The organism is Dysgonomonas sp. Marseille-P4361 (assembly GCF_900343125.1).
Classification (GTDB): domain Bacteria; phylum Bacteroidota; class Bacteroidia; order Bacteroidales; family Dysgonomonadaceae; genus Dysgonomonas.
In genome coordinates, this window is the sequence record NZ_OPYL01000004.1 from 288,358 (window position 1) to 346,028 (window position 57,671).

The window sequence follows — 57,671 nt, forward strand, 5'->3', positions numbered from 1 at the left end:
GCATATGATTTTTATGCTTTGGAAAATGCCTGGAAACAAGCTGGGAGCGGAATTGTGGGTACACTGCCGGAAGAAATGGATGAAGAAGATTTCTTGTATCTGTTGAAAGATACTTTTAATCTTAAAATGATACAACATTCAACTGTCAGAGGTGCAATAATTCGAGATGTGGCTATATGTAGCGGAAGCGGAGCCTTTCTCATTCCTAAAGCAATATCTTACGGAGCAGATGTTTTTGTTACAGGAGAGGCGAAGTATAATGATTATTACGATGTGGAGGATAAGTTATTGCTCGCAGTTGTAGGGCATTATGAATCTGAAATTTTCACAAAAAATATATTCTTTGATATTATTTCAGAAAAATATCCTAACTTTGCGGTATATATGTCAGGATTTGACGTAAATCCTGTAAACTATTTGTAATCAGGTAGTGATCTACTCCTACCCATTACAAAAGATGTAGTAAGAAGATATTTTACATATCGGATTACTGCATTTTTTTATATGAATTATTAAAAACAATATAAATATTGATTCTTATGGCAAGAAAACAACAAGAAGAAAAAGAAGTTGCAGTAGAAGATAAATTACGTACGCTTTATCATTTGCAACAAAAGCTATCTGAAATAGATGAGATCAAAACTCTCCGTGGCGAACTACCTTTAGAAGTAGCAGACTTAGAAGATGAAATTATTGGTCTTGATACTCGTATAAAAAAGTACGAAGCTGAACTGAAAGAAACTGAAGTCGCTATTTCCAATCAAAAACAAAAAGCAAAAGATAGTGCTCTTAAGATAGAAAAATACAAAGAGCAACTTGATAATGTAAGAAATAACCGTGAATTCGACCACTTAAGTAAAGAAATTGAATTTGAAACTTTAGAGATCGAATTATCCGAGAAAAAAGTTAAAGAGTTTACAATAGAGTCAAAAGCTCTAGCTGAAGAAATTCAGAAAAGTAAGGCTTTTATTGGAGAGCGAAAAGAAGATCTAGCTCAAAAGAAAGAAGAGCTGGACAGCATTGTTTCTGAAACTAAGCAGCAAGAAGAACAACTTCGTGAAGAAGTGAAGACTATTGAAGCAGACGTTGAACCTCGTTTATTAACCGCTTTCAAACGTATTCGTAAAAGTGCGCGCAATGGATTGGCTGTTGTAATGATTGAGCGCGGTGCTTGTGGAGGTTGCTTTAATAAAATACCACCGCAAAAACAAATGGATATTAAGATCGGTAAAAAAATTATTGTTTGCGAATATTGTGGACGTGTAATGATCGATCCAGAACTGGTAGGAGCCGAATAATTCGACAGAAAATATTTCTAAATAATAGTAATCAGAGAGATACTTTAATGGTATTTCTCTGATTATTTTTTTGCTTTATCCGCCCCATATCGTTAACTATTTGATTATCCAAAAGTTGATAGTAAAAATCAAAATGGAAAACTTTTTTACATTTCAAAAAACACAAACACCTAGAGATCAGCAATCTAATTTTCAAAATGGAAAACTTTTTATTTTGTTAATAAATATTTGTTGTAAAATTTGGCGCATTGTATCATATTCCGTAACATTGCAAAAGAGAACCAAAATACACTCTTTACTGTTGTAAAGTATCAAAAAATAATATTAATAAATGGCACAAAAAGTATACACTTTTGATGAGGCATTTAATGCCGCATTAGAGTACTTCAACGGAGATGAGCTGGCTGCGAAAGTGTGGGTAAATAAGTACGCACTTAAAGATGCTATGGGGAATATATACGAACATTCTCCCGAAGACATGCACTGGCGTTTAGCAAATGAGATTGGGCGTATAGAAGCCAAGTATAAAAATGGATTGACGAGCAAGGAACTTTATGACCTGTTCGATCATTTCAAATATATTGTACCACAAGGCAGCCCGATGACAGGTATAGGAAATAATTTTCAAATAGCCTCTCTATCAAACTGTTTTGTAATAGGTCTTGATGGACCTTCTGACTCCTATGGGGCAATTATTCGTGTTGACGAAGAGCAGGTTCAATTAATGAAGCGCCGTGGAGGTGTTGGACATGACTTGTCTCATATTCGTCCAAAAGGATCACCTGTTAAGAACTCAGCATTGACCTCTACAGGATTAGTACCTTTTATGGAACGTTACTCTGATTCTACTCGCGAAGTAGCTCAGGATGGCCGTCGTGGAGCCTTAATGCTGAGTGTATCAATCAAGCATCCGGATTCTGAATCGTTTATCGATGCAAAAATGGAAGAAGGGAAAGTAACAGGGGCAAACGTATCTGTTAGAATAGATGATGCTTTTATGGAAGCTGTGGTAAACGAAACTCAATATACACAACAATATCCTATAGACTCAAAGAAACCTACAACAGTAAAAGACATTAATGCGGGTGAGCTTTGGGAAAAAATTGTTCACAATGCATGGCGTTCTGCTGAACCGGGAGTGCTATTCTGGGATACTATTATCAGAGAGTCTGTGCCTGACTGTTATGCTGATCTTGGGTTCAAAACAATATCTACTAACCCTTGTGGCGAAATACCATTGTGCCCTTATGATAGTTGCCGTCTGTTAGCTATTAATTTATACTCTTATGTAGTTAATCCATTCAAAGAAGATGCTTATTTTGATTTTGAGTTATTCAAAAAACATGTAGCATTGGCTCAACGCATTATGGATGACATTATTGATCTTGAAACAGAAAAGATTGATAAGATACTAGAAAAGATCAACGCTGACCCGGAAACAGAAGAAGTAAAATGGCCGGAAAGACATCTTTGGGAAAAAATCCGCACAAAAACACTTCAAGGTCGTCGTACAGGTGTAGGCATCACAGCCGAAGGTGATATGATTGCAGCTATGGGACTCCGTTATGGCTCTGAAGATGCAACAGCATTTGCAGAAGAAGTTCACCGTACACTAGCTTTAGCAGCGTATCGCTCGTCGGTAGAATTAGCAAAAGAGCGTGGTGCTTTTGAAATATTTGACATAAATAGAGAAAAAAATAATCCATTTATCAACCGTTTAGCGAAAGAAGATCCTGAGTTATATAAAGAGATGGAAAAATACGGTCGTCGTAATATCGCATGCTTAACAGTTGCCCCTACTGGAACTACTAGCTTGATGACACAGTCTACATCGGGTATTGAACCAGTGTTCTTGCCTGTTTACAAACGTCGCCGTAAGGTAAATCCTAACGACAAGGAAGTACGTGTAGACTTTATTGACGAGAACGGTGATTCATGGGAGGAATATGTTGTGTTCCATCATAAGTTTGTCACTTGGATGGAAAGTAAAGGTTATCCGACAGCAAAAAAATATACAAACGAAGAAATCGATGCATTAGTAGCAGAGTCTCCGTATTATAAAGCCACATCTAACGATGTTGACTGGATGGAGAAAGTAAGAATGCAAGGGCGTATCCAAAAGTGGGTTGACCACTCTATCAGCGTGACAATTAACCTTCCATCTGATGCTTCTGAAGACTTAGTAAACAAGCTTTACGTAGAAGCATGGAAGAGCGGATGTAAGGGCTGTACTGTATATCGCGATGGTTCGCGTGCAGGTGTGCTTATTGCCAACGATGACAAGAAGAAAGATGAAGACTGTGGCGAATGCTACGAACGTCCTGAGATCTTATTAGAACGTCCTCGCGAACTAGATGCTGATGTTATCAAATTCCAGAATAATAAAGAAAAATGGATCGCTTTCATTGGTCTGCACAATGGTCGTCCGTACGAAATATTTACGGGTTTGGCCGATGATGAAGAAGGATTGATGCTTCCGAAGAATACAAATCACGGAAAGATCATCAAAACCCTGAACGATGAAGGTCAACGTTCATATGACTTCCAATTCAAAAATAAGAGAGGCTACAAAACAACAATTGAAGGTCTGAATGGCAAATTCGACCCAGAGTTCTGGAACTATGCTAAACTTATATCCGGAGTGTTGCGCTATGGTATGCCTATCGATCAGGTTGTAAAACTAGTTCAAGGCTTAGAATTGAATAGTGAAACAATCAATACTTGGAAGAACGGGGTAGAAAGGGCCTTGAAGAAATATCTTCCATCTGACACAGAGGCTAAAGGTCAAAAATGTCCGGTTTGTAATTTAGAAACATTAGTTTACCAAGAAGGATGTATGAAATGTACAAACTGCGGCGCATCAAAATGCGGGTAATCCAAAGAGAACTAGACCTAAATAAGCTCTATAGTATATAAAACAAAATATATTATTTATTGAACAGTAGTAAGATTAATCTTGCTACTGTTTATTTTTTATAAATTATGATTTCCACATCATATTGAAGGAAGATCTTTTTAGAAGCACCCATATAACAAGACCAATACAGTCTTTTGGGTTGTAAAATCCGAAAGGAACTTTGACGTGGATATAAAGGAGTAAATCCTTTATATTCAACTACAACAGACAAGAGTATAAATACTGATTAGTGTTTGCCACTAACAGACAAAAAAAACATCCCTTTATTCCTCGATATCGAAGATTAAGAGACAGTCTGATAAAATCGTGACCTTTTCTGCTTATAATTTAAACTTTACCACAATACACAACCGATCTCAATTTATTATAAATCATAAATATAGACATCTATATCATTTTTTAACAGTGTATTCTTTATTATAGGTTCTATTTTCTCCCATTTACCTCCAGCTAAACCACAACCAATACGAGGCATATGAACACTAGCTTCTACCTTTGTAGCTTCTTCGGCTAGTTTCTCTAAGCAACTTTCTACAGCTTCGTAACGAATAGGAACTCCTGCACTTCGTCCAACCTTAATACCTCTTTGTGCAATCATATTAGCCACATATATGTGTCTCTCGACAAGAACTAATTGCACCTCACCTAACCTAAAGTCATTTTCAACTCTGTCTACATACCATTCTCTATAAGCTTTTTCAGGTTCTTTCCATCGTTTTGATATAGCAAGTACAAAACCTTTCCCCCACCCTCCAATATCGTTACAAATATGAGCTATGATTTTATTACCCAATACTTGAGGTGCTGTAGCATCTCCTTTTAGATATATTATTTCTTTCATCTGATATTCAACACATTTCTAATATATCAATAAGAATTTATTATTTCATCCTTTGTTTTATCTAGATGATAATTTTTCTATAATAACATTTGCCGCTCGATCAGAAGCTCCGGAATCACCCAATATATCAATAATACGGTCATATTCTGAAAGCATATTATTCTTATACTCCTCATCATATAGAAGCTTATTTACTTCTTCTTTTATATTTTCTACAGAAAAGAATTTAGCAAACAACTCCTGTACAACCGTTTTGTCTGCAATAAGGTTTACTAAAGAAATATATTTGGTATGTAGAATATTCTTAAAAGCCCAATAAACTATCCTCGGTATTGGCGTTTTGTAACAAACTACCTGAGGAATACAGAACAAGGCTGTTTCCAATGTTGCCGTTCCAGATGTTACTAAAGCTGCATCAGCATATTTAAGGAGACGATAAGTCTGCCCAAAAACAATTTTACAGTTACTATCTCCCATGTATTTTTGATAATACTCTAGCTCTAATGCCGGAGCACCAGCTACAATCGGTTGATAGTCGGGAAAATCTTTTACTACATCTAACATCGCAGGAAGATTATCTTTTATTTCCTGCCGACGGCTACCTGCCAACAATGCTATAATGGGTTTATTTTCCAACTCATTATCATTTACAAAAGTCTCTTTTGTATCTTCTTTATGTTGTTCTTCAAAGTTAGCAACAGCATCAACTACGGGGTTACCCACATAGTCAATCTTATAATTATGTTTTTTGTAAAAATCAACCTCGAATGGTAAGATTGATAGCATTACATCTACATACTTCTTGAAAGATTTCACTCTATATTCTTTCCACGCCCACACTTTTGGTGAAATATAATAATAGACCGGAATATCAGTATGCGTTTTGATATATTTTGCGACCTTCAGATTGAATCCAGGATAATCGATAAGTATAAGAACATCAGGTTGAAATTTAATGATTTCTTCCTGACACATTTTCATATTGCGAAGAATTGTTTTCAGGTTCAACAATACAGGAATAAATCCCATAAAGGCCATTTCTCTATAATGTTTTACCAATCTCCCCCCTTGTGCCTGCATTAAATCTCCCCCCAAGAAGCAAAATTCTGCATATGCATCTTGTTTTTTCAATGCAGCCATCAGATTCGATCCATGCAAATCACCTGAGGCTTCTCCTGCAACTAGAAAATATTTCATATTTATTTATTTTAAATTTTCCCAGCTTTTCATTTTATTGATATGATCATAGTTTGTCATATCTATTTTCACTGGTACTACCGACACATACCCTTGCGACAAAGCCCATTCATCTGTAGCTTCATCAAAGGGTTCATCGTTATGAAAACGTCCTGTCAACCAAAATACTTGCTTATTTACACCATCTTTCGAAGGCATAAACTCTTCCACCCATTGTCCTGAAGTTTGTCTACAAATTTTGATTCCTTTTAAATCGTCACCTTTAGGAATATTTACGTTCAGACATGTACCTATAGGAAGTCCCTCTTGCAAAACCTGTTCTGTTATTAATCTGGTATATTCCTGAGAGTATGTAAAATCAGCTTGGGCACTATGATCTAACAAAGAAAACCCTATCGACGGTATTTTAAAAATTGCTCCTTCTAGAGCTGCTCCCATAGTCCCTGAATAAATTACCGCTACTGCCGCATTAGAACCATGGTTTATTCCGGAAATAACAATATCAGGTTTCCGGCTGGCAAGTTGGCTTATACCTAGCTTTACACAATCTACCGGAGTACCTGTACAGCTATATATTTTTAGATCAGTTTCTTCTTTTTCTAAATGTATACGCAAGGGTTGTAGTGCTGATATCGCACTTGACATACCGGATCTGGGTCCATCTGGTGCTACTACTAGAACTTCACCTAAACCTTTTACACTGTTTATTAATACATTTATCCCTTTAGCTCTGTAACCATCATCATTGGTTATCAAAATAAGAGGTCTTTTATTATCCATTTATCACTTTTTTATTTAGACGAAGACAAAGATACTCGAAATATTCATTATTTCTTCACCATTCTATATTCCTCTTAATAGATACATTTCATATATTTTTGTAACTTTGAGACATTAAACTCTTAAATAATCTCACAAATCATGAAAAGAATCTATTTGAGCATTTTGCTCATTTTTATTTCTGTATCTGTTATCTATGCCCAACAGCAATACAGAACTCCTGTAAAACCAACTAAAAACCTTATAGTAATGATTCCTGATGGGACGTCTATAGGTGTTGTTTCTGCCGCCCGATGGTATCAGATATACAACAAATTAGGCACAAATCTAGCTATAGATCCATATCTATGCGGAACTGTTAAAACATTCTCGTCAAATGCACCTATTGGTGATTCGGCTCCAACCACATCTGCTTACATGACCGGAATGCCTCAGCAAACAGGGAATGTCTCTATCTATCCGGTAGCTGATCCGGAAAAAGATTTAGTTTATGTAGATCCAGCAATGGCTTATCAACCTTTAGCTACTATACTAGAGGCAGCCAGATATCAACAGAATAAAGCTACAGGATTGGTTGTCACATGCGAATTTCCTCATGCGACGCCTGCAGACTGTTCGGCTCACTATCACCAAAGAGGTAAATATGAATACATTGCTTCACAAATGGCATATCAGAATCTTGATGTAATGTTCGGAGGAGGAAATTCCATTTTAACAGATGATATAAAACAACATTTCAAAAATACGAATACTGTTTTAATGCAGAATGATATTCATGCATTCAGAGACTTTAATGGAAAAGAAAAAGTATGGGCTTTATTCCAAGATAGAGAGCTTCCTTACGATCTTGACAGAGATCCAGAAACGATTCCTTCTATCGCCGAAATGACTCAGAAGGCAATAGATAGACTTTCTCAAAATGAAAATGGCTTCTTCTTAATGGTGGAGGGAAGTAAGGTGGACTGGTCGGCTCATGGCAATGATGCTGTAGGTTGTATCACCGAATATCTAGCTTTTGACAAAGCAGTTGCCGCTGCTATAGAGTTTGCTAAAAAAGATGGGGAAACGACAGTTGTTGTTTTACCTGACCACGGCAACAGCGGCTTTACTATCGGACGCAGAGATTTACCTAGTTATGATAAAGCTTCTTTAGAAATGCTTTTCAAGAATGTATCTCAATACAAGAAAACGGGAGAAGGATTGGAGAGAATTTTATTAAAATCTAAACCTGAAGACTTCAAACGCATTTTTAAAGAATATACAAACATTGATATCTCTGAAGAAGAAATGGAACTGCTTCTCAGCTCAAAGAACTACAAAGAGGCTGACTATATGAAAAAGAGTAACAGTGTAAATATGGGATCAAGCATAGTAAAGATTATGAATGCTCATACTTATTTCGGATTTACCACTGGAGGTCATACCGGAGAAGAAGTATTCCTTGCAGCTTACCATCCGGAAGGTACTCTTCCAATAGGAATGAACACAAATATGGATATAAACAAATATCTATTTGATGCTCTTGGTCTGAAAACATCTTTGAGTGATATGACTAAAGAAATATTTGCTAAACACAATGAAGTATTTGACGGATTAGAATACAGTATTGAGAAAGGAAAAGATTTCCCTGTACTCAAAGTAAAGAAAGGCAAAAACACTTTAACTGTACCGGCTTTCAAATCAGTCGCTTACCTAAATGGCAAGGAAGTTAGCTTAGGCTCAGTAACTGTATACATTGATAAGAATGACACATTCTATATTCCTCAGAAATTAGCGAAGATGTTATAATCTTCATTACCTAGATAAGAAAAGCCTGCATGATTTATGCAGGCTTTTTTATTACAATTTTCTTTTACTCTTCGTCTTCTACAAAGAACCAGCGAGTACTATTTTTATCCCGAGCAACAGCTTGTCCAGGTTGCATATCCGGTAATTTCCGAAGCGAAGGTTCTAGTTCTAAAATCTCTTCAACTGAAACAACATAGGGCTCTTCGTCTTCCGATACCTCATCATCCCCAAACACTTGCCAGTCTCCATCTTCATCATATAGCACAAAGGTGGCAGGCGAACCATTTACCAAAACATAACTGGTTGTCAGCACCGATTTATATTTATTTTCTTCTTTTAATTTCATTCGTTATATTATTATTTCTAGACTTCAATAATATCACAAATATAAAATAATAAATCCGGATAAAAGTTTATCCGGATTTATTTATATACTTTTAGAAACCTCAGAGTTAATCATTATATGTAGGCAAAGACGAATACTCTCTTGCATATCTCATCATTTGCTCTGCATAACCTTCGGTATAAGTAATAACAACATCCGCTATTTCACCTCTATCATTTAAGACAGTTCCCATTACCGGATTCACAAAACCTTTATATGGTTTCATATTTAATCCTTTGTAACGTTCTAGCACCTCTGCATGCAATTTAGGATCAACTTTAACAGCATAATCTTCTACAATCTTTTTAGCTGCAGCAAAATCCCCCTCCGATTTTATGCGTTGAATTTCGGACAATAACTGACCAAATAGATCACGTAATTTCGTATAATCATTGATAACGACAAATGTTTTACCATCTCTCTCCTTCAACTCTACAACTTTCTCTGCCTGACCTTTTTCGAACACCCATTTTGCTATCAATTGACGATTGCGCATATGTGATTCTTCTACTTCTTTACCCGGTTCTATCCTTACCAGTTGAGTCATCAGACCGTTCATCATAAATCGATAGTATTCTGCTTTATAAGCTTCTGCATCAGGAATAATTCCTAGTTCTAGCAGTTTGGAATCTGCTATAAAATATAGTCCGAACAAATCGGCACGTGTTTCCTCTATAGTAGAACTATGTTCTCCTAAAGCATTCGGATCAACTCCCGGTAACAATTTACCGGAACCATGCCCTAAACACTCGTGTAAGTCGGTATGCAATACATCTGTTATGAATCCATATTTCTTGATAGAACTGATTTCCACATCAGACCAGATAAACTCATCATTAAAACCTGTATGAGCTCCTGCTGCATCATATGCCTCCATTATATTTTCTATCGTTACCGATTTAGAACCATGATCTCGACGAATCCAATCTGCATTAGGTAAGTTTATTCCTATCGGAGTAGCCGGATAACAGTCTCCTCCTAATTGAGCTACTGTTATTACTTTAGCCGAAACACCCTTCACCTCTTCTTTTCTAAATTTCTTATCTATTGGCGAACGATCTTCGAACCATTGTGCATTATTGCTAATAATTTCGGCACGCTTGGTAGCTTCCTCATTTTTGAAGTTAACGACAGACTCCCAGCTTGCTTTTATCCCTAGAGGGTCTCCATACACTTCTGTAAAACCATTTACAAAATCTACTTGAGAACCTAAATCTGTAACCCAAGCGACTGCATAAGCATCAAATTCTTTTAGATCGCCCGACTTATAATATGAAACAAGCTTAGTTATTACATCTCTTTGTTTGTCATTCTCTGCAACTTTTTCTGCTTTTTCGAGCCATGACACCACTCTTTCTATTGCAGGAGAATACAACCCTCCTACTTTCCAAACCTTTTCTACTAACTTCCCGTTCTCTTTTACCAATCGGCTATTAAGTCCATAGGATATTGGAGTAAGATCTGTTGTGTCTTTCATTGCATTGTAAAAATCGACAACATCTTTCTGAGTGACTCCTTCTCCATAATAATTATTGGCTGATGCTACAATCAGGTCTTGACCTGACTGAGTTATCTTTTTTGCCATTACAGCCGGATCAAACATTACCGGAGTAATCATTGTTATGAATTCATCTACAGTCTGACCTTCCTTTACTGGTACAAGCTCGACTGGTAATGCTTTTACTTGATCGACAAAAAACTGCTGAGAAAATTGAGGAAGAAATTTATCTTGACTATAATGGTGATGTATTCCACTCGAAAACCATACACGTTTCAAATACACTTCAAAAGCCTTATAGTCTTCCGTGTTTTTATCTCCTTTATAATTTGTATATATAGCCTCTAGTGTACGACGAATAGCCAGATTGTATTTATTGTTCTGATCAAATAAGATATCTCGTCCTTCTAGTGCTGCCATCGAAAGATAATACACTAATTCTTTTTGTTGTAAAGACAAGTTCTTAAACCCTGGTACATAGTAGCGTAATATCTGAAGATCGGCAAATTCATCAACTTCATACTTAAAGTCGGTCGGAGCCATGTCAGCTATATTTTTACCTGATGCTCCTTTCTGCCCTCCAGTACATCCTGCAAAAAACATAGATATTCCGGTCATAGCAATTAATACTGTTTTTTTCATTTGTTCTTATTTATTGATATTTTTTACAAAGATACAAAACCTATTTGCTATAAATAATAAAATTACTTTATGTTTAAGTAATGTTATCAACGGGACAAATAATTTTATTTCGTCATAAAAGAATAAAACCATTTACCTTTTGAAAAAGATAAATGGTTTTAATATCATTCTATTTTAAGTGAAAATTTTATCCTCTAAGCACAAGTAAAGGCGTATCGGAATGAAAAAGCATCTTTCGCGAAATGCTAGGACTAAACATACGGGCAAATATATTTCGCTTACTTGTTGTCAATGCCAAGATTTCTATTCCAGCATCTTTGATGTATTCATCCAGACTCTTCAACATATCGTTCGTATCGATTAGCTCATAATCGATATTCAAATGCGGATATTGGTTAGAGAAGTAAGTCTTAATACCAGCTAGTTTGATTTCATCCCATCTATCACTTTTCTTTACCGAAATATGAGTTAATGATATTTTAATATCCTTATAAGGCTCCAACAACTTTATCATTACATCAAAAGAGATTAGATCTCGTTGACTAAAGTTTGTAAGGAAAGCAATATGTTTTACAGCCTTCAAGTCTCTAAATGGAGTATTCTCCGGAATTGCAATAAGAGGTACATGAGTCATCTCTATCACTTCAGCCGTTACACTACCAATAAGGTCTGCATCTTTCTGATCCTTTCCTCTTGTACCCATTACAATCAAAGCCGGCTTGTATTCTTTTGTAAAAGTTACAATCTCTTCCTCAGGAAGTCCTTCTTTCAACACATATGAATAATTTACAGGAGGGAATTCTCCTGCTGATACTTTTTCATCAATTATATTGCATAACTTTTGAATATTCTCTCTTACTTTCTCTATTATATTTTGGAATTCTTTTTCTTCTTTTCCCTGATAGGCAAAAGCCTCAGCCATTGGCAAAGCTGTTGGGTAATATGGATTGAAATAAACGTGCAATATCTTTACTTTTGCATTCAGGTCTCTTGCCTGATTAAATGCAAACTGACATGCCGTTAAGGAATATTCTGAGAAATCGACAGGGACAAGAATACGTTTTCGCCCATCATCGGTTCTGTAAGTTTCTTCTTCGTCGTAACTAAATAAATGCCTATTTTCTACAACACTCAATGCTTTAGGAAGATCTGATTCTTTGATACGTATACGAACACCCGCTGAAACCGGATTATTCAAGTCAACATCATTAATATGAACCTCTATATTTTCTCCCTCTAAAACAGACTTCAGTATCTGAGCCTTTTCATTCGTATGAATGGCAAGTGTCACTAATTTATCTTCCATAGCTCTATTATTAATTGTGATTTTCTTATTATTCTAAAAAGAGATGAACACTTGTGGCATCCATCTCTCTATTAAACGTTTTCAGACCTCCTTCGGTTCAAGCATCTCCATAGCCATATCTAAAATTGTGGTATCATCCAACGAGACATAACCACCATCAGGGCCCGGTTCTATATGCACTCCACAGCTTTGCCCTTTTTCATAACTATAACCACCAAAATAGTTCCAAACTGTTTCAATTGGCACCTGCAATTTTTCTGCTATTAGGCGAACGCTTCCATCAGGTAAACTGTCTTTAATCCTACGAAGTTCCGAGAATGTGATAACTTTAGTCATATGCTATTAGTTTTAAATGGTACTTAGATTAGCAAACTGTTCTAAAGTTATAAAAATCTTTTCTTAAAAACAATGTTTTTTAGGAAGGAATATCAAAGAATGCACTATAGATAGCTATACCCAGTATTGTTAAATAAATAACGATCATTAATGCCTTAGCCCTATCTACTCCGAACACAGGGACTTTCAATTCATCTTTAGGAACTTTTAAGATTAGGCGACGCGAGGTTAAATATATATAATAGACTAACACTCCTGACAGGGTTCCCCAAATCGCACCTCCTACTACATCTGAAATAAAGTGTACACCCAGATATATGCGAGAATAAGCTGTTATAGTAGCCCAAAGAATCATGGTCCATGTAAAATACTTATACCGGAACAATAATGAGGCAAAAGCTACAACACCAAAACCATTTGCAGCATGATTTGAGATAAATCCATAGCGTCCTCCTCTACGACCATTTACAATCTGAACCAGATCCTGGAAATCAGGATGGTGAGTTGGTCTGAGCCGTTCAAAAAAAGGTTTAATTACTTGAGCTGAGAAAAAGTCGCAAAGCATACCTACTAATACTGCACATAAAAGGACCAGCAATGCCTCCCGCCATTTTATTTTATAAGTATAGATTATAAGACCTGCTATTGCTAAGGGTAACCAGACCAACTTACCACTATACAATGACATAAATGTGTCCCAATAAGCTGTATGATGGTCATTCAACCAAAGAAAAAGATCCCTTTCGTATGGCAGGATCTTTTCAACAAGGCTAGTTTGCATGCGTTTTTCCTATTTTTTCTTTATATAACCTCGATCTTGTCTCGCTGTATCCAACCGACACTACCGTTGTCTATTTCGATTTCGAGCCAATTTCGATCTTCTTTTGTTATGTATACTTTCGTCCCGGCATGTAGAATAAACAACTCTTTGCTGTTGATATCAGGAGAACCCATTATAGAAGCCGAACCTGTCATGATTATTGCAGTATCGCGATATTCAATCTTTTTCTTCTGCCTAAATGCGAAAATATTGGCAAATATAACGATAACAACCGATACTATTCCTACATAGAAAGCTATTTTCTTAAGAAGAATAGAACGACTGAAAAAGAAAGCAGATAAGCAGGCTATCAATACGAGGAATAATGAAATACCGACTACAGCCCATGCATTCGAACTCATTATGTTTTGTACACTATTAAACCAGATAGTCAGGAAGAATTTATCTGCAACCAGAATTTTATCCTCTATTTTAGTCTTTAGATACTCTATATTATGACGTGTATCTCTATCACCGGGATTGAGCAACAATGCTTTTTCGTAGTTCAGACGAGCCTCGGCCAAATCATTCACTCTAAAATAGGCATTCCCCAGATTATAATACAATTCGGGAGATTCTACTCCTTCAGCCAATTTTACTTTTTTTTCTGCTTCAAGTATTTCTATTGCTTTTCTGAAATTCCCATCATTGTAAGCTGCTATAGCATCTGCATTAACAGACTTTTTACTGTCTGCAGTAGAGGTATTATCTGTTATCGCAATAGAGTCTTGCTGTAAAACAGGAATTGAATCCTGTGCTACACTATATTGAAATATTGTGAATATAAATAGGCAAGATAATAATAGTCGTTTCATCGTACCTTGTTCTTTTTACTTGTTAATTATTTTGATTGTACTTTCCATTTTACCAATGGCATCTACCGTATCGCTATATAACTTATCCATATCTCCTGATGCTGATGGTGCATATCGAGCAAATTCACCAGTATCAAGAATATTCATAAACTGACCTATCAGTTCTTCACCTACTCCATATTTGGTAAGTTCGGCCTCTATATTCTCCCTATTCAGATTTGCCACAGGTATTGTTAGTTTATCGCTCAGGTATCCCCATATTGCGCGTAGCATTTCTTCATAGAAGCCATCTCGATTTTGAGTTTGCAAATATTTCTTAGCCAGTTTAAGACGCTTAGTAGCAACCTTATTAGCTTTCTTCGTTCTCATCAACGCAATATCTGCATTTGCCTTGATCTGCTTACGATAGATGATACTGAATACGATCAACAGCAATAAAGGTATAATATACCACAACCAGTATGTTAATGCTCCGAAAGTGAAGCTTTGGAGATTCTTATATGTAAAATCGTCAGTCTTCAGATAACGAATATCCTGTTCAGCTTCTATCTCTCGTTGGTTTGCATAACTTGTAGAGACATTCTTACCGGCATTAGGGTCTTTATCCACCTCTAATGTATATTCAGGAGAAGATACTGTCTTATAAGAATTCGATCTTGTGTCAAAGTAAGAAAACTCTATAGGAGGAATAGTATATTCTCCCGGATAACGAGGAATAAACATATATTCTATTGTCTTCTTTCCCGACAACCCATTCTCTGTAATCGAAAAATCATTGTTTACCTGAGGATCGTATGTTTCAAAATCTTTAGGGAACTTGATTTCCGGATTTTTGATCAGTTTCATATTTCCTGCTCCGGCAATCTCAAGTTTAATAGTTACAGCATCATTTGCCTGTACTTTATTTGCCGATATAGAAGGTGTAAAGGTAAAGCTACCGACTCCCCCCGAAAAGCTTGATGGCTTCCCTTCAACTGGCAATGGTGTGACATCTATTGTTGCAGGAGTTGTCCGCAGCACTTTTTTTGCTTCTGTCATCACCTCGCGTGTACCAAAGAAATCACGTACTTTACGCCCCGTACTTACCTCGAAGACGATTTCCATTGTACCCGAAGGGATTGTCATCTTACCTGCCCGTTGAGGGAAGAGCAAGGTTTTTTTCACGTCAATATAGTAATAATTACGACCTTTGTAATGTTCCATATTCCATTGACGGTTAGGTGACATCTCAAAATCCTCTATCATAAAACCCTCAAACTCAGGGAATTGAATCTTACCTACCTCCCTGATATTCAACACTGTATAAAACCTAAAAGTAACAACAGCAACTTCTTGCTCTTTTACTTTCGTCTTTGAGAAGATTGCCCGTATGAATGCATCATCATCGCTTACCTTGCCTGCAGTAGACGTTGTAGATGTCGACTGTGGTTGTTGACCAGGTTGTTGACTCTGAGCATTCTTGTCAGGAGGTAAAACTTTTATTTGAGCTGTATTCGATTTATAGTTTTTCCCATCAATTCTAACTGTTGCAGCCGGCAGTGTAAATGTTCCTTCCTCTTTTGCTATTAGAACCCATGTAAAAGTAACATTGCTTTCCGATACAGTTTTACCATTTACGGTAGAAGAACTATACATTTGAGAAACAGATGGTCCAAAAAGCTCATCAAATCCGGGAATATCAGCCGGAATTGTAGGTGTTTCAATCTTTCCGTCTCCACCTTTCAAAATATATTGTACCTGAATCTGAGCCCCTTTCACTGTTGAGTTAGGAGCTTTGATGACAAATGTTACATCACTTGCCAAAAGACGAGATACACTAATGAGTAATAATATTAATAAAAACCAATACTTCTTCATTACCCTTTATTAATTCTATTTTGTTTCGTTATTTATAATTTTCTTGCGGCTACAAATTTAACAACTTTGTTTGTATTCACATATAGCTATTAAATTGCTTTATATTCAAAAACATTAATATTGACAGCATCTACTTTCAATTCTTTTACTGTCCTTATTGTCTCTTCATATATATCTCCCCAAATATCCCGTATCTTTTTACCCGTAGGTGTAAGATATTCTACCGATACTGTACCTTCAGGGATTACAAACGCTCCCTCCTTTTTAGGTTGAAGAATTAAGACACGCACATCTACAACTTTATAGATACGCCCTTTGATCTCTTCTTCCTCGAAATGCTGGCGACGAGGCGTTATGTTGTCATAATAGAAATCCCTAACCGGAGGAAATTCTGAGTTTCGTATACGATCAATGTCTCTTGTTGTATAGAGTCTGTAGGTTAGCGTCAAGGTATCGGAAGGCAAAACTACAGATTTGGATACTATTGTTTTTATAAAAGCATCTATATCTTCGGTCATTACTTCAACCGATCGTACTTCTATCTTATGATTTTCCGACTTGTATTTCTTACCTCCTATTTTGATCTCAACCTTAGGAATTGTATATTTCCCCGCTTTTTCGGCCTCCAGATAATACGTGGACGAAGAGCGATAGACTGTTTCTCGTTTTCCTTTATTGAAGGTAGTTGCTGCAGAATTAGAAACAGAAGGACCATAAAGGATCTTAAACCCTTCTATATTCTTTAAAATAACAGGTTCCTCAACTGCTGTGTCGCTCTCGATTATATAATCTACTCGAAACTGCTCCCCTGTCATAACCGACTCGGGTGCTTTTATCGAAATCTTCACACTCTGAGCCAGAGTTACAGACATAATAGGGAATAGCAACATGAACAACACGAATATTCGTTGCCTGCCAAAACTATTACCTCTATAGATCATACTCTACCAGTCTTTATTTTGTTTACGATTTTGCTCGTTCTTTTGTTTACGTTCTTTAGCCTGTGCTTGTCTTACACGTTCCTGTGTTTCCTTTTCATCTTGCTCTAAAGCCTGCAAAATTTGCTGTATATTATCTTGCGACATCTGATTTTGTTGATCTTGCTGATTTTGCTTAGGATCTTGTTTTGGATCCTGCTTAGGGTCTTGTTTCGGATCTTGCTTTTGATCTTGTTGCTGATCTTTCTTTTGATCTTGTTTCTGGTCTTGATCCTGATCCTGCTTCTTATCTTCCTGATCTTTTATCATTTTTTGCACTACTGCAAGATTATAACGCGTATCCTCATCTGTTGGATTAAATCTTAACGCATTTTTATATGCTTCCATCGATAATTTAAGATTATCTTCCTGCTTTGCTTGTGTTCCTTCCTGACCTTGTTGCATCATTTGGGCATTGGATGCTTTTTCATTTGCTTTTTTCTTCAAGAAGGTGTTTCCCATATTGCTCCAAGCGGAACTAATCTTAACCGGATCTTCACTTTCCAATTTCAGATAATGTTGGTATTCCGCCAAAGCCTCATCCCATTTTTGTTGTTTATAGTATGTGTTAGCTAAGTTAAAAGCTGCTTCTTTCGAATTTGCATTTCCTTCTTTTGCATTACTATATTCCGATTCGGCTGTAGCAAATAACTGTTCGTTGTAAGCCTTATTTCCCTTACGAATAGCTTTACGCACCTCTTTTTGAGCTGAAAGACTAACCGCTACAAATGCAAATAATATGATAAATATTGTTTTCTTCATTTCTTTAAAACACATTATTTAAACAGTCTGATATTTCTGAATATTCTATTCTTCTTTTCGAATATACAGATTTCCAAGAAAAGCAAGATGAACATAATCCAAGCAAATATCTGGAATTTCTCATCATAGTCGGAGTAGGCAACTCCTTCTATTTCTTTCTTTTCCAATTTTTCTAATTCTGCTTGTAAGCTTTTCAATGCACTATTTGAATTGTCGGCATGCGCATACAAACCTTGTCCGGCTTTTGCTATCTGACGACACATTTCTTCGTTCAATTTAGATACTACAGGTTGTCCTTGCGTATCTCGTTTCACCTGATTAGAACCCGGAACCAATGGTATAACCGTTCCTTCGGCTGTACCTACACCAACAACATTAACGTGTACTCCTTGTTCGGCAGCGCGCATGGCTGCTTGCTCGGCATCACCTTCGTGGCTTTCACCATCTGTAATCAATACAATGGCCTTATCTATCTCCGAATCGTTAGAAAAACAAGTCATACTGATATCGATAGCACTACCTATGGCTGTACCTTGTACCGGAACCAAATCCGGATTGATTGTTTCCAAGAATAATTTTGCAGACTGATTGTCCGGAGTCAATGGTAACTGGATATAAGCTTCACCTGCAAAGACAACGATAGCAACTTTATCATCCCTGCGTTCGTCGATGATACGTGTCAACATCTGTTTTGCTTTGGTTAAGCGGCTTGGTCTTATATCTTCTGCCAGCATCGAGTTGGATACGTCGATAGCAATAACTAATTCAATTCCTTTTTTATCTAATTTTTCTAGTTTTGTTCCGAATTGAGGACGAGCCAACACAATTATACCAAAACCTATAGCAACCAATACGATCCAAAATTTCAAATACGTTCTTTTCAGAGAAAGTTCAGGCATCATTTTCTTCACTAAGGCCAATGTTCCTAATTTCTCTACACTTTTCCGTTTTCTTATATTCAAAAAGATAAAGCCTATTATGAAAACAGGTATGGCAAAGAATAAATATAAATATTCAGGATTTGCAAATTTAAATACACTCATAATTCAAACTTCTCTTTTATAGTTACGGAATATTTCTCAACCATGTGCGACGTAAAATCAACTCAAAACCAACAAGAGCCAAAGCTAATAAAGCAAAAGGCATGTAGAGTTCCTTACGTCTTGTTACAGTATTCACACTAATGTGAGATTTTTCCATTTGGTCAATCTCATCATAAATCTCCATCAAGCTGGTATTATCCGTTGCACGGAAATAGGTTCCTTGCGTAATAGAAGCTATTTCGGTCAATGTTCGTTCGTCAAACTCTCCTGATACAGTCACCGACTGCATACCGTAAGGAGTCATGATACTGGCTGTTGAATTACCTCTCGACCCCACCCCTATCGTATATACGCGAATGTTGTACGAGGCTGCCAACTCTGCTGCCGTAAGAGGTGCGATCTGTCCCGAATTGTTAGATCCATCGGTAAGCAGAATCACAACTCGTGATTTAGATTTACTGTCTTTCAATCTGTTCACTGCATTTGCCAGACCTAAACCAATGGCTGTACCATCTTCTATCAGTCCGAATTTCACTTCATTCAGTAGATTTAACAGAATACGATGGTCTGTAGTTAACGGACATTGCGTAAAACTTTCGCTTCCGAAGATCACCAAACCAATTCTATCATTCGGTCTGTCATTGATAAATTCAGCAGCCACCTTCTTTGATGCTTCAAGGCGGGTAGGTGAAAAGTCTTGTGCCAACATTGTACTGGATACGTCAAGAGCCATCACAATATCGATCCCTTCCGAGTTTGAAGTATCTGATGTATTCACACTCTGAGGACGAGCCAAAACGATGATTAATAAAGCTAAAGCAATTATCCTCAACGCAAAGGGCAGGTGACGCATGTAAACCCTGATGGATGAAGGAGCTTTTTCGAATGCAAAGCTCGAAGACATTTTAAACGTAGCCTGCATTTTTCTCAATTTATATATATACCACCCTATAAGCGGTATTAATAAAAGGAGAAGGAATAAATAGGCAGGATTAGCGTATACTATTTCCATTGTTTATATATCTTTTAGCTTTGTTGTTGATTACTATCAGAGGTTTTCACCTCTTGATTATTTTCTTTTACCTCACTGCTTATTGTAGACACTCCTTCTTTTTGTTCTTCTAACGAAAGACGTTCTTCTTTCTTCGTCTGATTTACAAACAAGTAAGCATTCACTAAACTCAAGTCATTCTCGTCAGCAAATGGTGTATATTTTGCAAACTTCACCAAATCGGCAAGCTTTAGAATCTGTGCCAGCCCATCGGTAGCCGATCTTGTATCTGTAGCCAGATGCACTGCTGCTATAATGTCTTCCGACACCATTTCCGGTGCATCTATATTGAAACGATGATCGATATAATCTCGAAGAATATCTGTCAGCTCGGTATAATATTCTTTCTCCATCCCTTTCTGCCATAGCTTAGAGGCTTTTAACTTATCAAGTTCTTTGAGAGCTACCACATGTGGAGGAAGCACTACCTTAGGAGTAAAGAAATAACCTTTCTTCTTTTTCCTCAGGAAGAAATAAACAGCCAAACCTATCAAAGCAAGCAGAAGTATTATCAGCAAAGAAATATAGATAAGTTCCATATAATCTTGCCAAACGAATTCCGGCTTCTGAATGGGTTTTATATCTGAAATTCCTAATTTTTGGAAATCAATCGAGTCTGTCTCGTTATTTTTCAGTTTTTCCAGATATGCCAACGTTGTATCTGACAATTGAGGAGAAGATACTTTCAGACCAAAGTCATTTGTCTTAAGGGTATCTTGATCAACGACAACCATCATATGAGGAATGTGATACAATGTAGAGTCGAATGATGTGACCACATATTGCTGATGAATAGTCATCACCTCAGTCATCACCGTATCGGGAGGCAGCATATGTAATACTTCTATACCGGTAATCAGTGTATCAGCATAGATGGGAAACATTATATTCCGTCCTTTGGGAGAAATGACTTCTATATCAATAATTGCTTGCTCTCCTATCAGTATATCGGAGGGTTGTATTGTAGCCCTTACTGTTGGTCTCTGCGCAAAAAGCGAAAGACTCAAAAAACAGAGTAGACCAAGCAATAGTATGTTTTTTATTTTCAACATATTGTTTCAGTTAACAGTTATCAGTCAACGTTTTATTTCTATCTTCGGCTTCGAAATTTACCTCTAGCCTATTCTTCTTTTTATTTAATACTTCTCTTCTTGAATAATGCCATCAAGGCTTTTACATAATCTTCATCTGTTCGCACCGATACACTATCAACCTTACTTCGATTGAAAGTTCGTTGCATACGATCTTGTTGATCTTGCCACCAATCCTTGTAGCTCTCGCGAAGCCTGCGTGAAGAAGTATCGATCCAACGCTCTGCTCCGGTTTCAGCATCAAGCACCTTCATCAACCCTACACTTGGTAGTTGAGTCTCCAAATTATCATAAACCTGCAATGCTACAATATCGTGCTTACGATTGGCTATCGTCAGTGCATTGTAGTAATCGGAAATATCGATAAAGTCAGATATCATAAACGTAGTACAACGCTTCTTTATAACATTGGTGAGATATTTCAAAGCCATGCCGACATCTGTCTTAGGGCTTTCGGGTTCGAAGTTGATCAGTTCTCGAATGATGTAAAGAATATGTTTTTTCCCTTTTTTGGGCGGAATAAATTTTTCTATTTTATCTGAAAAGAAAATTACTCCGATTTTGTCGTTGTTATGTATCGCCGAGAATGCCAAGGTAGCAGCCATTTCTGTTACGACATCACGTTTCATCGAATTGCGCGTACCAAAATCCTGACTGGCCGATACATCGACAAGAAGCATAACTGTCAGCTCTCGCTCTTCTTCAAACACTTTGATAAAAGGCTTATTGTAGCGAGCGGTCACATTCCAATCAATGTCACGAATATCATCTCCATACTGATACTCTCGCACTTCGGAAAAAGCCATTCCCCGCCCCTTAAAGGCAGAATGATACTGCCCAGCAAAGATATTTGCCGAGAGACCACGAGTCTTTATCTCAATCTGACGTACTTTTTTTAATAATTCGCTTGTTTCCATAATTTTACAGCTGTTAGCCATTAGCAGTCAGCTAATAGCCTGTTTGATCGTTAATAGAAAAAGCCAAGAGCCCCAAGCTATTGGCTAAAGGCTATTATTTATGGAACTTCTATTTTGTTAAGTATTTCGCTGATAATTTCGTCAGAAGTTGTATTGTTTGCTTCTGCCTCATACGTTAAGCCAATACGGTGACGTAACACGTCGTGGCATACAGCACGGATATCTTCAGGGATAACATAGCCTCTACGCTTGATAAATGCATAAGCACGCGCAGCTAAAGCCAAACTTATAGAAGCACGAGGTGATGCCCCGAAACCGATCATTCCTTTCAGTGAATTCAATCCGTTCTCTTCAGGGAAACGAGTTGCAAAAACAATATCAACGATATATTTCTCTATTTTCTCATCCAGATAAACTTCCTTCACTACATTGCGAGCTCCAATTATCTCATCCGCTTTCATCACTGGAGTCAGATCACCATAGTTTCCATTCAGGTTATTTCTTAAGATCAACTTTTCCTCTTCTTTCTTAGGATAGTTGATTACCACTTTCAGCATAAAACGGTCAACTTGTGCTTCAGGAAGCGGGTAAGTTCCTTCTTGCTCAATCGGGTTTTGAGTAGCCATTACCAAAAAAGGCGAAGGCAACTTGTAAGTTTGTTCTCCGATTGTAACCTGACGTTCTTGCATCGCCTCCAGTAAAGCACTTTGTACTTTTGCCGGAGCACGGTTAATCTCATCTGCTAACACGAAGTTCGAAAAAACAGGACCATGCTTAACGAAGAATTCCTCTGTCTTTTGACTATAAATCATGGTACCAATAACGTCGGCAGGCAATAAGTCAGGAGTAAACTGGATACGGCTATATTTAGCATCAATAAGTAAAGCCAACGACTTAATAGCCAGTGTTTTTGCAAGTCCAGGAACCCCTTCAAGAAGAATATGTCCGTCAGCCAGCAAACTTATCAACAATGATTCGACAAGGTGTTTCTGTCCTACAATCACTTGATCCATACCCATTGTGAGCGCCTCAACAAAAGAGCTTTTGCTCTGTATTTTCTCGGTCAGTTCTCGAATATCAACTTGAGCCATATTTATTTTATTAAGTATTTATATTTTTATTGTTTCTTTTTCAAGGTTTAGTAAGCAGCACAAAAATAGAAATGTTAAATATGAAAAGCGATTATTCAGAGTTAAAAAAAATTAAGGATAAATGCGCTTTACACCGACTTAAATGAATAATACATAAAAGAATGAAATCAAAACCTAAATTTCAATTTCATATCTTAGAACTCATTCAGAAGTATAAGTCCTGAATGAGTTTATATTTCGGATCTATCTCTGTACTTATTTCAAATAAGACTCTGTCAGTTTCACCCAAAAAGCTGCTCCTACAGGTATTATTTCATCATTAAAATCATAAGCCGGATTATGAGGAGGTGCTATTCCGGGTTCATCCCCTCCTCCTATCATAAAATAACAGCCATTAGGATTTGCTTCGAGCATAAAAGCAAAATCTTCACTTCCCATAGTTCCTTCTTGCAAAGTATGGACTTTATCTTCACCAAACATTTCTACCGCTAGACTTCGAGCATATACCGTAGCTTCTTTTCCATTTATCAATACCGGGCTGGCATTTACATGCTCAACATTTACACTGGCATTGAAGCTTTTGGCTTGCATTTCTGCTATTTCCCGGATTCTTTGCAAGACTAACTCTCTCGTCTGATTATCCATGCAGCGAACAGTTAGCTTCATTAACGCCCGTTCGTTTATGATATTGGGGGCATCTCCAGCTTTAATAGACCCTATTGTTATTACAGCAGGTCTGAGCGGAGACACATTGCGAGAAACGATTGACTGCAATGCTGTAGCAATATAACAAGCTACAAGAGTTGCATCAATTCCCATTTCGGGCATAGCTCCATGCGCACCTTTCCCAACAACTTCGATATGAATTGTATCAGAAGAAGCCATCATTTCACCTTCTTTAAAAATAAAATGTCCGGTTTTAAAACCTGGCATATTATGCAAAGCAAAAATGGCATCACAAGGAAACTTCGCAAACAGTCCATCGTCGAGCATCACTCGCCCGCCATACAACAATTCCTCTGCGGGTTGAAAAATCAGGTGCAGTGTTCCATCGAAAGCTTTTGTTTCGGATAGATATTTTGCTGCGCATAGCAATGTAGCCGTATGCCCATCATGTCCGCAACCATGAAATCTATTTGCCGTTTTGCTACACCATGCTTTCCCCGACTTCTCTTCCATTGGCAAGGCATCCATATCAGCACGTATTCCCAATACTTTGCTACCATCCCCACTTTTAAGGGTTGCCACAATACCAGTCTTTGCCAATCCCTTGTAAACATCATACCCCCACTTCTTAAGAAGCTTTGCAACCAATTGACTTGTCTTAACTTCCTCAAATCCAACTTCGGGATTTTCATGCAACTGATGTCTTAATTCTACGAAATAGTTGACATCCTTTTTTATTTCTTCAAGTAGTTTATCCATATTTTTTTCTTTACAATTTACGAAAGAGATAGAGAATCTATCTTATTTTTTAACAATAATTATACGATATTAAAACAGAAAAGATTCATTCTTTCTTATATAGTTAGAACAATCTAACTAGTTTTATTTTCAATGAGTAATATCTCCGTAAAAAATATGAGTACCTTTGCCCCATATTTATAGATACATATAAGAACTTACAAATGGACACATTAAAAAAGGCATTATCGTCAGCTAAGAAATATATTTTCATCATCCTTACATTCATTTTCTTTTATGTCGCCTTATTTTTCAAGGACGCAAATCTACTCTCAGTATTTGTCCTTTTGAATGTTCTTTCTGTTTTTCTGATATTAAATATTCTCTCTAAACTGAAGTATTCCTTTGCACTATTCCTTTTACTTACAATAGCTTGTACTATTGATACTTTCTTCGCATTTTACTACAGAGACAACATTCTATTTGGCATACTAGCTTCTATACTGGAAACAAACCCCACTGAAGCTACAGGCATGTCAAAAGCTTTATTTTCAGTCTGGTTAATTATTTTCATAGTAAATTTCACTTTGTTATTCTTCTCAAAAAAGGAACTGAAAGAAGTAAATCTCGGCATAAAACGATCATTATTACTACTCGCTGCATATTTCATTATTCTCGTATCTAGTTTTCTTTTTTCTATATACTCAGACATGAAACTTTATTCTGAGTTTGACCAAAATAAGTTTGCACCTACCAGCCAATTAGCAAAAGAACGATGCCCTATTATCTATTATGTTTTACCCGATCTTGGTTCGTACTACATAGAAAAAATGGGATATAAACAGTATGAAGAGACCACAAGGACTTTACCTAATGGAGTAACAGAAGACAACAAGAAACCACGACTAGAAAAAGCATATATAATTATTGGGGAAAGCTCTTCTTCAACGTATTTTTCGTTATATGGTTATCATCAAAAGACAACCCCTTTCTTAGACAGTCTGAAGCTGCATAATAGCGAAAACTTTATTTACTACAATTCCCTTAGTCCGGCTGCCCTGACAAGAGAAGCCATTCGTCTAACGCTGACCTATGCGTCACCTCTACAATTGGACGATTTTTATAAATACAAGAATATTATCGAGCTTACAAAAGACAAGGATTATGAAACATTCTGGATATCGAATCAATACAAGGGTGGTTCATATGACACTTATATAGCCATGATTGCATCCCAAGCAGATTACTCGCGCTTCGAAATAGATCCTACAGAAGATTTTGTTCTACTAGATGCGATGGAACCACTAATAGAAGAAGATAAAAAACAAGTATTTTTCCTTCATACGATGAGCAGCCATATGCCTTATTGGCTAGGCGGCGACAGCATCGACGTCGAACGATTCCCAGGCAAAGATCAGGAAACTCAATATATACAAACCATACATCATGTAGACAGATTACTAAAAAGGACATCTGACATTGTTATGAACGACTCTGTACCTGCTGCTCTTTTCTACTATTCAGATCACGGAGAGGTTATAGGAAAAGGACATGGTTTTGTAAACAATATAACAGCAGATGAGACCCTCAGTCAGTTCTCTGTCCCATTGATCTGTATCATGAATGATGCTGCAAAAGAAATTGTGGCAAAAGAGATATTCGAAAAATATTACGATCCTGAAATGCAAAGCATAAGTGCTCAGAATCTGATCAACATCATATCTGAAACTATAGGCTACAGCGTCAATGACGATTTTGTGGAACAGTCAATAGAAAACGGACGCTACATATATCATGTAGACACAAAGTGCTATTACTACAAAGACATGTTGAAAGGAGATAAATAAAAGTTACTGCTTCAGTCACATCCTCTTTATTCTGCACCTCAATTTGCAAACCATAGATTACAAAATAGAGGAAAGGCATACCCGTTCTTTATTTTTTATATTTTAGATATCTATTAGTTAAAAATCTCTGACTTAATTTTGTATATTTGTATCGCTTCTTTCCACAGAAGCCCTATACAAATAATATACTGATAATCAACAATAATAAATTATATATTTAATTAGAAACAATCATGATTACAATTGACAAATTCAATTTTTCAGGAAAAAAAGTTTTCGTCAGAGTAGACTTCAACGTTCCGCTTGATGCTCAGTTCAACATCACTGACGACACACGTATCCGTGCTGCAATGCCGACATTGAAGAAAATCATTACTGACGGTGGTAGCCCGATCATAGCATCTCACCTAGGACGTCCTAAAGGAGTAGAAGAAAAATATTCATTAAAACATATCCTTGCTCATGTATCTAAACTTCTAGGAGTAGATGTACAATTTGCAAGCGACTGTGTTGGCGAAGAAGCAGGTATCAAAGCTGCTGCTCTTCAACCAGGAGAAGCTCTATTATTAGAAAACCTTCGCTACTATGCTGAAGAAGAAGGCAAACCTCGTGGTCTTGCAGAAGATGCAACAGACGAAGACAAAGCTGCTGCTAAAAAAGCTATAAAAGAAAGCCAAAAAGAATTTACAAAAACTCTGGCTTCTTATGCTGATGTATATGTAAACGACGCTTTCGGTACTGCTCACCGCGCACATGCTTCTACTGCTCTTATAGCTGACTACTTCGATGCTGAGCACAAAATGTTCGGTTACTTGATGCAAAGAGAAATCGACGCTGTAGAAAAAGTGATGAAAGATACAGCTCGTCCGTTCACTGCTATTATCGGTGGTGCAAAAGTATCGTCAAAAATCGATATCATCGAAAACTTACTTGACAAAGTAAACAACCTTGTTATCGGTGGAGGTATGGCATTTACATTCATCAAGGCTGCAGGTGGTCAAATAGGTAACTCACTTGTAGAAGATGACAAACTAGAGCTTGCAAACGAAATTGTAGCGAAAGCAAAAGCTAACGGTGTGAACATCGTTATCGCAAGCGATGCTAAAATTGCAGATGCATTCAGTAATGATGCTAATGCTAAATTTGTAGATGCAGACCAAATCCCTTCAGGATGGATGGGTCTTGACGTAGGTCCTAAAGGAGAGAAAGAGATTGCTGATGTACTAATGGCTTCTAAAACTATCCTTTGGAATGGTCCTGTTGGCGTATTCGAATTCGACAACTTCGCTAACGGCACAAAAGTAACTGCTGAAGCTGTTGCTGCTACTACTAAAGCCGGTGCATTCTCTCTTGTAGGTGGTGGCGACTCTGTTGCTGCTGTTAACAAGTTTGGTTTAGCTGATCAGGTATCTTATGTTTCTACTGGTGGTGGAGCATTACTTGAATTCATCGAAGGAAAAGTTCTTCCAGGAATCAAAGCAATCAGAGGATATTAATATAAATATTCCCTAAATAAGAAAAGCCTGCATAATTATATGCAGGCTTTTTTATTATCAAACAATTTAGCAGATATAGCATATCAAAATGGTACACTAATAAACAGGACACCAAATATGAACTAACCTTTTGACAACAAAGTAAATTAAACTTTTACACACATAAAAAGAGCTCAGTTTCCGCTGAGCTCTTTTCTTTATTCTATTAGTTTATAAAGTTTTATCTACCTAGATTCTCAATATGCACAGAATCTAATACTGTTGCCATCTCTTCTCCTCTATGCAAATATGTCCATACAGGGTTTTTAGCTATTGGCTTTACGGTATTGTCTGCTTTATAGAATGTTTTTTCCGGTACAGATTCATCCAAACTAAAAATCTTGCTAAATTCAGGAAAGTCTTCTCCTTTTGTTGCAACAACAAACAATCTACCATTTACAGTGAAGTAACCTCGAGGAGTTTCGTCCGGCACAAACATATTACTCCAAGAGTTATCAATAGCCGTAACAACAAACTTCAGCTCATCTTTATCTTTAAAAAATGCCACCTTCACCGCCGGCCATAGGTATCCCTTCTTCTTACGAAGGATCATACTGTGAATGTCAAAAGCAACAAACTCTACAGTAGTATCATTTAAGTCTAAATATGACAAAACAACTTTATCATCTCCTTCAGGAGGTGTACAAAAAACAGGAAGAGACACTGCTAAAAGTAAGAAAATAGCTAATATTTTTGTTTTCATTTTTTGGATGTAATTTTTATTCTTGCACAAAAATATAAAACTTTTCGACAAAAACGCCCCTATAACTATTTTATAACAAAATAAATAGAGCAACAGACAAAAGCTTTCCATATAGCTAAAGTACACTTTTCTAGAATTATTCGCCCTATATAAAAATCAATATAAGAATATCATAAAAGATAGTTAATGCTCTACATATCAAAAAAACTAACGAACATAGGTTTGAGTATAATCGTTATTTTATTTACTTTTGTGATTGGTATAAAGGTTTATTGTAAATTTAAGTTTGGAACAATGGCATACAGAATAGCAGTATTTGACGCCAAGCCATATGACATAGCTACTTTTGATAAAACGAATGAGAGTTATGGTTTTGAGCTAGTGTATCATAAGGAACACCTAGACAAGAACAATGTGCTTTTGGCTAGTAACTCAGATGCTGTTTGTATTTTCGTAAATGCAAAAGTAGATTCTGATGTTATAGAAAAGCTACATTCATACGGAGTTAAACTGATCGCATTACGTTGTGCAGGCTTTAACAATGTAGATATTGCTGCGGCGACAAAGGCTGGAATTAAAGTTGTCAGAGTTCCTGATTACTCTCCTCATGCTATTGCCGAACACACCCTAGCTCTTATGTTATGCCTTAACAGAAAGATCCATCGAGCTTTTCTTCGTACACGCGACAGCAACTTTTCGCTGATAGGCTTTCAAGGATTTGACATGTATGGCAAAACTATTGGTGTAATAGGCACAGGAAAGATAGGTAAAATTGCGACCGGTCTTTTTCTTGGCTTAGGCATGAATGTCATCGCATACGATTTATACCCGGATACTAAATGGGCTGAAGCAACAGGAGTAAAATATGCTTCGCTAGATGAACTTTATGCAAAATCCGACATCATTACATTACACTGCCCGTTGACTAAAGAAACAGAATATATCATCAGCGACCAATCAATCAGCAAAATGAAAGATGGCGTCATGATTATCAATACAGGTAGAGGAAAACTAATCCACACAAAACATCTGATAGAAGGACTTCTAAGCGGGAAAGTAGGTTATGCCGGACTAGATGTATATGAAGAAGAGGGTGCGTACTTCTACGAAGATCATTCAGACAGTATAATGACCGACGATGTTTTAGCTCGTCTTTTGTCTTTCAACAATGTTATTGTAACTTCGCACCAAGCTTTTTTCACTCAGGAGGCAATGTCCAATATTGCCCATACGACAATGGATAACATCAAAGATTTTTTTGAGGGGAAAGAGCTAAAAAATGAGGTAATATCCAAAGCTTAATATAACAAGAGGCTACCGAATGAAAAGATTTATTATTTTTCTTATTTGTCTATTTACCCTTTGCGGATTTACATTCGCAAACGAGCCTAAATTCGTTGTGGTCATCGACGCTGGTCATGGCGGACGCGATGGAGGCGCCGTCAGAGGCAACTATAAAGAAAAAGACATAAATCTGGGTGTAGCTAAAGTTCTTGGAGAACTAATCGAAAAAAATCACAAAGACGTAAAAGTTATTTACACCCGAAAAAGTGATGTATTTGTAGACCTGAACAAAAGAGCAGCAATAGCAAACAAAGCCAAAGCAAATCTATTTATATCTATACACACCAACTCTACTGCAGCTAAGTCAACCAATGTTTCAGGAGCCGACACCTATATATTAGGACTTGCCCGTAGTGCAGAAAACTTAGAGGTTGCAAAAAGAGAAAACTCGGTTATCTTGCTCGAAGATGACTACTCTAAAAAATACCAAGGATTTGACCCTAACTCACCCGAATCATATATTATATTCGAATTCATGACTAATAAATATATGGAGCAGAGTTTAAATTTTGCAGGACTTATTCAAAAAGGGTTTAAAAATCATGCTAAACGTGTAGACAGAGGAGTCCGTCAAGCAGGGTTTCTTGTGCTCAGACAAACCAGTATGCCTAGCGTACTTATCGAACTGGGCTTTATCAACAATCCTACCGAAGCTAAATTTTTAAGCACCAAATCTGGACAACAAAAAATGGGTTCGGCAATCTATACTGGTTTTAGAAATTACAAACGCGAATTTGACAAACGACAAGGAAAGACAAATTATGCACAAAACACGCAAGTTGACGATTTTGACTTTAATATAACCGAAGAAGAAATAGAAGAAGAAATTATAGTATCAACTACTCCTGCAATAAAAGAAAAAAAAGAAGATATAGTAACATCGAAAAAAACAGTTGATAAGGACAAAACAGAATACAGAGTTCAGTTTTTAGTTTCAGACAAAGTGCTTCCTAAAAACTCGTCTCAATTCAAAGGTCTATCTCCTGTCAGCTATTATAAAGAAGGGAAAACTTACAAATACACATACGGTTCTACAACAGACATCAACGAAAGTCTTAGATTACAAAAACAAGTAAGGAAGAAGTTTAAAGATGCCTTCGTTTTAAAATTCAAAAATGGAGAACGCATAAAATAAATTTCTTCAATTAAAAAATAAACGATATAATCATGAGTAAAATTTCGAAAGAAGTAAAAATTGGTATAGCATTCATCCTTGCTATGTTCATCCTATATTATGGCATAAGCTTTCTCAAAGGATTTAATTTATTTAAATCTTCCAACCTATACATGGTCGTCTTTGATGATGTGAGCGGATTAACACAGTCAAGCCCTGTTACTCTCAACGGGTTTCAAGTAGGTTTAGTTTCTTCTATGCAACTTGACCCTAACAATCAGAATCAGGTTATAGCTTATGTCAACATGGACAAAGGAGTAAAACTTCCTAAAGGCAGCAAGGTGTCGCTAGATGTCTCAATGTTAGGATCAGCAGCTATTCTTCTAGAAACAAATCCTTATACAAAAGAATATTACACTACTTCGGACACGATCAAAGGAATACGCAAGAAAGGAATGCTTGATGCAGCAGACAACATCGTTCCTAAATTTGAAGTTTTATTACCCAAGATTGATTCAATTTTAACCGGACTACAAACATTAACAAACAGTCCTGCATTAAGCCAATCGCTAACAGACATCAACCAAATCACAGGAGACTTGGCTAAATCCACAAAGCAGCTGAATCAAATGATGCAGGGATTAAACAAAGATCTACCTGTAATATCTAGCAACCTTAATAAAATGTCTGGTGATTTATCCGGTGTATCAAATAAAATCAACCAAATGGATATTGCTGCCACATTCCAATCCATTGATTCAACAATTAAGAACTTAGAATCTTTATCTAACAAAATAAATGCTAAAGACAATTCTATAGGTTTATTATTAAATGATCGTCACCTTTATGACAGTATAAATAACACTATAGGAAATGCCTCTTCTTTGCTTAAAGACATCAAAGAAAATCCTTCACGTTATATTAACGTAAAAGTCTTCTAAAAATCAGGTTATTTAGATTTATTCTAAATAATATAAAAATAATACATTATACGTAAGAGGGTATCAGAGATACCCTTTATGCTGTTTTAAACAATTAAACAGCAAGAATCAGACCCCAATAAAACACCAACAAGAGACTCATAAACAACCATTTACAAGAGAAGCAGACATGTAAACACAAAAAAAACGCCTAAGTGATTGAATCTAAATCAGATATTGATCAAACGAAAAAAACAAATATAAACACCCTTTTTTATTCTAAATATTTTTCAGAAATTTACATTGTTAATGAGGCAATATAAACGCCTAAAATTCCTAATTAAATTTACAAATGAATCTTTCGCTTACTCAACAGCTATGGACTAACTGTCTAAAAGTGATTCAGGATAATATCCCTGATGCAGCTTTCAAGACATGGTTTCTACCAATTGTACCACTATCTTTCGACAATAAGGTGTTTACAATACAAGTACCTAGCCAATTCTTTTATGAGTACCTGGAAGACAAATTTGCAGATCTTCTAAAAACAACCTTACATAGAGAGATAGGGAAGGATACTATTTTGCAGTACCGCATCCTAATGGAGAATACAACAAATACAGTTGTAGACTATAGAGGTGACGCAAAAGCTATTGCACCTAATAAAGCTTCTTCAAAAACAGCGACAGCTAAAATACCTAATCCATTTCAAAAGGTTGTTGCTGATGATTTTGATTCTCAATTAAATTCAAAATATACTTTTGACAACTTTTTTGAAGGGGAAAGTAATAAACTTACTCGCACTGTAGGAGAAACTATTATTCAGAATCCGGGTAAAACTGCATTTAACCCTTTATTTATACATGGTTCTTCAGGTGTTGGAAAAACTCACTTATGCCACGGTATAGGAAATGGTATTAAAGAACTATATCCAGAGAAAAGAGTATTATATGTATCAGCTCACTTATTCAAAATACAATATGCTGATGCAGGACGCTACAATACAACAAACGATTTCATCAACTTCTATCAAGGTATAGATGTATTAATCATTGATGACATCCACGAGTTAGCTGGAATTGAGAAAACTCAGAATACCCTATTCCATATTTTCAACCATCTCCACCAAAACAATAAGCAATTGATTCTTACTTCAGACAAGGCACCTGCCGAACTACAAGGAGTAGAAGAACGCCTACTGACTCGTTTCAGATGGGGACTAACAACTAAAATAGAACATCCGGATAAAGCTTTACGTTTAAAAATATTAAACAATAAAATATTACACGACGGACTCTCTATCCCCGAAGATGTAGTTGACTATATTGCAGAAAATGTAACCAACAATGCTCGCGACCTCGAAGGAGTTATTGTATCTATTATGGCTCACTCACTTGTTTACAACAAGGAAATAGACCTTCCTTTAGCCAGGAGAGTCATCGGACAAGCCATCAAGAAAATAGAAGCAAAGAAAATAACAGTCAATACAATAGAATCGGCTGTATGTGATTTCTACAACATAAAATCAGAACTTATCCATACCGCTTCCCGAAAACGTCCGATCGTTCAGGCAAGACAAATTACGATGTACCTATCTAAAACATACACAGAGATGTCTCTTGCTCAGATAGGATCACTTATCGGGAAAAAGAATCACGCTACTGTATTACACGCATGTAAGATCGTTAAAGAACAAATGGAGGTAGACAAAACCTTCAGAGACGAAATAGCAGAAATAGAAAAGAAATTAAAAAGCTGATAATGTTATCAGCTTTTTCTTTTTTTCGATAGAGAACAATTCACTAATATACTCATCTAAAAAAAGCCATCATAAAAGAACTCTTTTCTGATAAATATTTTTCAATTTTCACTCACTCATCAACAGATTCCACAAAGACTACATCTATAAACAAATAATCCTTATTGTTTTTTTCAATATACAAACCCTTAACCCCGCTAACCCTATCCATATTGTAAAGTAGAGTGAACAAAATGCTATTTTTTCACATTAGAAGACGTTTTTTGTCACAATATCGATAAAATATATGGCTCATTTTATTCTTTTTTGATAAATAAAAAAGGTATCTTTGCGCCTATAAAATCATAAATATTTAATATTAAAAGGTTATGAGTTCAAGCATATATGACTTTATACCCATTTTAATGCAAATTGCGTTTTCTTTCTTATTTGTATTTGCCACTGTATTGGCTTCAAATATGCTAGGACCTAAACGCAAGAATGCAAACAAACTTGCCAATTTTGAGTGTGGACTAGATCCTATCGGAAATGCACGCTCTCCTTTCCCTGTCAAATACTTTCTTGTAGCTATTTTGTTTGTCCTTTTCGACATAGAGATTATCTTTATGTACCCTTGGGCTGTCAACTTCCAAGAGTTAGGATGGGAAGGTTTTGGAAAGATGGGAATCTTCATAGCTGTAATAATCGTTGGGTTCTTCTACGAAGCAAAACGTAGAGCTTTGGACTGGGAGAAATAAAAGTTCTGAAATTATGAGTAAATCATCAAATATAAATGTAGTTCCAGCTCCGGAAGGATATACCGGACATGGATTTTTTGCTACAAAATTCGATTACGTCATAGGTTTAGCACGCGCTAACTCCCTATGGCCTTTACCTTTTGCAACCTCTTGTTGTGGAATTGAGTTCATGGCAACCATGGCCTCTACTTACGACATGGGACGTTTTGGCGCTGAACGGAACAGTTTCTCTCCACGCCAGGCTGACATGTTGCTTGTAATGGGCACCATTTCTAAGAAGATGGCTCCTATTCTTCGCCATGTTTACGAACAAATGGCTGAACCGAAATGGGTTATTGCTGTTGGCGCTTGTGCCTCTTCGGGTGGTGTATTCGATACTTATTCCGTACTTCAGGGTATCGACAAAGTGATTCCGGTAGACGTTTATGTACCGGGATGCCCTCCTAGACCAGAGCAAATACTTGACGGGCTGATGCAATTACAGGAGATCGTAAAACACGAATCTATTCACCGCAGAGGTTCTGAAAGATATGAAGAACTGCTGAAAACATATAAATTCGAATAAAAATATGGCACTCGAAATCTCAACTATTGAAAATAAAATAAGTGAGAAATTTGGAACAAATGTTTCTAATTTCAGGATGGAACGTGACATATTCACATTCGAGGCTACTCCACAAGCAATCATCGAAGTTATCAGCTTCATGAAAACTGATGAGACATTACGTTTCTACTTCCTTACAGACTTATGCGGAGTTCATTATCCTGACAATGATAAATCAGCGCAATTTGCTGTAGTTTATCTTCTTCACAATTGGATTGACAACGTAAGAGTTAGAGTAAAAACATTTCTTAACGGAGACAAACCTGAAGTTTCAACTCTGACAGAGATTTTTCAGGCAGCAAACTGGATGGAACGCGAAACTTACGACTTTTTTGGCATCAAGTTTACCGGACATCCAAACCTAAAGCGTATTCTTAACGACGAAGGAATGGTTTCATTTCCTATGCGCAAAGACCATCCATTGGAAGATGCAGGACGTACAGATAAAGATGACAGATTCTTCGGACGTACTCCGAACAATTATGAACCAACTAAATAAAGCAAAGTAAGTAAATGTCAGATCAACTAATAAATCCGGAACATCGCTTTGCGAAAATCGTTAGAGAACAAGCTCTAAATGAGGGAAAGGAGTTGAATATCCTCAATTTTGGACCAACTCACCCTTCTACTCACGGGGTATTTCAGAATATCCTTTTACTAGATGGCGAACGCATCGTTGACTGTGATACTACATTGGGTTACATTCACCGTGCTTTCGAAAAGATTGCTGAGCATAGAACATTCTATCAGATCACTACACTTACCGACCGCCTGAACTACTGTTCCGCACCAATCAACAATATGGCTTGGTGGATGACAGTAGAAAAAGCACTTGGAGTAGAGGTTCCGAAACGTGCACAATATATGCGTGTTATTGTCATGGAACTTGCTCGCATCACCGATCACCTTATATGTAATGGTATCTTAGGAGTCGACCTTGGCGCATATACTCCATTCCTATATGTAATGAAATACAGAGAGCTGGCATACGACATCTACGAAGAAATATGCGGAGCGCGTATGACTACCAATATGGGACGTATCGGAGGATTCGAACGAGACTTTAGCGATGCAGTATGGAAAAAGCTAGACGAGTTCCTTGAAGGATTCCCTAAAGCATGGGATCAGATGGAAAGTCTTTTCCTTCGCAATCGTATCTTTATCGACCGCCTTGTTGGTGTTGGAGCTATTTCTGCCGAAAAAGCAATGAATTACGGATTCACAGGACCAAACTTGCGTGCTACGGGGATCGACTACGATGTACGTGTAGCTCAACCATATAGTTCGTACGAAGATTTTGACTTCATCGTTCCTGTAGGACAATCGGGAGACACTTACGACCGCTGGTGTGTACGTGCTGCCGAAGTAAAAGAAAGTATAAAAATTATACGTCAAGCCATTGCCAATATGCCGGAAGGCCCATATCACGCAGACGTACCGGATTATTATCTTCCTCCTAAAGATGAAGTATATACAGAAATGGAAGCATTGATCAATCACTTCAAAATTGTAATGGGTGAAGTTCCTGTCCCTATAGCTGAAGTATATCATTCGGTAGAAGCAGCCAATGGTGAATTAGGAATGTATCTTATCACCGACGGATCACGCTCTCCATTCCGCCTACATTTCCGCAGACCATGCTTTGTCTATTATCAGGCATTCCCTGAAATGATTAAAGGAGGTATGTTCTCGGATGCAGTAGCTACACTTTCAAGTATAAATGTTATCGCCGGAGAATTAGACGCTTAATCGCAATGAAAATAAGAATAAGAGAATATAAACAAATAATAAATATGTCGGACGAACTAATGGCTCGCATCAACGAACTATTGAGCCACTATCCGGCAGACAAGAAGAAATCGGCTATGCTTCCGGTATTGCATGCAGTACAAGATGCGCATGACAACTGGTTGAGCGTTGAGCTAATGGACAAGGTGGCCGAAATATTAGAAGTAAAACCTATCGAAGTATATGAGGTTGTAACATTTTATACAATGTTTAACCAAAAACCGATAGCGAAATACATGTTCGAATTTTGCCGTACAGCTTGCTGCTGCTTACGCGGTGGTGAGGATCTAATGGATTATACCTGCCAAAAATTAGGTATTAAGCCCGGAGAGATTACGGAAGATGGCATGTTCAGCGTAGTTGGCGTGGAATGTCTCGGTGCATGTGGTTTTGGACCAATGCTCCAACTGGGAGATAACTACCATGAAAATCTGACTAAAGAAAAAATGGACGCCTTGATCGAAGATTGTAAACAAGGAAAAGTAAACCTACATTAATATTTTGCGATGGCTAGAAAAATTTTACTTGAGAAAATAGATATACCTGGCATACAGGAATATGAGGTTTATCGCAAAAATGGCGGATACGCATCGGTAGAAAAAGCTCTTAAGACGATGACTCCGGACGAAGTTGTAGAACAAGTAAAAACTTCGGGTATCAGAGGTCGTGGAGGAGCAGGATTCCCTATGGGAATGAAATGGAGCTTTATCGATAAAAAATCGGGGAAACCTCGCCACTTGGTCGTTAATGCGGATGAGTCAGAGCCGGGTACTTTCAAAGACCGTTTCTTGATGCACCATATCCCTCACTTATTGATCGAAGGTGCTATTGTATCCAGCTATGCTCTTGAGGCAAACTTATCTTATATCTACATACGTGGAGAATTTATGTGGATATTCAAGATACTTGAGAAAGCAATAAAAGAAGCCTATGCCAATGGTTGGTTAGGTAAAAACATATTAGGAACAGGCTATGACCTGGACTTGCATGTACACTGTGGAGGTGGAGCGTATGTTTGCGGTGAAGAGACTGCCCTTATCGAATCATTAGAAGGGAAAAGAGGAAACCCTCGTATGAAACCACCATTCCCAGCTGTTAGTGGACTATGGAGTGAGCCTACTGTTGTAAATAACGTAGAGTCTATTTCCAACGTTTCTTGGATTATCAACAACGGTGGTGAAGAATACGCTAAGATTGGAGTAGGAAGATCGACCGGAACAAAACTTATTTCTGCATCGGGACACATCAAAAATCCTGGAGTATATGAAATTGAGATGGGATTAACTGTTGATGAGTTCTTCCATTCTGATGAATATTGCGGTGGCATGATGGATGATCGTCCTCTAAAAGGAATTATCCCCGGAGGAGCATCTGTTCCTATCCTTCCTCCTAAATACATATTTAAAACAGCGAATGGTGAAGACCGTTTAATGTCATACGAATCTTGGTCTGATGGAGGTTTTATCACCGGATCATCTTTAGGATCGGGAGGTTTTATCGTTTACAACGACACAGCGTGTATCGTACGTAACACATGGAACTTCGCTCGTTTCTTCCACCACGAAAGTTGTGGACAATGTTCACCTTGTCGTGAGGGAACTGGATGGATGGACAAAATCTTATACCGTATCGAGCATGGACAAGGTCGTGAAGAAGATATAGACCTACTATGGAGCATCCAAAGCCAGATAGAAGGAAATACAATTTGTCCGTTAGGCGATGCGGCATCGTGGCCGGTAGCAGCTGCAATCAGACACTTCCGCGAAGAGTTTGAATACCATGTTCGCTTCCCTGAAAAGATAAAGAACAGAGACCATTTTGTAAATGAACCGATGGATAGCGTTCGTCACCTTTTGAAATAAGAGAGATATGAAAATTACAATAGATGGACATACAGTAGAAGTAGAAGCAGGAACAACCATCCTCGAAGCGGCTCGCATCGTAGGGGGTGACAGTGTTCCACCTACAATGTGCTACTACTCTAAATTAAAAGATTGTGGAGGAAAATGCCGTTGCTGCCTTGTAGAGGTAACTAAAGGCAGTGAGAAAGATCCTCGTCCAATGCCAAAACTTCAACCTTCGTGCGTTACTGCTGTTCAAGATGGAATGGAAGTGAAAAGTGCTACTTCAGAAAGAGCTAAAGTTTCGCGCAAAGCGGTATCGGAATTCCTATTGATCAATCACCCTCTCGACTGTCCTGTATGCGATCAGGCCGGAGAGTGTAATCTGCAAGACTTGGCATACGGGAATGATAATTTCAAATCTCGCTTTGTAGAAGAGAAACGTACATTTGAGCCTGAAGATATAGGTCCTTATATTCAGTTACACATGAACAGATGCGTATTGTGCTATCGTTGTGTAAAACTAACAGACCAGTTAACACCCGAAAGAGTTCATGGTGTGCTGGGAAGAGGAGATCATGCTCAAATATCAACTTACATAGAAAGAGCAATCGACAATGATTTCTCAGGGAACGTTATTGATGTTTGTCCCGTAGGAGCCCTCACTGATAAAACTTTTCGCTTTAAATCTCGCGTTTGGTTTACTAAAAAATTCAATGCTCACCGTCATTGCACAAAATGTTCCGGAAAAACAGTCCTTTGGATGTTTGGAGAAGAAGTTTTGAGGGTTACTGCCCGTAAAGATCAATGGAGCGAAGTAGAAGATTTTATCTGTAACGAATGCCGCTTCGAACATAAAAACGCTAGTGACTGGGTTATAGAAGGTCCAAGAAAATTCAGCAAGCCGTCTGTAAATAATGTAAATAATTATACAGAACATCAACATAAGGTAACAATTAAGACTGATGAACTTATCCTAGAAGGAAGAAAAGAAGATAAAGAAAAAATCAGCATGCAGAATGTACCTTATAGTGCTAATGAATTAGAAGCAATTAAGAAAACAAAAGATAAATAAATATAATGGAAGTTGCATTTATTTTAGAAAAGCTGATCCTTATAGTTCTTGTATTTGCAGTAACGATGTTATTTGCTTTATACTCTACCTATGCAGAACGTAAAGTTGCCGGGTTTTTACAAGATCGTTTAGGACCAAATCGTGCCGGAATATTCGGTCTGTTACAACCTATTTGCGACGGAGCAAAACTCTTTGCTAAAGAGGAGTTTATGCCAAACACAAAGAATAAAATTTTATTTATTTGTGGACCGGCGGTAGCCATGAGTATCTCACTACTTGGTGCTGCCTTGATTCCGTGGGCCGAAAAATTTGTCATTGCAGGATACGGAGAAGTAAAACCTTACATTGGCGATGTTAATGTAGGTATTCTGTACATTGTAGCTGTTTTGTCTACCAGTGTATATGGTATCATCATCGGGGGATGGGCTTCTAACAATAAATATTCATTGATAGGAGGAATTCGTGCCGGAGCTCAGATGATTTCTTACGAATTAGCTATGGGACTCTCTCTTATAGCACTTATAATGATGACCGGAAGTTTAAGCCTAGTAGACATTACAGAGCAACAAAGCGGATGGCATGGTATGCAGTGGAATATAATTTATCAGCCGTTGACTTTCATCATTTTCCTTGTTTGTTCTTTTGCTGAGTGTAATCGTACACCTTTCGACTTAGCAGAATGTGAATCAGAGCTAGTAAACGGACACCATACAGAATACTCTTCATTAGGAATGGGATTCTTTATGTTCTCCGAATATGCCAGCATGTTCTTCTCTTCTGCATTCATTTCGGTTCTGTTCTTTGGTGGGTACAACTATCCGTTCATAGACTGGGTAACTGAGAACTGGGGTGTAAACATCGCTAGTGCTTTGGGAGTATTATCACTTCTTGCCAAAACAGCATTCTTCATCTTCTTCTATATGTGGGTGCGCTGGACTATACCGAGATTTAGATATGACCAACTGATGAAACTTGGTTGGAAAATGTTATTCCCGCTAGCAATAGTGAACATTTTCTTAGTAGGTATTTTTACGCTGATCTTTAAATAAGCTTTAGAATGTCAATAAAAGATATATCATTATCAGGAAAAAAGGTAGAAGTAGGTAATAAGAAAATGACTTTCTTAGAACGTATCTATCTGCCTGCTATAATACAAGGATTAGGAATTACAATCAAACACTTCTTCAAGAAGAAAGTAACGATACAATATCCTGAACAACAGCGCGAGTTTAGTCCTGTATACCGAGGACAACATGTACTTATGCGCGACGAACAAGGTCGCGAACGCTGTACAGCATGTGGATTATGCGCACTTTCTTGTCCTGCCGAAGCCATCACAATGGTTGCAGCTGAACGCAAAGCAGGAGAAGAACAGCTTTATCGCGAAGAAAAATATGCTGCCACGTATGAAATAAATATGCTGCGTTGTATCTTCTGCGGATTGTGCGAAGAAGCTTGTCCGAAAGAAGCGATTTTCCTTACAAAATCGAAGAAACTAGTTAAACCTAAGCTAGAGAGAAAAGATTTCATTTACGGAAAAGACAAATTGGTTATTTCTGTAGAGGATGCCAAATCTGGTAAATACAATTAATAAGAGCTACGAGATAAACGATATAATATGATTACAATTATTTTTTATATTCTGGCAGCCATAACCTTAGGAACAGGAATTCTTACGGTTCTGTCAAAAAACCCTATACACAGTGCAGTGTATATGGTTATTTGCTTTTTCTCCATCTCTGGTCACTTCCTGTTGTTAAACGCTTTATTTCTAGCGGTAGTAAATATTGTCGTTTATGCCGGAGCCATCATGGTACTTATACTGTTTACACTGATGTTGATGAATCTGAGTGAACAGAACGAACCGAAGAAAAAAGTGATAAGCCGGATTGCAGCTACTGCTTCTGCATGTTTGATGGGAATTGTATTACTTGCAGCACTGATTAAATCAACACCAATCATAGAAGGCTATCAAGCCGAAGGTTTAGACTATCAGTCGGTAAATGTTATCGGACAAGTGTTATTGGATGAATACCTTGTTCCTTTCGAATTTGCTGCTATACTTCTTATTACAGCAATGATTGGCGCAGTATTAATCTCGAAAAAAGAAACAAAAGCTTAAGCTATGTTGAATAATATATTAGAACAAGTAGGAATCGACAATTACATCTATCTATGTATTCTTCTGTTTACAATAGGTGCAATTGGATTACTGTATCGTAGAAGTACGATCGTTATGTTAATGTCGGTCGAGTTAATGCTTGCCGCTGCAAATATGCTATTAACTGTTTTCTCTGTATATCACCAAGACACAAGCGGACAAGTATTTGTCATTTTCTCGCTTGCAGTAGCTGCCGCTGAAGTAGCTGTAGGTCTGGCTATATTGGTAGCCATATACAGAAATATTGGAACAATAGATATTGATGAATTGAAAAACTTAAAAGGATAATTTTGGATGGAAACAGTATTAGTATTATTACTTCTGCTTAGTCCTGCTATTGGATTTTTAATCAACCTGCTGGTTGGTAAAAAACTGATAGGTAGAGCTACAACAGGAATTATTGCGTCAACAGCCGTAATCATAAGTTTTGTCATATCGCTGATATTTTTCGTCCAAATATTGACTACCGGCGAGCCAATAAAAGTAGAACTTTTCCAATGGATTGCTCTTAGCGAATTTTCGACACAACTAGCGTTTACTCTCGATCAACTATCTCTGCTATGGTTATTATTCGTAACCGGTATTGGAGCTTTGATACATATCTACTCGATAGGTTATATGAAAGACGACGAGAATATCGACCGTTATTTCGCATACCTGAATCTGTTCATCTTCTTTATGTCTATCCTCGTTACGGGTAGCAACCTCTTAGTGATGTTTATAGGATGGGAAGGTGTTGGATTGTGTTCTTATCTACTAATCGGATTTTGGGGTAAAAATCACAAATATAATGATGCAGCAAAAAAAGCGTTCATCATGAACCGTATTGGAGACCTAGGCTTCCTTATCGGAATATTCACCCTTGGATACCTCTTTAAGACTGCCGATTTTGAAACATTAAAAACAGCTGTATCAACTACAACTAATCCAGAAGTCAGTTCTCTATTAGGTGTAGCTACTTTTGCGCTATTTATTGGAGCAACCGGAAAAAGTGCTCAAATTCCTCTTTATACTTGGTTACCCGATGCGATGGCCGGACCAACTCCGGTTTCTGCTTTGATACACGCAGCAACGATGGTTACTGCCGGTATATTTATGGTAACCCGTCTAAACTTTCTTTTCGATCTTACTCCGGATATACAAACCCTTATAGCAATTGTCGGAGCTGTTACAGCATTATTTGCTGCAACCATTGCTGTTGCTCAAACTGATATAAAAAAGGTTCTGGCATACTCAACCGTATCTCAGCTTGGTCTTATGTTCCTTGCTTTAGGTCTAGGAGCTTACCACGTAGCTGTATTCCATGTTATTACTCATGCATTCTTCAAAGCTTGCTTATTCCTTGGATCGGGATCGGTTATACATGCGATGGGTGGCGAGCAGGATATGCGTAAGATGGGAGGATTGAAAAATGTGCTACTTGTAACTTATGCAACATTTGCCATCTCTACCCTATCAATATCGGGTATCCCACCATTGGCAGGATTCTTCTCTAAAGATGAGATTATGATTACTGCTTTTGAACAAAATAAATTGCTATGGATCATAGCTGCTTTAGCATCGTTGCTAACAGCATTCTATATGTTCCGCGCTCTATATCTAACATTCTTCAAGGAATTCAGAGGTACTGAAGAACAGAAACACCATTTGCACGAATCGCCAAAAACAATGACATTCCCTCTTATTGTTTTAGCTATACTGGCTCTGTTTGGTGGTGTTATCAGTTTGCCTTTCGGGTTAAGCTGGCTAAATGGTTTCTTGGAGCCAATTTTACCGGGAATAGCACTTGCTGAACATCCGCCTGTAGGAGAACAAGCTTTGATGATGGCTGTGTCTACAATCATCGCCTTTATTGGTCTTGGCTTGGCATATTACAAGTTTGTAAAAAAATCAGAAGTTCCGGTTGAAGATGATAAAATTACAGGATTCTCAAAAGTTCTGTACAACAAATACTATATCGATGAAATATATGATGCTGTCTTTGTAAAACCAATTTATGCAATGGCTGATTTCTTTAATAAGACATTAGAACCTCTTATCAGGGATTTGTTCAAAGCAGTAGGCGGTCTTGTTGAAGCATTATCTGTTCCGGCTAAGAAATTACAAAACGGAAGTCTGGGTTTCTACTTATTCTTCTTTGTATTAGGATTTTGCTCACTAATCATCTTCATATTCCTTGTATAAAATTTTAGAAAAAACATGAATATTACGATCATATTAATCATATTACTAGTAGGTGCAATTGTTACATATTGTTCAGGAAACAGATTTGCATCGAAAGTAGCGACTTTGTTTAGTGTTGCTGCGGCCATCTTTTCAGTGGCTTTATACATAAATCATGGAGCAACAGGCGCTACATTCAATATAGACTGGATTAGTAATCCTAATATATCTTTTTCGCTTAAAGCTGACGGTTTAGGAATTGCGATGCTTCTGCTTACAACAGTGTTGCTTCCGATCATCATTCTTACTTCTCATAACCGAGAATATAAAAACGAGAAATTACTGTACAGCCTTGTCATGTTCATGGCCTTTGCTATGGCCGGAGCTTTTTTAAGTAGCGATGCCCTACTCTATTATGTATTCTGGGAAATGTCTTTAATCCCTATCTACTTTATCATTGTAATTTGGGGTAATGGAGAGATCGTAAAACGTAGAAAAGCAGCAATGACATTCTTCTTGTTTACATTTACAGGATCGTTATTTATGCTTGCTGCTATTATCTTCCTCTATACAAAGACCGGCAGTTTCCAGCTCGAAGCTTTTTACAATGCTAATCTGACCAGTACAGAACAATTGTGGGTATTCTTAGCATTCTTCTTAGCATACGCAATAAAGATTCCAATCTTCCCTTTCCACATCTGGCAAGCAAATGTTTACCAAAAAGCTCCGGCAATCGGTACAATGCTCTTAGCCGGTGTCATGTCGAAAATGGGTGCATATAGTGTTATCAGATGGCAATTACCAGTAACACCGGAAGCTGCTCACGAATTAAGACCATATATCCTTATCCTATGTACTATAGGCGTTATATACGGGGCAACATTAGCCTTGCGCCAAAAAGAACTTAAGCGCTTATTGGCTTATGCTTCTCTTTCGCACGTCGGTTTTATTGCCGCCGGAGCATATTCACTTACATTCGACGGTATAGAGGGAGCTGTAATCCTTATACTTGCTCACGGATTTGGAATTGTGGCTATGTTCTACTCTGCCGATATTCTTCATAGCAGAACAAACACTTTGGAAATTGCGGAACTGGGAGGTATTAAATGGCTTGCACCTAAATTTGCAGTAGCATTTTTTATCAGTATCCTTTCATCCATCGGTATTCCGCTTACATTCAACTTCGTTGGTGAATTCGTTATCTTGTATGGTTTATACCAAGTAAATATTTGGTATGCTCTATTTGTAGGATCATCATTAATCCTCGGTGCTTTCTTTATGTTGCGCATGCTTCAGAATGTAATGCTTGGGGAACCATATAAATTACCGTTCAGAGATTTGTCAAAATCGGAAGTGTTAGCATTTGCTATACTGATCTTAGTATTGATATTCTTTGGTATTTATAGCAAGCCAGTGACTGATCTTGTAAGATCGAGTCTGGGTGATATTGTAATGTATATTAATAGATAAAACTTAGTCAAATAATATAATGAGCACTTTGATAGCCATATCAGTATTAGGAATAATAGTCCTTTTATTAGAAATTTTTAATTTAAGAAAAAGCATTGTTCCTATTACTTTACTCGGGTTAATAGCTGTACTTGGAATGGCCGTTACCGAATTTTATCTGGGAGAGACCTTTATTGCTCCTGACAAGTATAATATGATAGTAACATCCGGATTTTCTCAGGGCTTCACTATCTTGTTTGTTATTCTTGCAATACTGATAGTAGCAATGAGTCCGAAGTTTTATCAAGAACAGTCTTATAAGATAGCGGATTATGTATCTCTCAAAATATTCATGCTTGCCGGAGCTGTAGCAATGATTTCGTTTGGAAACTTTGCCATGTTCTTTGTTGGCTTGGAGGTTTTATCTATTGCGGCCTATACATTAGCTGCAAGTGATGCAAAAACCCTGAGAAGTAATGAAGCAGGAATGAAATATTTCATCATGGGAGCATTTGCTTCCAGCTTTATTCTTTTTGGACTAGCGTTGATATACGGGGCTACAGGTTCATTTGATATTGCAACTGTAACGAGTGTATCTGTGGCACAAGCCTCAACTCTTCCTATATGGTTTAATGTGGGTTTTGTTATGGTAGCTGTGGGAATGATGTTTAAAGCTTCGATTGTTCCGTTCCACTTTTGGGCACCCGACGTATACGAAGGATCTCCTACATTGGTGACAACAATAATGAGTACCCTTGTTAAAGTTGCTGCATTAGGTGCTTTCTTTAAGATATTAAGTATCCTTTCTGTTGGCATAACTCCTGCATTTGAAACAGTTTTAGTCGTATTGACAATCCTGACCCTTACTGTGGGTAATGTTACTGCCTTGAAACAAAAGAATATAAAACGTATGATGGCATATTCAGGTATTTCTCATGCCGGTTTTATGATGATTTCTTTCGTTGCTCTGGGTAGTGCATCAAATGCAATTCTGTACTATGCCGCAGCTTACAGCTTTGCGGGAGTAGCGGCCTTTGCTGTTATTATGGGTGTTTGCAGAGGAAAAGACAATGAAGATATCTCTAACTTCTTCGGATTGGTTAAGAAGCAACCTGTAATGGCTGTTATCCTCATCTGTGCATTACTATCACTAAGCGGTATTCCTATATTTGCAGGATTCTTTGCTAAATTATTTGTATTCAGTGAAGCGATCAAAGCAGGACATTTGATATTAGTTATCTTCGGGGTTTTAAACTCGGCTGTTGCAGTTTTCTACTATCTAAGTGTAGGAAATGCTATGGTAACCAAAGAAAGTGAGACAGACGAAGTATTGAGAATACCTTACGAATATAAAGCTGTAGCTCTAATAGCTATCACATTAAACATCCTTTTGGGTATTTTTCCTTCAATAATAATGGGACTAAGCTTATAAACAAGGTTCTAAATTAATATATTACCATACAGAAAGAGGAGATAGTCTTACAACACTATCTCCTCTTTTTTATATATCCTCATCGGGATAATACCGTTTCCATTATTATAGGAATAAAATAAATCGATAAGCATTGCCGACCTTTAGCTGTATAAATAAGCAATCACAATTAAACGCATTTATTTTCCTTTACAAGCACGATTAAAGGAGAGTTAAGCATTTTACCTATACAATTATAAAAACAAAAAAAGGGCGTCTAAAAGACACCCTTTAATACTTAATATACTATTGATATTACTTAGCGTAGCTTACAGAACGAGTCTCACGAATTACTGTGATTTTCACTTGTCCCGGATAAGTCATTTCATCTTGGATCTTCTTGGCGATATCTGTAGAAAGTTTTTCAGTATCTGCATCGTCAATCTTATCTGCTCCAACAATGACTCTCAATTCGCGTCCAGCTTGTATAGCATATGTTTTTAATACTCCTGGATATGATAAAGCTAATTGCTCAAGATCATTCAATCGTTTGATATAAGCTTCCACAATTTCGCGACGTGCACCCGGACGAGCTCCTGAGATGGCATCACAAACTTGTACGATAGGAGCTAAAAGACTTGTCATCTCAACCTCATCGTGGTGAGCCCCAATAGCATTACATACATCAGCCTTCTCTTTATATTTCTCAGCCAACTTCATACCTAGCAATGCGTGAGGTAGTTCAGGTTCATCATCTGGCACTTTACCTATATCGTGTAATAGACCTGCTCTTTTAGCTTTCTTCACATTCAATCCTAACTCTGCTGCCATGATAGCACAAAGATTAGCTGTCTCGCGAGCATGTTGTAGTAGGTTTTGACCATACGAAGAACGATATTTCATCTTACCTACAAGGCGAATCAATTCAGGATGTAGACCATGAATACCTAAGTCGATAGTCGTACGTTTTCCTGTTTCTATGATTTCTTCTTCTATTTGTTTCTTTACTTTAGCTACAACTTCTTCGATACGTGCCGGATGGATACGTCCATCAGCTACCAGTTGATGCAGTGCTAAACGAGCAACTTCGCGTCTTACCGGATCGAAACCAGAAAGAACAATTGCTTCAGGAGTATCATCCACTACAATCTCTATACCTGTAGCAGCTTCTAACGCTCTGATATTACGACCTTCGCGACCGATAATACGTCCTTTTATTTCATCCGATTCTATATGGAATACGGTAATCGCATTCTCTATAGCAGTTTCTGTTGCTAAACGTTGGATAGACTGAACAACAATACGTTTTGCTTCTTTATTAGCAGTCATTTTAGCCTCTTCCATTATATCATTGATATACGATTGGGCATGTGACTGAGCTTCGTCTTTCAGAGCTTCTACAAGCTTTTCTTTTGCTTCTTCAGCCGATAGACCCGATAGGGCTTCTAATCTGTCTACTCCTTCTTTATGAAGTTTATCCAAATCTGTTTTCTTCTTTTCTATCAGCTCAAGCTGATTATCCAAGTTAGCCTTGATCGAATCCACTTCATTTTTCTTACGCTGTAATTCTTCTTGTCTTTGATTCAGCGTCAACTCTCGTTGCTTAAGCTTGCTTTCTGCAGCCTGAAGTTTAGAATTGCGGCTATTAGCCTGTTTCTCCAACTCCGATTTCATCTGCAAAGCTTGCTCTTTCACTTCGAGCAATTTATTCTTCTTTATCACCTCTGCTTCCAGCTCCGCTTCTCTCACTTGGCGCTTGAACTTCGAATTTGCCATAAAATTCAAAGCCACCCAAGTAAGAATAGCTCCCACTAAAAAGGCGATTACAATAAATAATATATCCATAATCTAATTTTCTTAATAAAATACTTTCTATATATAAATAAAAAACACTAATCTAAGTATGTACATAACGATAACATACTTAAAATTAGTGCTTAGCTTTTTTCGAAACTACAACTTTATTTTACATGTCTTTTAAATAATCTTCTAACTCTTGAGTTAGTTCTTTTATTTTTGCCTCAAAATTTTCTGCTCGCAATTGATGTTCTACTTTCTCAGCAACAGCCTGTATAGCTGTCATAGCCATGTAATCAGTGTTTTGCAACGTTTGAGACGAATCACCTGTAAAATAATTCTTATATTGTACTATCTTATAATCTATTTCGTTTGCAGCCCTCCGATAGGTTTCTTCTTCACGCCTTTTTACCCGCAAAGGATATCTCGTATCGGCTACACGTAGATTAATTATTAAATGTTCATCCATAACTATACACTTTCAATAGTTCAACCCTTTAGCATGGCGATACATTTATCTACTTCTCGCACTAATTTCGACAATCTGAGTTTTGCTTGATCTACGTCTTTTTTATCTTCAGATGAAAAAGATTTAACAAACTTAAGATTGTCATATTTTGTTCTTAGCATTTCCAGTTCCGACGATAAACTATTGATTGATGTATCTTTCTGTTGTATATTTTTCTTCAGAAGAGCGTTCTCTTCTCTCAGTTTATCACAGAGATACATTAATTGCCTCATTCTTATCTCGAATTCCGCCAGAAGTTTTTCATCTTTTTCTGTCATAAAGCAACTAAAATGCTACACAAAAATAAGTAATACTGACGAATTAACAAAATTATTACCCCACTTAAATAACCGCTAACAAAGCGAATTGGATAAAAAAAAGAAAGAGGTATTTATTTAGAATAAATGCCTCTTACAATTAACGTTTCAACGCAGGTCTTATAGTAGTACAACTTGAAGGTCTTCTTTCAATTCATTGAAAGCTATTTTACCTTCTCTTGCCAACCATCCTAAAGCTGCATACATGTCTTTTTCTGTAAGCTTGCATCCTTTTCTAATTTCTTTCAGAGTTTTGCTTCCTTCTGCATCAAGGTAAGCCCAGATAGCTCCTGCGTTTGTGCCAATTTTTTCTTTCATAATAAGGTTTTAATTAAAAATTTAAACAAATTGCACATTCGCATGCGAATTTACAAAATATATGACAAACAACCAATTATAAGACATCAGAATCAATATTTCAACATAAATATGACATTTTATATTTACTTCAGGAGTTTGCTCTTTAAACAAATTCTTGTAGTTTTGTGATAAAAATAAAACCTTTTGAATTTCTTCAGTTTAAATAGAAAAAGCAACAAGGAATACAGTGACGAGGAATTGTTAACACTATTCAAAGACACAAATAGAGCTGAATACTTTCAACAGCTTTACGAACGTTATATCCCCCTTGTTTACGGTTTGTGCCTAAAGTATCTTCAAAATACAGAAGAAGCTCAAGACGCAGTGGTTGACATATATGAGAATCTTTCTCAAAAAATCACAGGCTACAATATTGGTATTTTTAAGAATTGGCTATACAGTGTAGTAAAAAACCATTGTTTCCATATACTGAAAGAGAAAAAGAAAGAAATCATTGTTAATTTCGACTCTCAACTTATGGAATCAGACGAAACTTTGACTCTATTTAGTGAAGATATAAATGAAGAAAAGGAGAAAGCATTGAGCAGATGTCTAGAAAAACTACCCGAACCTCAACGTGTTGCAATACTTAAGTTTTTTTATGAAGATAAGTCATATGCCGACATTGTAGACGAAACGGGGTACAACCTTAAGAGTGTAAAAAGTTATATACAGAACGGAAAAAGAAATTTGAAAATTTGTATTGACAAAAATCTAATGGAATGAAGTTTTTAGAATACATAAAAGGACAAAGAAAAGGAAAAGATGCGCATCGGATAGAAAAAGATTCGATGACTGATCCGTTTTTGTATGAAGCCATAGAAGGCTTCGACAGTATAAATGACAATCATTTTGAACGGATAAGCTCTATTCAAAAACGAATAAGCAATAATTCTGCAACAAAGAAAAAGAGTCGTCAGCTGTGGCAGTCTGTGGCAGCTGTTGCTATCATACTCATCATTGCCGGCACTTTCTTTTTAAGCGACTTCCACAAGTCGGGACTTTATGCCCAACAAGCGCAAAACAACATTGTACTTGATGTATATGTTCCACAAACCTATTATGAAGAGAATATTGTCCCAATAGCCAAGAATAATGCTATAGTAAACAAGAAAGCATATAAGCCTCAAATATCCAAATTTAAGGCGAATGTAAAACTGAATCCGACAATAAGCGAAGAGGAAATAAATAGCCTAACAAGCAGGGAGCAAGAAGAATCAACAGAGAACATTGTTCTTGAAATATATACTCCCGAAAATGATGTAAAATAAAAGGTAGTAGATTCTGATATAAAAAAAAGAATGATAGAGTTTTCTATCATTCTTTTTTATTTAGTAGATCAGGACGAAGCCTTTCTGTTCTTTCCATAGACTGCTGCAACTTCCAGTCATCAATCTTAGCCTGATGCCCCGACAACAATATCTCCGGCACTTTCCATCCTTTATAGTCGGCAGGACGAGTATATACAGGAGGAGCTAGTAAATTATCCTGAAACGAGTCTGACAAGGCAGACTGCTCATCTCCAATTGCTCCAGGAATAAGGCGAACAATGGCATCTGTCATAACAGCTGCGGCAAGCTCTCCTCCCGTCAGGACATAATCTCCTATCGAAATTTCTCTTGTAATAAGGTGCTCTCTGACCCGATAGTCTATCCCTTTATAATGTCCGCAAAGAATAATTATATTTTTATAGGAAGACATCTGGTTTGCAATCTGTTGATCGAAAACCTCGCCATCGGGAGAGGTATATATTATCTCATCATAAGTACGTTTTTCTTTAAGTGCAGATATAATATTATCGATAGGTTCTATTTGCAAAACCATACCTGCCTCTCCGCCAAAAGGATAATCATCAACCTGACGATGCTTGTTTGTTGTATAATCTCGTAAGTTATGCACTTCTATTTCGACAAGACCTTTATTTTGAGCCCTCTTCAAAATGGAGCAATCGATAACTCCTTTGAACATCTCGGGAAGAACACTAATTATATCTATATGCATACTTAAAGTTTGAATAAATATTTCAAGGCTACAAAGGTAAAAAAAAGAAGAGTATAACTATAATTTAGTTATACTCTTGCTTTATTTATGAATAGAAATTTTGAAGAAAAATCAATTTGTTGTATAAAGCTTCTTTACATAGCGGAACCAACGAAGTACATTTACTTCTGACACAAACATTGCCAGTAAAATCAACGAACCTCCTACAATGGTACTCATTGTTATATTCTCTCCCAAAAGAAGGAATGCGAATAATGTAGCAAAGATTGGTTCACACAAATAAGTCAACGCTATTTTTTCGGGTTCGATATATCGTTGAGCTATATTCTGAATACAATACATGTAAGCCGTAGATAAAACTCCGACAAACAGCAATGACATCCAAACATTAGAAGACATAGGGATTACAATACCGTTTACACCTTGCGTAGTCAAAGTAAGAGTTCCACTAAGAATAGCACAAACTAGCAACTGCACAACAACAAACGAGCGTGCATCCATTTTAGATTGCTCTCCTTTTTTAACAGCACTTACCTTACCCACATACAATACATATGTAGCATAGAAAAGCGAACCTACAAATACCATCAAGTCCCCTATTCGAAAATTTGACAAGCCGGAGGACATGGCAATAGTATATAAGCCAATCAAAGCTAAGATACAAGCAACCCATATTCTAGATTGTATCGCCTTTCTCATAAACAGAAAAGCAAAGACCGGAATTAACACAACTTCAATTCCAGCTATAAAAGAGGCATTAGACGATGTTGTATATTTCAGTCCTACCGTTTGCCAACAAATCCCCATGAATAGAAAAATCCCTGAGATTACACCTTTTTTCAAAGTTGAGCGGTCTAGCTTTAGTACCTGTTTGTAAAAAACAATTGATAAAACAAGTGCAGCTATAAGAAAACGATAAAACATGAAAGCATAGGGATGAACTGTATCGTATGCTTCTTTTGATAGAGGGAAAGAAATCCCCCAGAATGCAGTTCCTAACACCAAGAGTGGTAGATAAATTTTGCCTTTGTTCATTAAATCAAATAATTTAAATTTGTTACTTTTTAAATTATTAGGGTATGCAAAACTCTCTTTTGCAAAAGGATACCAACATCTCCGATTTTCTTCCCTAATGATGAGATGAATGGCGCAAAATCCTTATCTGGGGTGCAAAATTATAACATTTTGACAACACATCCAAATATTTTTCAAAAAAAGGAGGAATACTCACATAGCATTCCCCCCTCATATAATTAGTATAAACTAATGCTTATTCCTTATGGAAAAGGCTTCCTGAAGCCTGAGCTGTAGGCATTACAAGCATATCTTGAATATCTACATGTTTAGGTTGAGAAACTGCAAAAAGGACTGCATTTGCGATATCTTCTGCTACCAAATTTTCGAATCCGACATAGACCTGATCTGCACGTTTTTTATCTCCTTTAAATCTAACAAGAGAGAATTCTGTCTCTACTGCTCCGGGACATATTTGAGTAACACGAATACCATATGGCAGCATATCCATACGCATACCTTGGCTCAATGCATCTACTGCATACTTTGTAGCGCAATATACTGCACCATTAGGGTACACTCCTTTCCCTGCAATAGACCCAATATTTATAATATGACCCGACTTTCGCTCTACCATTATAGGAGAGACTGTACGTGTCACATACAAGAGACCTTTGATGTTTGTATCTATCATCCGTTCCCAATCATCTACTTCGCCACTAAAAATAGGATCTAAGCCAACAGCCAAACCTGCATTATTAACCAGAACATCGATCTTTTTCCAGTCTTCAGGAAGTGTTGCAAACGCTTTTTCTACTTGGCTATAATCTCTGACATCAAAGCATAAAGAGAGTACCTTTGACTCATATTTTATCTCTATCTCCTGCTCTAGTTCTTCTAGTTTTCCTTTACGACGTCCGGTTATGATAACATAATACCCTTCTTTAGCTAGGGTCAAAGCAATAGCTTTACCCAATCCGGAAGTGGCACCTGTTATTAATGCTATTTTTTTCATCGGTCAATTAATTATTTAACCCAAACATTTAAGATTTCACCTATATATGTCTGATTGTATGTCTCTTTATTATTACTATCCGCATCTGCAACTGATACTTTTGGAGCTGGCTGCGCAGTTCCTTTTTTGCACTCGACAATCATCCAAGCTTCAGCAAAGGCTGTTGCTCCCGATGGCATTTGAATAGGAGTTAGACCCGATGCTTTAATTTTATCATCAATACTTCCTTCTGCCGAATTAAATTTTCCTAGAGCATCCTGATATATCTCTGTATAGAAAGATATAACATAAACATCTTCTTTTTCCATCACTTTTACCGATCCATTTGATTGATTAAGAAGACTAAATGCAACCACATTAGAACCTAACGATCCTGTTCCACCCCATAAGGCAGTAATAACATTAACCAAATTCTCTTTTCCTGACGAAATTAAAGTCCAGTTATTTATCAGATTCGAAGGTATTTTATCAGAAGAGATATTTTTATAGTTAGGCACTTCTACTTGTATCGACTCGTAACTTTGCTCTTGCTGTCTGGTAGCAACCGCTCCTTGCGATGCTGCCGGTTTACTTGATACTTCACCGTTTAGATATACTTCGATAGATTTAAAAATCTGGTTTACACTATCAACAGTATGGCTTCTAAACTTACCATAGTAATTATTAAGTTTTCCCTTCTTTTTATTCAGGGCAACCTTATCTGTAATCATTTCTTCAGCTGAAAGATTCTTCTCTCTATCGTAATCATATTTTATCGCACGAACAACAGCTTCACATTTACCTGAAGTAATTTCCAGTATTAATTGATAAGACATTTTAGCTCTATCTAACACCAACAATTTATCTCTAAATACAAGATAAGTTTCTCCTCCGCATGCAATGTTCTTTTTGGATGCATCTTTCAGAAGAACCCTATTCAAAAGGCCGTTATCTTCTTCTCCTTTATAATTTGTATCTGCCCATTTAATCATTAAATCATATAGATTAGCATCTGATATAGATACTTTCGGTATTATAGTTTTAGAGAATACTACCTTCCCGTCTTCTTCTGGAACTGCTCCTTCTAAATAGCGTGATTCTTCTTGAGAAAACATTGATGTGGCAAAAAAGATGCATAGTAGAAATAAAGTATATTTTTTCATAGAATAAAGTATTTTTAGCGTTAATAGCATAAAATTAGTACAATTTCGCTTATCAGCAAACAAAGTCTTTTCTTTTATCTTTTATTATATTTCTAATAAAAAATCGAGCACTAATTGGTTTTAGTACTCGATTCATATAAAGTATATCCTTTCTTTTAGAAATTATAAGCAAACCCTATACCTAAAACTTCCTTAAACTGAACTCTCGGCCCCTGAGGTGTCCCATCATCTGCCATAGAGTTTATATCATCATCATACTTTAATGTTGTATTTATAGTTGCAGATAAGAATTTATTAATCTTCATACTTATTAGTAAATCCCAATTCACATCCACATTTCCAAAAGTACTGTTATAAGCGGTAAAGAGATCAACAGTGGAGATAAAACTCACATTCTCCATTATACTCTTTTCTGCTCTGGCTTTAAAGAAGGCACCTAGTTCTGCCTTAAAGTGCTTACCCGGGTCTACACCAAAAGCACCCTGACTAGATAAAAAATCACTGTTTACAAAAGTCAGCTTACCTGCTACCGGAGAAAGATAAAGTGTATACCATTTACCAGGACGGTATTCAAGACCGGCAGACAAGTTAGTATAAGCCGGAGAGAAAAAATTAGAAATATAGCTACGGGGTTCTGTCGAATAATCATATCCTTTGTAGAATTGAGTTTTAAAGTCTCCCATCAAGGTATAGAACCATTTATTATCCGAAGAGTAACCCAATTGGGAAGTAAAATCGATTTTATCACCCGATTTTCTTGTTCCTAATGATTTTGCATTAGCTACCCCATACTCCAAGGCCAAGGTATTTGACCATAACCAATTTCCACTTTTACGATTTAATGTCCCATTAAGGTAAAAATTACCGGCCACTGTATTCTCTCCCCCTGCAGACCAGTTTATTACTGCTGTTTGGGCAAAATTCAGACCAGTTACCCCTTTTAGAACCCATTTACCATCTTCTAATTCTCCTTCTTCTTGAGCATACATAGTTATGCCTAAAAACAAAGGCAAAAACATCAACAAAAATTTTTTCATTACAATAATTTATAGTTTGTGTTCAACAATTATCTTAATTTTAGCACATCACCTTCGACAGGAACATATTCGAAGTCCTTTTTGTTCATTTTGTAAAGATTCTTCACTCTGATTCCATACTTCTGAGCTATGCTATGCATCGATTCGCCTATTTGTACTACATGATCAAAATAAGGCTTATCTGCTTTTGATTTTTTCTTTTCAAAGTAAACTAAATCACCCTCTTTCAATGGGAACCCTTCCGGCACCTCATTCCATTTATACAGATCTTTCACTTTAAAGTCGAATTCTGCAGCAATAGCCTCATATGTATCTCCATCGAAAGCAATAATATACACTAAGTTGTGTGTTTTATATGGAGTATGCTTATACAGAGGTTTTACAACTTCCGCTTTATAATCTCCATCTCCTTTAATTCCTTTCACCTTTTTGCCTTGAGCAACCTGATCGTAAAGGTATAATTCATAATCTTCTATTACTTTTATCAACTTATTCGCATAGGCTCTATCTGTAGCATAGCCACACTGTTGTAATCCTTTTGCCCACCCTCGGTAGTCTGTAACCTTTAGGTTATACAACGACTGGTAGCGCGATCTTTTCAAGAATACGGCATGATCTTCGTACGAAGCCTCCACCGTGCTGTAAACCCTAAAGCAATCGTTAGGACCATCATCTGCCTTGTGCATCTTCTTTCCTTTCCAATCGCTATGACATTTTATGCCAAAATGATTTTTACCTTTTGTTGCCAATTCACTTTTACCGGCACCCGACTCCAGCAGTCCCTGAGCTAAGGTAATGCTAGCTGGTATTTTATGCTTCTTCATATGATCTATCGCAATATGCTTATAGGTATCGATGTATTCATCATATATCTTGTATCGTTTACCTTGCGAAAAAACAGAAGACAGCGTACATATATTGAATAGGAAAAATATAATAAACAATGATCGAAGACTAGTTCTATAAACTTTTTTCATATTTTTATAGTCATTACTCTTATTTTTCAATTATGGAAATATACAATTTAACGACAAAGATACTCGTTTACAGCATTGATGAGTACTCTCAAGATATAAAAAAACTTATAGAGGATGCAAAACTGGCCGCAAAGCGTGCCTATGCCCCCTATTCCGGTTTTCGCGTTGGTGCGGCAGTTTTATTATCAAACGGAGAAACTATAACCGGCAACAATCAGGAAAATGCAGCATATCCT

55 protein-coding genes and 1 pseudogene (2 of these 56 only partly in view) are annotated in these 57,671 nt (G+C 37.0%); 27 read left to right on the forward strand and 29 right to left on the reverse strand.

Annotated features, from left to right (window positions below):
• The 3 genes from DHU68_RS09880 to DHU68_RS09890 form a co-directional block, all read left to right on the forward strand.
• Positions 1 to 423 carry the 3' portion of a Nif3-like dinuclear metal center hexameric protein gene (locus tag DHU68_RS09880; RefSeq protein WP_108822821.1) on the forward strand. The gene continues 672 nt to the left of window position 1, outside the view, so only the last 423 of its 1,095 coding nucleotides appear in the window; the start codon falls outside the window, past its left edge; the stop codon is at positions 421 to 423.
• A 116-nt stretch (positions 424 to 539) separates the two neighbouring features.
• Entirely contained in the window at positions 540 to 1,298 is a 759-nt protein-coding gene (locus DHU68_RS09885) for a zinc ribbon domain-containing protein (RefSeq protein WP_108822822.1), read from the forward strand.
• A gap of 331 nt (positions 1,299 to 1,629) precedes the next feature.
• Complete coding sequence (locus DHU68_RS09890; protein WP_108822823.1) at positions 1,630 to 4,173, forward strand: adenosylcobalamin-dependent ribonucleoside-diphosphate reductase; 2,544 nt, start codon at positions 1,630 to 1,632, stop codon at positions 4,171 to 4,173.
• A gap of 406 nt (positions 4,174 to 4,579) precedes the next feature.
• Here DHU68_RS09890 and DHU68_RS09895 read toward each other — a convergent pair whose 3' ends face one another.
• Genes DHU68_RS09895 through surE form a run of 3 tightly spaced genes read right to left on the reverse strand, consistent with a single transcriptional unit; the run spans position 4,580 to position 7,033 of the window.
• On the reverse strand, positions 4,580 to 5,056 hold the full coding sequence (locus DHU68_RS09895; protein WP_108822824.1) for a macro domain-containing protein: 477 nt from the start codon (positions 5,054 to 5,056) through the stop codon (positions 4,580 to 4,582).
• Positions 5,057 to 5,113: 57 nt separating this feature from the next.
• Positions 5,114 to 6,253: a lipid-A-disaccharide synthase gene (gene lpxB / locus DHU68_RS09900; protein WP_108822825.1), complete on the reverse strand. Its 1,140-nt coding sequence runs from the start codon at positions 6,251 to 6,253 to the stop codon at positions 5,114 to 5,116.
• Between the two features lie 6 nt (positions 6,254 to 6,259).
• The gene (gene surE, locus DHU68_RS09905; protein WP_108822826.1) at positions 6,260 to 7,033 is read right to left on the reverse strand and encodes a 5'/3'-nucleotidase SurE; all 774 of its coding nucleotides are present in this window, start codon (positions 7,031 to 7,033) and stop codon (positions 6,260 to 6,262) included.
• Between the two features lie 141 nt (positions 7,034 to 7,174).
• Here surE and DHU68_RS09910 point away from each other — a divergent pair, with 141 nt between their 5' ends.
• Entirely contained in the window at positions 7,175 to 8,821 is a 1,647-nt protein-coding gene (locus DHU68_RS09910; RefSeq protein ID WP_108822827.1) for an alkaline phosphatase, read from the forward strand.
• 64 nt (positions 8,822 to 8,885) lie between these two features.
• Here DHU68_RS09910 and DHU68_RS09915 read toward each other — a convergent pair whose 3' ends face one another.
• From DHU68_RS09915 to DHU68_RS09985, 15 genes and pseudogenes are all read right to left on the reverse strand, one after another.
• Positions 8,886 to 9,167, reverse strand: coding sequence for a hypothetical protein (locus tag DHU68_RS09915; RefSeq protein WP_108822828.1), 282 nt, complete (start codon positions 9,165 to 9,167; stop codon positions 8,886 to 8,888).
• Between the two features lie 106 nt (positions 9,168 to 9,273).
• Positions 9,274 to 11,346: a dihydrofolate reductase gene (locus tag DHU68_RS09920; protein WP_108822829.1), complete on the reverse strand. Its 2,073-nt coding sequence runs from the start codon at positions 11,344 to 11,346 to the stop codon at positions 9,274 to 9,276.
• 187 nt (positions 11,347 to 11,533) lie between these two features.
• The gene (locus tag DHU68_RS09925; RefSeq protein ID WP_108822830.1) at positions 11,534 to 12,652 is read right to left on the reverse strand and encodes a universal stress protein; all 1,119 of its coding nucleotides are present in this window, start codon (positions 12,650 to 12,652) and stop codon (positions 11,534 to 11,536) included.
• A gap of 81 nt (positions 12,653 to 12,733) precedes the next feature.
• Positions 12,734 to 12,988, reverse strand: coding sequence for a DNA-binding protein (locus DHU68_RS09930; RefSeq protein WP_108822831.1), 255 nt, complete (start codon positions 12,986 to 12,988; stop codon positions 12,734 to 12,736).
• Positions 12,989 to 13,067: 79 nt separating this feature from the next.
• Positions 13,068 to 13,769: a phosphatase PAP2 family protein gene (locus tag DHU68_RS09935; protein WP_108822832.1), complete on the reverse strand. Its 702-nt coding sequence runs from the start codon at positions 13,767 to 13,769 to the stop codon at positions 13,068 to 13,070.
• 20 nt (positions 13,770 to 13,789) lie between these two features.
• Positions 13,790 to 14,623: a tetratricopeptide repeat protein gene (locus tag DHU68_RS09940; protein ID WP_108822833.1), complete on the reverse strand. Its 834-nt coding sequence runs from the start codon at positions 14,621 to 14,623 to the stop codon at positions 13,790 to 13,792.
• 15 nt (positions 14,624 to 14,638) lie between these two features.
• Positions 14,639 to 16,480: a BatD family protein gene (locus tag DHU68_RS09945; protein WP_108822834.1), complete on the reverse strand. Its 1,842-nt coding sequence runs from the start codon at positions 16,478 to 16,480 to the stop codon at positions 14,639 to 14,641.
• Positions 16,481 to 16,569: 89 nt separating this feature from the next.
• Positions 16,570 to 17,421, reverse strand: coding sequence for a BatD family protein (locus DHU68_RS09950; protein WP_108822835.1), 852 nt, complete (start codon positions 17,419 to 17,421; stop codon positions 16,570 to 16,572).
• A gap of 546 nt (positions 17,422 to 17,967) precedes the next feature.
• Positions 17,968 to 18,234: pseudogene (locus DHU68_RS14455) on the reverse strand (tetratricopeptide repeat protein); the annotation flags it as partial.
• Entirely contained in the window at positions 18,234 to 19,262 is a 1,029-nt protein-coding gene (locus DHU68_RS09960) for a VWA domain-containing protein (RefSeq protein ID WP_108822836.1), read from the reverse strand. The pseudogene DHU68_RS14455 and the gene DHU68_RS09960, both read right to left, overlap by 1 nt.
• 22 nt (positions 19,263 to 19,284) lie before the next feature.
• Positions 19,285 to 20,268: a VWA domain-containing protein gene (locus DHU68_RS09965; protein WP_108822892.1), complete on the reverse strand. Its 984-nt coding sequence runs from the start codon at positions 20,266 to 20,268 to the stop codon at positions 19,285 to 19,287.
• A 20-nt stretch (positions 20,269 to 20,288) separates the two neighbouring features.
• Positions 20,289 to 21,365, reverse strand: a complete 1,077-nt coding sequence (locus tag DHU68_RS09970; protein ID WP_108822837.1) for a hypothetical protein — start codon at positions 21,363 to 21,365, stop codon at positions 20,289 to 20,291.
• An 80-nt stretch (positions 21,366 to 21,445) separates the two neighbouring features.
• Entirely contained in the window at positions 21,446 to 22,321 is an 876-nt protein-coding gene (locus DHU68_RS09975) for a DUF58 domain-containing protein (RefSeq protein ID WP_108822838.1), read from the reverse strand.
• Positions 22,322 to 22,419: 98 nt separating this feature from the next.
• The gene (locus DHU68_RS09980; protein ID WP_108822839.1) at positions 22,420 to 23,412 is read right to left on the reverse strand and encodes a MoxR family ATPase; all 993 of its coding nucleotides are present in this window, start codon (positions 23,410 to 23,412) and stop codon (positions 22,420 to 22,422) included.
• Between the two features lie 255 nt (positions 23,413 to 23,667).
• Complete coding sequence (locus DHU68_RS09985; protein WP_108822840.1) at positions 23,668 to 24,837, reverse strand: M20 aminoacylase family protein; 1,170 nt, start codon at positions 24,835 to 24,837, stop codon at positions 23,668 to 23,670.
• Between the two features lie 203 nt (positions 24,838 to 25,040).
• Here DHU68_RS09985 and DHU68_RS09990 point away from each other — a divergent pair, with 203 nt between their 5' ends.
• Together DHU68_RS09990 and pgk are read left to right on the forward strand one after the other, a co-directional pair.
• Positions 25,041 to 26,663: a sulfatase-like hydrolase/transferase gene (locus tag DHU68_RS09990; protein ID WP_108822841.1), complete on the forward strand. Its 1,623-nt coding sequence runs from the start codon at positions 25,041 to 25,043 to the stop codon at positions 26,661 to 26,663.
• 233 nt (positions 26,664 to 26,896) lie between these two features.
• Positions 26,897 to 28,159 (forward strand): phosphoglycerate kinase, encoded by a 1,263-nt coding sequence (pgk, locus tag DHU68_RS09995; RefSeq protein WP_108822842.1) that lies wholly within the window; start codon positions 26,897 to 26,899, stop codon positions 28,157 to 28,159.
• 220 nt (positions 28,160 to 28,379) lie between these two features.
• On the opposite strand, the gene DHU68_RS10000 is transcribed toward pgk, so the two are convergent.
• Positions 28,380 to 28,901 (reverse strand): hypothetical protein, encoded by a 522-nt coding sequence (locus DHU68_RS10000; RefSeq protein ID WP_108822843.1) that lies wholly within the window; start codon positions 28,899 to 28,901, stop codon positions 28,380 to 28,382.
• Between the two features lie 294 nt (positions 28,902 to 29,195).
• On the opposite strand from DHU68_RS10000, the gene DHU68_RS10005 reads away from it, so the two are divergent.
• From DHU68_RS10005 to DHU68_RS10090, 18 genes are all read left to right on the forward strand, one after another.
• A complete protein-coding gene (locus tag DHU68_RS10005) occupies positions 29,196 to 30,203 on the forward strand; it encodes a 2-hydroxyacid dehydrogenase (protein WP_108822844.1) in 1,008 nt (335 codons plus the stop codon).
• A gap of 19 nt (positions 30,204 to 30,222) precedes the next feature.
• Positions 30,223 to 31,380 carry an N-acetylmuramoyl-L-alanine amidase gene (locus DHU68_RS10010; RefSeq protein WP_108822845.1) on the forward strand — a complete coding sequence of 386 codons (1,158 nt, stop codon included), beginning with the start codon at positions 30,223 to 30,225 and terminating at the stop codon, positions 31,378 to 31,380.
• Between the two features lie 32 nt (positions 31,381 to 31,412).
• Complete coding sequence (locus DHU68_RS10015; protein WP_108822846.1) at positions 31,413 to 32,300, forward strand: MlaD family protein; 888 nt, start codon at positions 31,413 to 31,415, stop codon at positions 32,298 to 32,300.
• A gap of 331 nt (positions 32,301 to 32,631) precedes the next feature.
• The gene (gene dnaA, locus DHU68_RS10020) at positions 32,632 to 34,038 is read left to right on the forward strand and encodes a chromosomal replication initiator protein DnaA (protein WP_108822847.1); all 1,407 of its coding nucleotides are present in this window, start codon (positions 32,632 to 32,634) and stop codon (positions 34,036 to 34,038) included.
• A gap of 368 nt (positions 34,039 to 34,406) precedes the next feature.
• A complete protein-coding gene (locus DHU68_RS10025) occupies positions 34,407 to 34,775 on the forward strand; it encodes an NADH-quinone oxidoreductase subunit A (RefSeq protein WP_108822848.1) in 369 nt (122 codons plus the stop codon).
• Positions 34,776 to 34,788: 13 nt separating this feature from the next.
• A complete protein-coding gene (locus DHU68_RS10030) occupies positions 34,789 to 35,340 on the forward strand; it encodes an NADH-quinone oxidoreductase subunit B (RefSeq protein ID WP_108822849.1) in 552 nt (183 codons plus the stop codon).
• A 4-nt stretch (positions 35,341 to 35,344) separates the two neighbouring features.
• Positions 35,345 to 35,878: an NADH-quinone oxidoreductase subunit C gene (locus DHU68_RS10035; RefSeq protein ID WP_108822850.1), complete on the forward strand. Its 534-nt coding sequence runs from the start codon at positions 35,345 to 35,347 to the stop codon at positions 35,876 to 35,878.
• Between the two features lie 14 nt (positions 35,879 to 35,892).
• Positions 35,893 to 37,128, forward strand: a complete 1,236-nt coding sequence (gene nuoD / locus DHU68_RS10040; protein WP_108822851.1) for an NADH dehydrogenase (quinone) subunit D — start codon at positions 35,893 to 35,895, stop codon at positions 37,126 to 37,128.
• Between the two features lie 5 nt (positions 37,129 to 37,133).
• Entirely contained in the window at positions 37,134 to 37,664 is a 531-nt protein-coding gene (locus DHU68_RS10045; protein WP_255412480.1) for an NAD(P)H-dependent oxidoreductase subunit E, read from the forward strand.
• A 9-nt stretch (positions 37,665 to 37,673) separates the two neighbouring features.
• Entirely contained in the window at positions 37,674 to 39,029 is a 1,356-nt protein-coding gene (gene nuoF, locus DHU68_RS10050; protein ID WP_108822852.1) for an NADH-quinone oxidoreductase subunit NuoF, read from the forward strand.
• Positions 39,030 to 39,036: 7 nt separating this feature from the next.
• Positions 39,037 to 40,083 carry a 2Fe-2S iron-sulfur cluster-binding protein gene (locus tag DHU68_RS10055; protein ID WP_108822853.1) on the forward strand — a complete coding sequence of 349 codons (1,047 nt, stop codon included), beginning with the start codon at positions 39,037 to 39,039 and terminating at the stop codon, positions 40,081 to 40,083.
• Positions 40,084 to 40,088: 5 nt separating this feature from the next.
• Positions 40,089 to 41,132, forward strand: coding sequence for an NADH-quinone oxidoreductase subunit NuoH (nuoH, locus tag DHU68_RS10060; RefSeq protein WP_108822854.1), 1,044 nt, complete (start codon positions 40,089 to 40,091; stop codon positions 41,130 to 41,132).
• 8 nt (positions 41,133 to 41,140) lie between these two features.
• On the forward strand, positions 41,141 to 41,674 hold the full coding sequence (locus DHU68_RS10065) for an NADH-quinone oxidoreductase subunit I (protein WP_108822855.1): 534 nt from the start codon (positions 41,141 to 41,143) through the stop codon (positions 41,672 to 41,674).
• Between the two features lie 27 nt (positions 41,675 to 41,701).
• The gene (locus tag DHU68_RS10070) at positions 41,702 to 42,205 is read left to right on the forward strand and encodes an NADH-quinone oxidoreductase subunit J (RefSeq protein WP_108822856.1); all 504 of its coding nucleotides are present in this window, start codon (positions 41,702 to 41,704) and stop codon (positions 42,203 to 42,205) included.
• 3 nt (positions 42,206 to 42,208) lie between these two features.
• A complete protein-coding gene (nuoK, locus tag DHU68_RS10075) occupies positions 42,209 to 42,532 on the forward strand; it encodes an NADH-quinone oxidoreductase subunit NuoK (protein WP_108822857.1) in 324 nt (107 codons plus the stop codon).
• A gap of 6 nt (positions 42,533 to 42,538) precedes the next feature.
• Entirely contained in the window at positions 42,539 to 44,428 is a 1,890-nt protein-coding gene (nuoL, locus tag DHU68_RS10080; protein ID WP_108822858.1) for an NADH-quinone oxidoreductase subunit L, read from the forward strand.
• A 15-nt stretch (positions 44,429 to 44,443) separates the two neighbouring features.
• Positions 44,444 to 45,877 carry a NuoM family protein gene (locus DHU68_RS10085; protein WP_108822859.1) on the forward strand — a complete coding sequence of 478 codons (1,434 nt, stop codon included), beginning with the start codon at positions 44,444 to 44,446 and terminating at the stop codon, positions 45,875 to 45,877.
• A 19-nt stretch (positions 45,878 to 45,896) separates the two neighbouring features.
• Positions 45,897 to 47,288, forward strand: coding sequence for an NADH-quinone oxidoreductase subunit N (locus tag DHU68_RS10090; RefSeq protein WP_108822860.1), 1,392 nt, complete (start codon positions 45,897 to 45,899; stop codon positions 47,286 to 47,288).
• Positions 47,289 to 47,582: 294 nt separating this feature from the next.
• Here the strand turns inward: DHU68_RS10090 and rny are convergent, their stop codons facing one another.
• From rny to DHU68_RS10110, 4 genes are all read right to left on the reverse strand, one after another.
• The gene (gene rny, locus DHU68_RS10095) at positions 47,583 to 49,112 is read right to left on the reverse strand and encodes a ribonuclease Y (RefSeq protein WP_108822861.1); all 1,530 of its coding nucleotides are present in this window, start codon (positions 49,110 to 49,112) and stop codon (positions 47,583 to 47,585) included.
• 121 nt (positions 49,113 to 49,233) lie between these two features.
• Positions 49,234 to 49,533, reverse strand: coding sequence for a cell division protein ZapA (locus DHU68_RS10100; protein WP_108822862.1), 300 nt, complete (start codon positions 49,531 to 49,533; stop codon positions 49,234 to 49,236).
• A gap of 20 nt (positions 49,534 to 49,553) precedes the next feature.
• The gene (locus DHU68_RS10105; protein ID WP_108822863.1) at positions 49,554 to 49,850 is read right to left on the reverse strand and encodes a hypothetical protein; all 297 of its coding nucleotides are present in this window, start codon (positions 49,848 to 49,850) and stop codon (positions 49,554 to 49,556) included.
• Between the two features lie 159 nt (positions 49,851 to 50,009).
• Positions 50,010 to 50,207 (reverse strand): winged helix-turn-helix domain-containing protein, encoded by a 198-nt coding sequence (locus DHU68_RS10110; protein WP_108822864.1) that lies wholly within the window; start codon positions 50,205 to 50,207, stop codon positions 50,010 to 50,012.
• Between the two features lie 186 nt (positions 50,208 to 50,393).
• Here DHU68_RS10110 and DHU68_RS10115 point away from each other — a divergent pair, with 186 nt between their 5' ends.
• Together DHU68_RS10115 and DHU68_RS10120 are read left to right on the forward strand one after the other, a co-directional pair.
• Positions 50,394 to 50,975: an RNA polymerase sigma factor gene (locus DHU68_RS10115; protein ID WP_108822865.1), complete on the forward strand. Its 582-nt coding sequence runs from the start codon at positions 50,394 to 50,396 to the stop codon at positions 50,973 to 50,975.
• Positions 50,972 to 51,520: a hypothetical protein gene (locus DHU68_RS10120; protein WP_108822866.1), complete on the forward strand. Its 549-nt coding sequence runs from the start codon at positions 50,972 to 50,974 to the stop codon at positions 51,518 to 51,520. Before DHU68_RS10115 ends, DHU68_RS10120 begins: the two co-directional genes overlap by 4 nt.
• A gap of 46 nt (positions 51,521 to 51,566) precedes the next feature.
• Here DHU68_RS10120 and trmD read toward each other — a convergent pair whose 3' ends face one another.
• From trmD to DHU68_RS10150, 6 genes are all read right to left on the reverse strand, one after another.
• Positions 51,567 to 52,250 (reverse strand): tRNA (guanosine(37)-N1)-methyltransferase TrmD, encoded by a 684-nt coding sequence (gene trmD / locus DHU68_RS10125; RefSeq protein ID WP_108822867.1) that lies wholly within the window; start codon positions 52,248 to 52,250, stop codon positions 51,567 to 51,569.
• A 111-nt stretch (positions 52,251 to 52,361) separates the two neighbouring features.
• On the reverse strand, positions 52,362 to 53,285 hold the full coding sequence (locus DHU68_RS10130; RefSeq protein ID WP_108822868.1) for a DMT family transporter: 924 nt from the start codon (positions 53,283 to 53,285) through the stop codon (positions 52,362 to 52,364).
• Between the two features lie 235 nt (positions 53,286 to 53,520).
• A complete protein-coding gene (locus DHU68_RS10135; protein ID WP_108822869.1) occupies positions 53,521 to 54,279 on the reverse strand; it encodes an SDR family NAD(P)-dependent oxidoreductase in 759 nt (252 codons plus the stop codon).
• Positions 54,280 to 54,290: 11 nt separating this feature from the next.
• Positions 54,291 to 55,421, reverse strand: coding sequence for a DUF4468 domain-containing protein (locus tag DHU68_RS10140; RefSeq protein WP_108822894.1), 1,131 nt, complete (start codon positions 55,419 to 55,421; stop codon positions 54,291 to 54,293).
• Between the two features lie 155 nt (positions 55,422 to 55,576).
• On the reverse strand, positions 55,577 to 56,458 hold the full coding sequence (locus DHU68_RS10145) for a DUF3078 domain-containing protein (RefSeq protein ID WP_108822870.1): 882 nt from the start codon (positions 56,456 to 56,458) through the stop codon (positions 55,577 to 55,579).
• Positions 56,459 to 56,487: 29 nt separating this feature from the next.
• On the reverse strand, positions 56,488 to 57,435 hold the full coding sequence (locus DHU68_RS10150; protein ID WP_108822895.1) for a glucosaminidase domain-containing protein: 948 nt from the start codon (positions 57,433 to 57,435) through the stop codon (positions 56,488 to 56,490).
• A gap of 32 nt (positions 57,436 to 57,467) precedes the next feature.
• Between DHU68_RS10150 and cdd the strand changes: the two genes are divergently transcribed.
• Positions 57,468 to 57,671, forward strand: partial view of a cytidine deaminase gene (cdd, locus tag DHU68_RS10155; RefSeq protein WP_108822871.1) — the 5' portion only. The gene runs 279 nt beyond the window's last position; 204 of the gene's 483 nt are visible here — the first part of the coding sequence; the start codon lies at positions 57,468 to 57,470; its stop codon lies beyond the right edge, outside the window.

What these genes read in the sequence shown, in the direction of transcription:
- DHU68_RS09885 (WP_108822822.1), top strand. Translation starts at nt 540, where the DNA reads ATGGCAAGAAAACAACAAGAAGAAAAAGAAGTTGCAGTAGAAGATAAA.
- DHU68_RS09890 (WP_108822823.1), top strand. Translation starts at nt 1,630, where the DNA reads ATGGCACAAAAAGTATACACTTTTGATGAGGCATTTAATGCCGCATTA.
- DHU68_RS09895 (WP_108822824.1), bottom strand. Translation starts at nt 5,056, where the DNA reads ATGAAAGAAATAATATATCTAAAAGGAGATGCTACAGCACCTCAAGTA.
- lpxB (WP_108822825.1), bottom strand. Translation starts at nt 6,253, where the DNA reads ATGAAATATTTTCTAGTTGCAGGAGAAGCCTCAGGTGATTTGCATGGA.
- surE (WP_108822826.1), bottom strand. Translation starts at nt 7,033, where the DNA reads ATGGATAATAAAAGACCTCTTATTTTGATAACCAATGATGATGGTTAC.
- DHU68_RS09910 (WP_108822827.1), top strand. Translation starts at nt 7,175, where the DNA reads ATGAAAAGAATCTATTTGAGCATTTTGCTCATTTTTATTTCTGTATCT.
- DHU68_RS09915 (WP_108822828.1), bottom strand. Translation starts at nt 9,167, where the DNA reads ATGAAATTAAAAGAAGAAAATAAATATAAATCGGTGCTGACAACCAGT.
- DHU68_RS09920 (WP_108822829.1), bottom strand. Translation starts at nt 11,346, where the DNA reads ATGAAAAAAACAGTATTAATTGCTATGACCGGAATATCTATGTTTTTT.
- DHU68_RS09925 (WP_108822830.1), bottom strand. Translation starts at nt 12,652, where the DNA reads ATGGAAGATAAATTAGTGACACTTGCCATTCATACGAATGAAAAGGCT.
- DHU68_RS09930 (WP_108822831.1), bottom strand. Translation starts at nt 12,988, where the DNA reads ATGACTAAAGTTATCACATTCTCGGAACTTCGTAGGATTAAAGACAGT.
- DHU68_RS09935 (WP_108822832.1), bottom strand. Translation starts at nt 13,769, where the DNA reads ATGCAAACTAGCCTTGTTGAAAAGATCCTGCCATACGAAAGGGATCTT.
- DHU68_RS09940 (WP_108822833.1), bottom strand. Translation starts at nt 14,623, where the DNA reads ATGAAACGACTATTATTATCTTGCCTATTTATATTCACAATATTTCAA.
- DHU68_RS09945 (WP_108822834.1), bottom strand. Translation starts at nt 16,480, where the DNA reads ATGAAGAAGTATTGGTTTTTATTAATATTATTACTCATTAGTGTATCT.
- DHU68_RS09950 (WP_108822835.1), bottom strand. Translation starts at nt 17,421, where the DNA reads ATGATCTATAGAGGTAATAGTTTTGGCAGGCAACGAATATTCGTGTTG.
- DHU68_RS09960 (WP_108822836.1), bottom strand. Translation starts at nt 19,262, where the DNA reads ATGAGTGTATTTAAATTTGCAAATCCTGAATATTTATATTTATTCTTT.
- DHU68_RS09970 (WP_108822837.1), bottom strand. Translation starts at nt 21,365, where the DNA reads ATGTTGAAAATAAAAAACATACTATTGCTTGGTCTACTCTGTTTTTTG.
- DHU68_RS09975 (WP_108822838.1), bottom strand. Translation starts at nt 22,321, where the DNA reads ATGGAAACAAGCGAATTATTAAAAAAAGTACGTCAGATTGAGATAAAG.
- DHU68_RS09980 (WP_108822839.1), bottom strand. Translation starts at nt 23,412, where the DNA reads ATGGCTCAAGTTGATATTCGAGAACTGACCGAGAAAATACAGAGCAAA.
- DHU68_RS09985 (WP_108822840.1), bottom strand. Translation starts at nt 24,837, where the DNA reads ATGGATAAACTACTTGAAGAAATAAAAAAGGATGTCAACTATTTCGTA.
- DHU68_RS09990 (WP_108822841.1), top strand. Translation starts at nt 25,041, where the DNA reads ATGGACACATTAAAAAAGGCATTATCGTCAGCTAAGAAATATATTTTC.
- pgk (WP_108822842.1), top strand. Translation starts at nt 26,897, where the DNA reads ATGATTACAATTGACAAATTCAATTTTTCAGGAAAAAAAGTTTTCGTC.
- DHU68_RS10000 (WP_108822843.1), bottom strand. Translation starts at nt 28,901, where the DNA reads ATGAAAACAAAAATATTAGCTATTTTCTTACTTTTAGCAGTGTCTCTT.
- DHU68_RS10005 (WP_108822844.1), top strand. Translation starts at nt 29,196, where the DNA reads ATGGCATACAGAATAGCAGTATTTGACGCCAAGCCATATGACATAGCT.
- DHU68_RS10010 (WP_108822845.1), top strand. Translation starts at nt 30,223, where the DNA reads ATGAAAAGATTTATTATTTTTCTTATTTGTCTATTTACCCTTTGCGGA.
- DHU68_RS10015 (WP_108822846.1), top strand. Translation starts at nt 31,413, where the DNA reads ATGAGTAAAATTTCGAAAGAAGTAAAAATTGGTATAGCATTCATCCTT.
- dnaA (WP_108822847.1), top strand. Translation starts at nt 32,632, where the DNA reads ATGAATCTTTCGCTTACTCAACAGCTATGGACTAACTGTCTAAAAGTG.
- DHU68_RS10025 (WP_108822848.1), top strand. Translation starts at nt 34,407, where the DNA reads ATGAGTTCAAGCATATATGACTTTATACCCATTTTAATGCAAATTGCG.
- DHU68_RS10030 (WP_108822849.1), top strand. Translation starts at nt 34,789, where the DNA reads ATGAGTAAATCATCAAATATAAATGTAGTTCCAGCTCCGGAAGGATAT.
- DHU68_RS10035 (WP_108822850.1), top strand. Translation starts at nt 35,345, where the DNA reads ATGGCACTCGAAATCTCAACTATTGAAAATAAAATAAGTGAGAAATTT.
- nuoD (WP_108822851.1), top strand. Translation starts at nt 35,893, where the DNA reads ATGTCAGATCAACTAATAAATCCGGAACATCGCTTTGCGAAAATCGTT.
- DHU68_RS10045 (WP_255412480.1), top strand. Translation starts at nt 37,134, where the DNA reads ATGAAAATAAGAATAAGAGAATATAAACAAATAATAAATATGTCGGAC.
- nuoF (WP_108822852.1), top strand. Translation starts at nt 37,674, where the DNA reads ATGGCTAGAAAAATTTTACTTGAGAAAATAGATATACCTGGCATACAG.
- DHU68_RS10055 (WP_108822853.1), top strand. Translation starts at nt 39,037, where the DNA reads ATGAAAATTACAATAGATGGACATACAGTAGAAGTAGAAGCAGGAACA.
- nuoH (WP_108822854.1), top strand. Translation starts at nt 40,089, where the DNA reads ATGGAAGTTGCATTTATTTTAGAAAAGCTGATCCTTATAGTTCTTGTA.
- DHU68_RS10065 (WP_108822855.1), top strand. Translation starts at nt 41,141, where the DNA reads ATGTCAATAAAAGATATATCATTATCAGGAAAAAAGGTAGAAGTAGGT.
- DHU68_RS10070 (WP_108822856.1), top strand. Translation starts at nt 41,702, where the DNA reads ATGATTACAATTATTTTTTATATTCTGGCAGCCATAACCTTAGGAACA.
- nuoK (WP_108822857.1), top strand. Translation starts at nt 42,209, where the DNA reads ATGTTGAATAATATATTAGAACAAGTAGGAATCGACAATTACATCTAT.
- nuoL (WP_108822858.1), top strand. Translation starts at nt 42,539, where the DNA reads ATGGAAACAGTATTAGTATTATTACTTCTGCTTAGTCCTGCTATTGGA.
- DHU68_RS10085 (WP_108822859.1), top strand. Translation starts at nt 44,444, where the DNA reads ATGAATATTACGATCATATTAATCATATTACTAGTAGGTGCAATTGTT.
- DHU68_RS10090 (WP_108822860.1), top strand. Translation starts at nt 45,897, where the DNA reads ATGAGCACTTTGATAGCCATATCAGTATTAGGAATAATAGTCCTTTTA.
- rny (WP_108822861.1), bottom strand. Translation starts at nt 49,112, where the DNA reads ATGGATATATTATTTATTGTAATCGCCTTTTTAGTGGGAGCTATTCTT.
- DHU68_RS10100 (WP_108822862.1), bottom strand. Translation starts at nt 49,533, where the DNA reads ATGGATGAACATTTAATAATTAATCTACGTGTAGCCGATACGAGATAT.
- DHU68_RS10105 (WP_108822863.1), bottom strand. Translation starts at nt 49,850, where the DNA reads ATGACAGAAAAAGATGAAAAACTTCTGGCGGAATTCGAGATAAGAATG.
- DHU68_RS10110 (WP_108822864.1), bottom strand. Translation starts at nt 50,207, where the DNA reads ATGAAAGAAAAAATTGGCACAAACGCAGGAGCTATCTGGGCTTACCTT.
- DHU68_RS10120 (WP_108822866.1), top strand. Translation starts at nt 50,972, where the DNA reads ATGAAGTTTTTAGAATACATAAAAGGACAAAGAAAAGGAAAAGATGCG.
- trmD (WP_108822867.1), bottom strand. Translation starts at nt 52,250, where the DNA reads ATGCATATAGATATAATTAGTGTTCTTCCCGAGATGTTCAAAGGAGTT.
- DHU68_RS10130 (WP_108822868.1), bottom strand. Translation starts at nt 53,285, where the DNA reads ATGAACAAAGGCAAAATTTATCTACCACTCTTGGTGTTAGGAACTGCA.
- DHU68_RS10135 (WP_108822869.1), bottom strand. Translation starts at nt 54,279, where the DNA reads ATGAAAAAAATAGCATTAATAACAGGTGCCACTTCCGGATTGGGTAAA.
- DHU68_RS10140 (WP_108822894.1), bottom strand. Translation starts at nt 55,421, where the DNA reads ATGAAAAAATATACTTTATTTCTACTATGCATCTTTTTTGCCACATCA.
- DHU68_RS10145 (WP_108822870.1), bottom strand. Translation starts at nt 56,458, where the DNA reads ATGAAAAAATTTTTGTTGATGTTTTTGCCTTTGTTTTTAGGCATAACT.
- DHU68_RS10150 (WP_108822895.1), bottom strand. Translation starts at nt 57,435, where the DNA reads ATGAAAAAAGTTTATAGAACTAGTCTTCGATCATTGTTTATTATATTT.